Below are 57671 nucleotides of genomic sequence, written 5' to 3'. Positions count from 1 at the left end.
CGGCGACGGCGCCCTGGTATGTGGCCTTGACCTCGACCTGGTTCGCGAACTCGCCGCCCGGGGCGCAGGTCAGCGCGGCGTCACCGGTGCGGGCGAGGGCATCGGCGGCGCGCTCGGTGACGGTGGCCTTGTAGTCGAGGCCCGGGACGGCGCGGCCCACCACGGTGGCGCGGACGGTGAAGGCCCCGGTCTTCTCCCCCGCCTGCAGGGCGGGTGCCACGGCCACGCCGGAGCTGTTGGTGGCGACCGTGGCCACGCTCTCGCCGCCGGTGAAGGTGGTGTCCGTGTCGCCCATGATCGTGAAGCGGACCCTGACCTTGGCGACGACCTTGCCGGCCTCCGTCTCGGCGCGGGTGCTGATCCGCCGGCTGAACGCGTCGCCGGCCATGGCGGTGAGCTTCGCGGTACCGGCGTCCTCCAGATGGTCCACCGTGTCGGTGGGGGTGGGAGGCGTCGTGGGCGGCGGGGTCGGGGTGCCGGGCGGTGTGGTGGGCGGCTTCGGGGTCGTCGTACCGCCACCACCGGGCTTCCCGGGCTTTTCGGGCTTCTCAGGCTTGGGGCCGGGCTTGGGCGTCGAACGGCCCGGAGCGGTCGTGCCCGGTGTGGTGGGCGTCGGGCTCGCGCCGACGCCGTCGTCGCTGCGGTTGTCGGGCAGCGTGCCGGTGCCGTCCGGGACCTCGTGCGTGCCCTTGCGGTAGTACTCCAGCCACCTCATGACGAGGTTCAGGTAGTCCCGCGAGTTGTTGTAGCTGAGGATCGCCCGGTCGAGTTGGCCCTGGTCGGACAGGTCCCAGTTGTTGCGGCACAGGTAGTGGCCGGCGGCGAGCGCGGCGTCGTAGATGTTGTTGGGGTCCTCCTTGCCGTCGCCGTTGCCGTCACGGCCGGCCCAGGCCCAGGTGGAGGGGATGAACTGCATGGGGCCGACGGCCTGGTCGTAGGAGCTGTTGCCGTCGTACGCGCCGTCGTCGGTGTCCTTGATGAGGGCGAAGCCGTTGCCGTCGAGCTGCGGGCCCAGGATCGGCTTGATGGTGGTGCCGTCGGCCCTGACCTTGCCGCCACGGGCCTGTCCCGACTCCACCCGGCCGATGGCCGCGAGGAGTTGCCAGGGCAGGTGGCAGCCGGGCTTGGCCTCGCGCAGCGCGGTCTCGGCCTTCTTGTAGGCGTCGAGGACGGTCGCGGGGATGCCGGCTTCCGTCGTGCCCGTGCCGCCCGGGCCGGGGCCCGTGGAGGGTGACGGGTTGGGGCTCTTGAGCGGGGGCAGGTCCGTGTAGTACGGCGAGTTGCCGGTGGCGCTGCCGTCGGAGGCACTCGCTTCGGGTGAGGGGGTGGCGTCCGCTGCGGTCTGTCTGCCGTGGTCGTTCACGCCCGGAGCCTGGGAGGCGGACAGGGCCGCGACCGCTACCGCGGCCACGGCGGTGGTCGCCGCCCCCTTGCGCAGCCTCCTGCCGAATTGCGCCGCCATAGAGTGAACCCCTCCCGTGGACGCCCGAGCGTCCGGTCTACGTCTGCAGTGTTCGCCCTGTTGTGACGATCCAACCGCCCGAGGGGTTGCCCTCCGACGGTCACAACTCTGTTCTCTTGCGTGCCCTGTTCTTCACCGCGTTCACGTGGCCGACGCGCTCCCCGCGCGGCGACTCTGGCGACCCTACGGCAACTTCCTTTGCTCGGGCACCCGTTCGTGACCGCTTTTCACCAGTTGGTCTTGTGCGCTCGTGACGTCGTCGCCATGGCGGGATCTTGCATACTGGGCCACTCACCGCCGGGCACCCCGGCCTGGTGCAACGACCGTCGCGAGGAGCCGAGTTGCCGTTCACGCTGAGCCATGCGGCAGCCGTGCTGCCCGCCGTCCGCACCGACGGCACCGGCCGGGGTCCGCTGGTACCCGCCGTGCTCGTGGCGGGTTCCTTCGCGCCCGACATGACCTACTACGCGGCGAGTGTGCTGTCCGGGGCGATGGAGTTCGGTGACGTCACGCACGCGTTCCCGGGGGTGCTCACGGTCGATGTGCTCATCGCCTGGGCGCTGGTGGGGTTGTGGCTGCTGGTGCGTGAGCCGCTCGTCGCGTTGCTGCCGCGGGCCCGGCAGGGGCGGGTGGCGGCCCTGCTGCGGTGCGGGGCGCCACGCGCGCGGGTGCGGCCGTCGCTGGTGGCACGGTGGTATCTGTCCGCGGCGCTCGGTGCGTCGACCCATGTGGTGTGGGACGCGTTCACGCATCTCGACCGGTGGGGCATGCGGCTGTTTCCGGTACTGGGCCGGGAGGTGGCGGGCTCACCGCTGTACTGGTACCTGCAGTACGGGGGTTCGGCGGTGGCCGCGGTCGTGATCGCCGTGTTCGTGGCGCACGCGCTGCGGCGGGCGCCCGTGCGCGAGCCGGTGGACGTCCCCGTGCTGGCGGTACGGGACCGGTGGGCGGCCGCTGCCGTGATCTGCGGTTTCGCACTGGTGGGGGCCGTGCAGCGGGCGTCGCGGTGGTGGGCGTACTGGGGCTCGGCCGCGAAGCCGTGGGAGATCATTCCGACGGTGTGCTTCGGCGCGGGCGCGGGACTCGTCCCGGCGCTGCTGCTCTACGCCGTGGGGGTCAGGGTGCGGCGTCCGGTTCCGGTCCCCGCCGGTCCTGCCCCTGCCGCCGAGACGGAGCCGAGCCGCCCGGCCGCTCGCTGAGGGCACTGTCGGTCGTCGTGATGTACACGGTGATGGTCGTGTGCGCCGGGCGGGGGCGTGGGAGCAGGGTGAGGACGAGGGTCAGGTAGTCGCGGGCGAGCCGGGCCCAGGGGCGGGAGGATTTGCCCCGGGTGCCGGTGGGCCGGGCCTCGGTGGGTGCGTGGCCGGTGACGGCGGGCGGGTCGGTCCCGGTGGGCAGGGTGCCGGCGCCGATGAGGGCGGACAGGGCGTCGGTGTCGGCGAGGCCGGTCAGAGCGGACATGACGTCGGTGCCGACGAGGCCGGTCAGGACGGACGGGGCATCGGTGCCGGTGCGGCCGATGAGGGCGGACAGAGCCTCGATATCGGCGAGGGCAGGAGCGGTGGTCAGGTCGCCGGTGCCGGCGGAGCCGGTGGGCCGCCGTCCGCGGGTGGACAGGTGCTGCCGGAGGTCCGCCGTCGCGTGGCGCAGGGCCGTGGTGAAGGTGACGGGGATGCGAACCGTACTCGCGGCGGCCTCGAACGCCGGGACCGGCGGCAGTGCCCCGCCTGGTGCCGTGCGGCTGAGGAACGTGCGTATACCCATGCCCCGCATCTTTGCGACCGTCGGAGGCGGGGGCGCATTCTCGGGGGCCACGCGAGTGACGGTTTTCTGCGGGGGTCGGGGGCGGGTGGGGGGCCGGGGGCCCTGTCGCCCCCTGGCTGAGGCGGGGCGTCGGTTCCGGCTGAAGCGGGGCGCCAGCGCCCGGGCTGAGGCGGAACCCCGGTGCCCCCGCCCGCCCGAGGCAGGCCCGGGCTGACGCCGAACCCCTGTGCCCCGGCAGAGGCGAGACCTCGGTTCCGGCTGAAGCGGGACGCCAGCGCCCGGGCTGAGGCGGAACCCCGGTGCCCCCGCCCGCCCGAGGCAGGCCCGGGCTGACGCCGAACCCCTGTGCCCCGGCAGAGGCAGGGTCCCGACGCCCAGGCTGACGCGGATCCCCCATGCCCCGGCCCGAGGCAGGACCCTGGCTGCCGTGGGCCTTCCCCACTCGACCGATTCCACCTCGCCCGGCCGCGACCCCAGCGCCCAGGCCGAGGCGAAACCCTCCCCACCCAAGCCAGTCCCACCAAGCGGCGGGCCTCGCCCCAGCCGACCCGCGCTGCGGCCTAGTGCGCCGCCGACTCCCAGTCCGGGCCCGCGCCCACCGAGACGCCCAGCGGGACGCTGAGGTGGACGGCGTTCGCCATCTCCCGGCGGACCAGTTCCTCGGCGGCGGCCCGCTCCCCGGGGGCGATCTCCAGCACGATTTCGTCGTGGACCTGGAGGAGCATGCGGGAGGCGAGGCCGGCGTCCTTCAGGGCGTCGTCGACCTTGAGCATGGCGATCTTGACGATATCGGCCGCGGTGCCCTGGATGGGCGCGTTGAGGGCCATCCGCTCGGCGGCCTCGCGGCGCTGGCGGTTGTCACTGTTGAGGTCGGGGAGGTAGCGGCGGCGCCCGAAGAGCGTCGCCGTGTAGCCCGTCGCCCGGGCCTCGTCGACCGCCCGGCGCAGATAGTCCCGTACGCCGCCGAACCGCTCGAAGTACGCGTCCATCAGGGCGCGGGCCTCCGCCGCCTCGATGTTCAGCTGCTGGGAGAGGCCGAAGGCGGACAGTCCGTAGGCCAGGCCGTACGACATGGCCTTGATCTTGCGGCGCATCTCGGCGTCGACCGCGGTCGGCTCGACCGCGAAGACCTGGGAGGCGGCCGTGGTGTGCAGGTCCTCGCCCGAGGTGAACGCCTCGATCAGGCCCTCGTCCTCGGAGAGGTGGGCCATGACCCGCAGCTCGATCTGGCTGTAGTCGGCCGTCATCAGCGACTCGAAGCCCTCGCCGACGACGAAGCCGCGGCGGATGGCGCGGCCCTCGTCGGTGCGGACCGGGATGTTCTGGAGGTTGGGGTCCGTGGAGGACAGGCGGCCGGTGGCGGCGACGGTCTGGTTGAAGGTGGTGTGGATCCGGCCGTCCGCGGCGATCGTCTTGATCAGGCCCTCGACGGTCACGCGGAGCTTGGCCTGCTCGCGGTGGCGGAGCATGATCACCGGGAGCTCGTTGTCCGTCTGCGTGGCGAGCCAGGCCAGCGCGTCGGCGTCCGTGGTGTAGCCGGTCTTGGTCCGCTTGGTCTTGGGCAGGGCCAGCTCACCGAAGAGGACCTCCTGGAGCTGTTTGGGCGAGCCCAGGTTGAACTCGTGCCCGGCCGCCGCGTGGGCTTCCTTGACCGCCTGCTGGACGGCACCGGCGAACATCTGCTCCATGGCCTCCAGGTGGGGCCGGTCCGCGGCGATGCCGTGCCGCTCCATGCGGGCGAGCAGCGCGGACGTGGGCAGCTCCATGTCGCGCAGCAGGTCGGCGGCGCCGACGTCCGCCAGGCGGCTCTCGAAGGCCTGGCCCAGATCGAGGACGGCCCGGGCCTGGATCATCAGGGCCTCGGCCTCGGCGCCGTCGTCCGCGCCGAAGGCGAGCTGGCCGTCGGCCGCGGCGGCCGGGGTCAGCTCGCGGTGCAGGTACTCCAGGGACAGCGCGTCCAGGTCGAAGGAGCGGCGGCCCGGCTTGACCAGGTAGGCGGCGAGCGCGGTGTCCATGCGCACGCCCTCGACGCTCCAGCCGTGCTCGGCGAAGACGCGCATGGCGCCCTTGGCGTTGTGGAAGACCTTGGGCCGGCCGGTGTCGGCGAGCCAGGCCGCGAAGGCCCTCTCGTCGGCCTCGTCGAGCTGGGAGGGGTCGAACCAGGCGGCGGGGCCGCCGGGCGCGGCGAGGGCGACCTCGGCGACCGAGCCGGTGCCGAGTGCCCAGGTGTCGACCGTGGCGATGCCGAGGGGCTGGGTGCCGTGCTCGGTGAGCCAGGCGGGCAGCTCGCCGGTGCCGAGCACCGTGCCGTCCAGCTGCACGCCCTCGGTGCTGACCGGGGTGGTCTCGGCCTCCTCGGCGCCGGGGTCCACAGCGAAGAGCCGCTCGCGCAGCGAGGGGTTGCGGATCTCCAGGGTGTCCAGGACCATCGCGACGGCCTTGCGGTCGTAGGCCGCGCGCTCCAGGTCGGTGACGCCCTTGGGGAGCTCGACCCGGCGCTCCAGCTCGGTGAGCCGGCGGTTGAGCTTGACGGATTCCAGGTGGTCGCGGAGGTTCTGGCCGGCCTTGCCCTTGACCTCCTCGACGCGCTCGACGAGCTCGGCGAAGGAGCCGAACTGGTTGATCCACTTCGCGGCGGTCTTCTCGCCGACGCCGGGGATGCCGGGGAGGTTGTCGGAGGGGTCGCCGCGCAGAGCCGCGAAGTCGGGGTACTGCGCGGGCGTCAACCCGTACTTCTCGAATACCTTCTCCGGGGTGAAGCGGGTCAGCTCGGAGACGCCCTTGGTCGGGTACAGCACGGTCGTGTGCTCGCTGACCAGCTGGAAGGAGTCCCGGTCACCGGTGACGATCAGCACCTCGAAGCCCTCGGCCTCGGCCTGGGTGGCGAGGGTGGCGATGACGTCGTCCGCCTCGAACCCGTCCACCGCGAAGCGGACGGCGCCCATCGCGTCGAGGAGCTCGCCGATCAGCTCGACCTGGCCCTTGAACTCGTCCGGGGTCTTGGAGCGGTTCGCCTTGTACTCCGTGAACTCCTGGGACCGCCAGGTCTTGCGGGAGACGTCGAAGGCGACCGCGAAGTGCGTGGGCGCCTCGTCGCGCAGCGTGTTGGCCAGCATCGACGCGAAGCCGTAGATCGCGTTCGTCGGCTGGCCCGTCGCGGTGGTGAAGTTCTCCGCGGGCAGCGCGAAGAACGCGCGGTAGGCCAGCGAGTGCCCGTCCATGAGCATCAGTCGCGGCCGGCTGCCGCCGGAGGTCTTGTCGGTCGTCTTCGATGCTGTCTCTGCCACGCCCCCGATCCTGCCACGCCCCACTGACAGTCGGTCCCGGCCCCGCGGACGCCGGGACCGGGCGCCCCCTCGCCGGGGCACCGCTCGTCCCCGTGCCGTAGCGGCCTCCCCCGGCCCGCCCTCACCCGCTGTCACCACCGCGTGCGAGGATCGGAGACCTACCTCACAGCGCAGTCGAAGAGGAGTGTGCGATGGCGTCGAAGCCGCCCAAGAGCGATCCGGTTCAGGACGCGCCGCAGGTCGCCGGGCCGAAGCACGCGGCCGCGGGGCTCCCGGCGATCGGGCACACGCTGCGGATCGCCCAGCAGCAGATGGGCGTGAAGCGCACCGCCCTGACACTGCTGAGTGTGAACCAGAAGGACGGCTTCGACTGCCCGGGCTGCGCCTGGCCCGAGCCGGAGCACCGGCACAAGGCGGAGTTCTGTGAGAACGGCGCGAAGGCCGTGGCCGAGGAGGCCACCCTGCGCCGGGTCACACCCGAGTTCTTCGCCGCGCACCCGGTCGCCGACCTGGCCGGCCGCAGCGGCTACTGGCTGGGGCAGCAGGGCCGCCTCACCCACCCCATGTACCTCCCCGAGGGGGGTTCGCACTACGAGCCGGTCACCTGGGAGCGTGCCTTCGACATCATCGGCGAGGAGATCGCCGCGCTCGCCTCCCCGGACGAGGCCGTCTTCTACACCTCCGGCCGCACCAGCAACGAGGCCGCGTTCCTCTACCAGCTGTTCGCCCGCGAGTTCGGCACGAACAACCTGCCCGACTGCTCGAACATGTGCCACGAGTCGTCCGGTTCGGCCCTGTCGGAGACCATCGGCATCGGCAAGGGCAGCGTCCTGCTGGAGGACCTCTACAAGGCCGACCTGATCATCGTCGCCGGGCAGAACCCGGGGACGAACCACCCGCGGATGCTGTCCGCGCTGGAGAAGGCCAAGGACAACGGCGCGAAGATCATCAGCGTCAACCCGCTGCCCGAGGCGGGCCTGGAGCGCTTCAAGAATCCGCAGACCCCGCAGGGCATGCTCAAGGGCGCCGCGCTCACCGATCTGTTCCTGCAGATCCGCATCGGCGGCGACCAGGCCCTTTTCCGCCTCCTGAACAAGCTGATCCTGGACACGGACGGCGCGGTCGACGAGGCGTTCGTGCGGGAGCACACGCACGGCTACGAGGAGTTCGCCGAGGCCGCCCGCGCCGCCGACTGGGACGAGACGCTCACGGCGACCGGCCTGAGCCAGGAGGACATCGAGAAGGCCCTCCGCATGGTCCTGTCCTCCGAACGCACCATCGTGTGCTGGGCGATGGGCCTCACCCAGCACAAGCACTCCGTTCCCACCATCAGGGAAGTCGTCAACTTCCTCCTCCTGCGCGGCGACATCGGCCGCCCGGGCGCGGGCGTGTGCCCGGTGCGCGGGCATTCGAACGTGCAGGGCGACCGCACGATGGGCATCTTCGAGCGGCCCGCCCCGGCGTTCCTGGACGCCCTGGAGAGGGAGTTCGGCTTCGCGCCCCCGCGCGAGCACGGCTATGACGTCGTGCGCGCCATCCGCGCCCTGCGCGACGGCGAGGCGAAGGTCTTCATCGCCATGGGCGGCAACTTCGTCTCGGCGTCCCCCGACACGGACGTCACCGAGGCGGCCATGCGCCGGGCCCGGCTGACGGTGCATGTGTCGACGAAGCTGAACCGCTCGCACGCGGTCACGGGCGCGCGTGCCCTGATCCTCCCGACGCTCGGCCGTACCGAGCGCGATGTCCAGGGCAGCGGTGAGCAGTTCGTGACGGTCGAGGACTCGATGGGCATGGTGCACGCCTCCCGGGGCCGGCTGGAGCCCGCGAGTGCGCACCTGCTGTCGGAACCGGCCATCGTCAGCCGTCTGGCCCGCCGTGTGCTCGGCGAGGACAGCCGCACACCGTGGGAGGAGTTCGAGAAGGACTACGCGACGATCCGGGACCGTATCGCGCGGGTGATCCCGGGCTTCGAGGACTTCAACGCGCGCGTGACGGGTTCTGCTGGTCGCCCAGGCGGCTTCGCGCTCCCCCACGCCCCGCGCGACGAGCGCCGCTTCCCCACGGCCACCGGCAAGGCCAACTTCACGGCCGCGCCCGTGGAGTACCCGGAGCTGCCCGAGGGCCGTCTGCTGCTGCAGACGCTGCGCTCGCACGACCAGTACAACACCACGATCTACGGCCTCGACGACCGTTACCGGGGCATCAGGAACGGCCGCCGGGTGGTGCTGGTCCACCCCGATGACGCGCGGGCCCTGAAGCTGGCGGACGGTGCGTACGTCGACCTGGTCAGCGAGTGGAGGGACGGCGTGGAGCGCCGGGCACCCGGTTTCCGCGTCGTGCACTACCCGACGGCCCGGGGCTGCGCCGCCGCGTACTACCCGGAGACCAACGTGCTGGTGCCGCTGGACGCCACTGCGGACACGAGCAACACCCCGGCCAGCAAGTCCGTGGTGGTGCGTCTGGAACAATCTGCTGCCGACTGAGCGTTCGCTCAGTGACACAGGCAGCCGAGTGACGAGGACGAACGGAGCCGGGCCCGATGGGTGAGCAGCAGCATGTGAAGTTCCCGCAAGAGGTCATCGACGAGTACGCCGCGCTCGGCGTGGACCTCCTGGCCCTGTTCTCCGCGGGCCACCTCGGGACCCGGATGGGCGTCCAGATCTCCGAGGCGTCGGCGGACCGGGTCGTCGGGACGATGCCGGTGGAGGGCAACACCCAGCCCTACGGACTGCTGCACGGCGGGGCCTCCGCGGTCCTGGCCGAGACACTCGGCTCGATCGGGTCGATGCTGCACGGCGGCAGCTCCAAGATCGCCGTGGGCGTCGACCTGAACTGCACCCACCACCGCGGGGTGCGCTCCGGGCTGGTCACCGGTGTGGCCACGCCCGTGCACCGGGGCCGGTCGACCGCCACGTACGAAATCGTCATCTCGGACGAAAACGACAAAAGGGTGTGCACGGCCCGGCTGACCTGTCTCCTGCGCGACGTGAAGCCGGGCGACGAGGAACTCATCCGCGCCGCGAGCTGACCGACAGAGGGAAAACCCTGGAGGGGCGGGCGCGCTCTTGTCGCGACCGCCCCGCGGGCACTTCACTGGCGCTCCACCCCCACAGGAGAAGACCCGTCCCACCCTCAGAAGGGTTTCTCTTGACCTCCGTACGCGCCTTCGCCGCCACCGCCGCGGCCTGTGCCACCGTGCTCGCCACCGCGCTGCCGTCCTCCGCCATCAACTCCTACAACGCCACCCCCGCCCCCGAACGCACCGAGGTCGGCGCGCTCGTGGCCACCTGGGACGACGACGGCGCCCCCGCGACCCCCGACCGGGCCGACTGGGTCTGCACCGGCACCATGATCGACGCGGACACCTTCCTGACCGCCGCGCACTGCACCTCGGACTGGCCCGACAACGTGCGGTTCCACGTCTCCCTCGACCAGGACGTGCAGTCCGGGCTCGACGCGGCGGCGAAGAAGTACCCGGGCGACCCGGCCGCGCAGGCCGCCGCCGTCGCCGTCCGGGGCACCGCCCACACTCACCCCGGCTACCCGGGGCCCGCCTCCGACACCCACGACATCGCGGTGATCCAGCTGCCCGCCGCCGAGGTGAAGGCCCGCTGGAGCTTCACTCCGGCCACCCTTCCCACCGCCGGCCAGCTCGGCAGACTCGGCCCGCAGCGCCTGAGCGCCACCGAATGGCTCGTCGCCGGATACGGCACCCAGGAGGCCGTCAACGGTCCCGGCGGCCAGACCCACCCCGGCGGCGGTGTCCGGATGAAGGCACCCGTCACCTTCAACGCCCTCAACGACTCCTGGGCCCGGCTCGCGATGACCGCGCCGCAGGGCAACGGAGGAGCCTGCTACGGCGACTCGGGCGGCCCCAACTTCGCCGTGATCGGCGGCCGGAGCATCCTCGCCGCCACCACCATCACCGGCGACACCCCCTGCTACGCGACCAACGTGACCTACCGCCTGGACACCCCCGGCGCCCGCGCCTTCCTCTCGCCGTTCGTGAAGCTGCCGTAACCCGTACCGGCGTCACCCCTGCCGGCGTAACCCGCACTCCCGCAACCCCCAGCGGCGGCCACCGGCCGCACCGGTGTTGCCGACTGTCCCGCCGCATCGCGCACCCCGCGAAGCGGCGGGACACCGTCCGCCTTCCCCGCCCCGACCCCCTCCCCTTCCGTTGCCCCATGAGGCTGCGGCCATGAGCGGCACCGGCCCCGTCGAACCGGCCAACTCGACGGAGAGGGAACAGAGTTCGGAACGTCATCGGCACCGCACTCCCCCAAACCCTCACCCCCGACCGGCACCCCCGGCCGCACGAGCCGGCACCCGCCCCCGCGCCCCGGCCCTGACCCTGGCCCGCCAACGTCACCGCCCGGGCGCCACCTCGGCCTCGCCGAACCCCTCAACTCCCCTGGAAAAGCAGGCAGGTTCCGGTTCACCGTGACCGTCGGCCGCGGCCCCGCCGTCACCCTGAAGGTCATCGGCACCTCCCACGCCGGACTCACCGCCCGCCCCTCCCCGGCCCGGCCTTCACCGCGCCGGCCGGCACACCCCGCGGCATCACCGTGGAAATCGCCGTTTCCGATTGCCCGGCACTTCCCCCGGACGCCGACCATCCATTTCTCGACGTAACGCTCCGTAACGCGCGCGCAATACAACACCACAGTTTCATCTTCGGCCGCACCTACGCCCGGAACCTTTCCGATCTCTTTAAGGCCGCCTGCGGCCCGAGCACCGCACGACCTCAGCCACGGCCAACCGGAAGTGCGGGTTCTCAGAATGCGGACCGCGACGAAAGTCCACCAAACCCGTCGAGAGGGTTCCCCGCCGAGACCAGGCCTCCACCCCGTCATAACAAGAAAGTCACAAGCGAGCCCGCGCCGCTGCCCCTGCCCTAAAACCGGGCTTAGAGTCACGGCCAGTCACCGCTCCATCGGGAGTTCGGTACCAGCGCGGCACTCACCCCCCGACCAGGGCGGGGCCTGCCTGTGAAAGGACTGATTGTGCGACAGCGTTCCTTGGTGATTCTTACCTCCGTTCTCACGACCGGAGCTCTGACTCTCACCGCCTGCGGCTCCCGAGACGACAGCGGTGACAAGGGCGGAGACGGCGGGAGCGGCACCACGCTGACGATCGGCGTGGACGCCCCCCTCTCCGGTGAGAACTCCACCACCGGCCTCGGCATCCAGTACGGCGCCCAGATCGCCATCGACGACGCCAACAAGAACAACTGGGTCCCGGGCGTGAAGTTCAAGCTCAAGGCCCTGGACGACAAGGCGCAGCCCGCCACCGGCCAGTCCAACGCGACCAGCCTCACCGGCGACAAGACCGCCGTCGGCGCCGTCGGCCCGCTGAACTCCGGCGTCGCCCAGACGATGCAGCAGGTGTTCGCCTCGGCCAACATGGTCCAGATCTCCCCCGCGAACACCAACCCCGAGCTGACCCAGGGCAAGAACTGGCAGACGGACAAGAAGCGTCCCTACAAGACGTACTTCCGCACCGCCACCACAGACGAACTGCAGGGCAGCTTCGCCGCCGGCTACGCGTACAACGGCCTCAAGAAGAAGAAGGCCTTCGTCGTCGACGACAAGCAGACCTACGGCGCCGGCCTCGCGAAGATCTTCGTCGAGCAGTACAAGAAGCTCGGCGGCAAGGTCGTCGCAACCGACCACGTCAACACCGGCGACAAGGACTTCGGCTCCCTCGCCACCAAGATCAAGAACTCCGGTGCCGACCTGGTCTACTACGGCGGCCAGTACGACGAGTCCGCGCTGATCACCAAGCAGCTCAAGGACGCCGGCGTCAAGATCCCGCTGTTCGGCGGCGACGGCATGTTCGCCTCCACCTACATCGAGGCCGCAGGCAAGTCCGCCGAGGGCGACCTCGCCACCGCCATCGGCGTCCCCGCCGACACCCTGCCCGCGGCCAAGACGTTCATCCAGACGTACAAGGACAAGGGTTACAAGGGCGACTACGGCGCCTACGGCGCCTACGCCTACGACGCCACCACCGCCATCATCAAGGCCGTCAAGGCCGCCGCCGACGCCAACGGCGGCAAGGTGCCCACCGACATCAACGACCTGCGCTCCAAGGTCGTCGACGGTGTCCAGAAGTCCGACTTCGAAGGCCTCACCGGCAAGATCTCCTTCGACGAGTACGGCGACACCACCAACAAGCAGCTGACGGTCTACCAGGTCGAGAAGGGTGCCTGGAAGGACGTGGAGACCGGCACCGCCGACCTGCAGTAGTCCGGCCCGCCACAACGCCACACCACGGGCCGCGCGGAAGGGGATCCCGACCGCGCGGCCCGTTTCCACACCCCCACACAGCACGCGACCACGCACGCATCCAGTGCACACGACCACCAGCGACTATGGAGGCCATGCGGTGAACACCCTGCCGCAGCAGCTGGCCAACGGGCTGCTTCTCGGCTCGATGTACGGGCTGATCGCCATCGGCTACACGATGGTGTACGGCATCGTCCAGCTCATCAACTTCGCGCACGGCGAGATCTTCATGACCGGGGCGTTCGGCGCCCTCACGGTCTACTTCTACATCCTTCCCGACGGCACCTCGATGGCCCTCGCCGTACCCCTCATGCTCCTCGGCGGAGCCATCGTGGCCATCCTCATAGCCGTCGGAGCGGAACGGTTCGCCTACCGACCACTGCGCGGAGCACCACGCCTGGCACCGCTCATCACCGCCATCGGCCTCTCCCTGGCCCTCCAGGAAGTCGTACGCAACTTCTACCCCGGCGCCGACCGCGCCCGCGCCTTCCCCGGCCTCGACACCACCCACAGCATCGGCTCCGTCACCATCAAGGACGCCGACATCTTCCTCATCCTCGCCGCCATCCTCTGCATGGCCGCCCTCGCCTTCTTCGTGCGCCGCAGCCGCACCGGCCGCGCCATGCAGGCCACCGCGCAGGACCCCGACACCGCGCAGCTCATGGGCATCGACACCAACCGCATCATCGTCATCGCCTTCGCCATCGGCGGCTTCTTCGCCGCCGTCGCCGCCGTCGCCTACGGACTCAAATACGGCAACGTCGACTACCGCATGGGCTTCCTGATGGGCCTCAAGGCCTTCACCGCCGCCGTCCTCGGCGGCATCGGCAACATCTACGGCGCCATGCTCGGCGGCCTCGTCCTCGGCATCGCCGAAACCCTCGCCTCCGCCTACATCGACGAGATCCCCGGCATGCAGCAACTCGGCGGCCAGAGCTGGGCCAACGTCTGGGCCTTCTGCCTCCTCATCCTCGTGCTCCTCTTCAGGCCACAGGGCCTGCTCGGCGAGCGCGTCGCGGACAGGGCGTGACGACATGACCGAGACGACCAAGACGCCCGTGCCGGACGCCGCCCCCACCCCGCCGCCCGCACCGCGCGGACTCATACCGCTGCCCGAGGCCGCCGCCCGCGCCCTGCTGCTCGCCGGAGGCATCGCCACCACCGCCTCCGCGTTCCTCGCCTGGACCTGGACCGCCGAATTCCCCGGCGACCTCACCATCAACGGCTACCCCGGCGGCCTGCAGTGGCTCACCTTCACCGCCGGCATCCTCACCACGCTGTTCGCCCTCGCCGCATACGGCATCCGCGGCCTGCGCTGGCTCCTGCCCGCCCGCAACAACGCGCCGCTCGCCCTCACCGCCCTCGGCGGCTTCACCGTCACCTGGTTCACCGTCATCGCCATCAGTGCCGAACTCGGCGGCGTCGTCAACCTCGAACCCGGCGGCTGGATCGCGGCCATCGCCTCCCTCCTGCCCGTCATCGGCGCCTTCGCCCTCCCCCAAGAGCGCACCGGCACCGACGGCACCAAGGAAGCCCTCAAGGCCTACATCGCCAAACCCGACCGCATCCCCGCCGCCCAGGCCACCGCGCCCTGGGTCCAGCGGGCGGTGATCACCGTGGTCACCATCATCGGCCTCGGCGTCTTCACCTACGGCATCGACACCGAGTACGGCGAACTCTTCGTCGGCTACCTCTTCGTCGTCACCTTCGCGATCTGGGCCCTGCACACCGCGGGTCTCCTCGACCGCTTCTCCGCACTCGTCGCCGGCAACCGCAGCTTCACCCTCGCCATGGGCTTCGCCGCGGCCATCGCCTTCCCCTTCACCCAGACCGACGACCACTACGCCAACATCGGCGTCAACATCCTGATCTTCGGAACCGTCGCCCTCGGCCTCAACATCGTCGTCGGCCTCGCCGGACTCCTCGACCTCGGATACGTCGCCTTCCTCGGCGTCGGCGCCTACACCGCCGCCCTCGTCTCCGGCTCCGAGTTCTCCACCATCTCCGGCATCCACCTGCCCTTCTGGGCCTCCGCCCTCACCGGAGCCGCCGCCTCCCTCGTCTTCGGCGTCCTCATCGGCGCACCGACCCTGCGACTGCGCGGCGACTACCTCGCCATCGTCACCCTCGGCTTCGGAGAGATCTTCCGCATCGCCGTCAACAACATGGACGGCCAGTCCGGACCCGACGTCACCAACGGCCCCAACGGCATCCCCGCCATCCCCGACCTGAAGCTCTTCGGATTCAACCTCGGAGAAGCCCACGACATCGGCGGATTCACCCTCGGCCGATTCGCCAACTACTACCTCCTGATGGTCCTCATCATGGCCATCGTGGTCCTGGTCTACACGCGCGCCGCGGACTCCCGCATCGGCCGCTCCTGGATCGCCGTCCGCGAGGACGAGACCGCCGCAACCGCCATGGGCATCAACGGCTTCCGCGTCAAACTCGTCGCCTTCGCCCTCGGCGCCGCCCTCGCCGGCCTCGCCGGCACCGTCAGCGCCCACGTCACCTACAGCGTCGTCCCCACGCCCTACCAGTTCGCCGGCTCCACCCCGCCCAACTCCGCGTTCCTCCTGGCCGCGGTCGTCCTCGGCGGCATGGGCACCGTCGCCGGACCACTCCTCGGCGCCGCCCTGCTCTACCTCCTCCCCGAGAAGCTCGTCTTCCTCCAGGAGAAGTCGCTCCTCGCCTTCGGCATCGCGCTCGTCCTCCTGATGCGCTTCCGCCCCGAAGGCATCATCGCCAACCGCCGGCGCCAGCTCGAATTCCACGAGACCGGCCAACTCGACGTACCCAAACAGACCACGCTGACCGACGAACCGGCCGTCACCAAGGCGGGGGCGTAACCACCATGACCACACAGCCCACACCTGTACTCGAAGCACGCGACGTCACGATGCGCTTCGGCGGCCTCACCGCCGTACGCTCCGTCGACTTCACGGTCAACGCCGGCGAGATCGTCGGCCTCATCGGCCCCAACGGCGCCGGAAAGACCACCTTCTTCAACTGCCTGACCGGCCTGTACGTTCCCACCGAGGGCACCGTCTCCTACAAGGGCACCGTCCTCCCCCCGAAGCCCCACCTGGTCACCCAGGCCGGCATCGCCCGCACCTTCCAGAACATCCGCCTGTTCGCCAACATGACGGTCCTGGAAAACGTCCTCGTCGGCCGCCACACCCGCACCAAGGAAGGCCTCTGGTCCGCCCTCCTGCGCGGCCCCGGCTTCAAGAAGGCCGAACGCGCCAGCGAGGAACGCGCCATGGAACTCCTCGAGTTCATCGGCCTCGCCCACAAGCGCGACCACCTCGCCCGCAACCTCCCCTACGGCGAACAGCGCAAGCTCGAAATCGCCCGCGCCATGGCCTCCGAGCCCGGCCTCCTGCTCCTCGACGAGCCCACCGCCGGCATGAACCCCCAGGAGACCAGGGCCGCCGAGGAACTCGTCTTCGCCATCCGCGACAAGGGCATCGCCGTCCTCCTCATCGAGCACGACATGCGCTTCGTCTTCAACCTCTCCGACCGCGTCGCCGTCCTCGTCCAGGGCGAGAAGCTCGTCGAAGGCACCCCCGACGTCGTCCAGGCCGACGAACGCGTCGTCGCCGCCTACCTCGGCGAACCCTTCGAAGGCGCCCCCGGAGAAGCCGAAGCCGCCGAGGTCGAGGCCGCCGAAGCCGCCGCCGACGCGACCAGCACCACCAGCAGCACCAAGGGAGAAGCCAAGTGACCGCACTCCTCGAGGTCGAGGACCTCCGGGTCTCCTACGGCAAGATCGAAGCCGTCAAAGGCATCTCCTTCAGCGTCGAAGCCGGCCAGGTCGTCACCCTGATCGGCACCAACGGCGCGGGCAAGACAACCACCCTGCGCACACTGTCGGGTCTGCTCAAGCCCACCTCCGGGAAGATCGTCTTCGACGGCAAGCCGCTCAGCGGGGTCCCCGCCCACAAGATCGTCGCCCTCGGCCTCGCCCACTCCCCCGAAGGCCGGCACATCTTCCCCCGCCTCACCATCGCCGAGAACCTCCAACTCGGAGCATTCCTCCGCAAGGACAAGGACGGCATCGAGAAGGACATCCAGCGCGCCTACGACCTCTTCCCCATCCTGGGCGAACGCCGCAAGCAGGCGGCGGGCACGCTGTCGGGCGGCGAACAACAGATGCTCGCCATGGGCCGGGCCCTGATGTCCCAGCCCAAGCTGCTCATGCTCGACGAGCCCTCCATGGGACTCTCCCCGATCATGATGCAGAAGATCATGGCGACCATCTCGGAACTGAAGTCCCAAGGCACGACGATCCTCCTCGTCGAACAGAACGCCCAGGCCGCGCTCTCCCTCGCCGACCACGGCCACGTCATGGAGGTCGGCAGCATCGCCCTCTCCGGGACCGGGCAGGACCTGCTGCACGACGAGTCGGTGCGCAAGGCGTACCTGGGCGAGGACTGAGGTCACGCCCGAATACGAAGAGGCCTGCCTGCCTTCCGTTCGGAAGGCAGGCAGGCCTCTTCGCACTGACCTCAGCCCTTGTTGGCCTTCTTCTCCTCGGCGTCCTGAATGACCGCCTCCGCGACCTGCTGCATCGACATGCGGCGGTCCATCGACGTCTTCTGGATCCACCGGAAAGCGGCCGGCTCCGACAGCCCGTACTCGGTCTGCAGAATCGACTTCGCCCGGTCCACCAGCTTGCGCGTCTCCAGCCGGAGCGTGAGGTCGGCGACCTCCTTCTCCAACTCCTTCAACTCCGTGAACCGCGAGACGGCCATCTCGATCGCCGGCACGACATCCGTCTTGCTGAACGGCTTCACCAGATAGGCCATGGCACCCGCGTCCCGGGCCCGCTCCACCAGGTCGCGCTGCGAGAACGCGGTCAGCATCAGCACCGGCGCGATGCTCTCCTCCGCGATCTTCTCCGCCGCGGAGATACCGTCCATCTTCGGCATCTTCACGTCGAGAATCACCAGATCGGGCCTGTGCTCACGGGCCAGCTCCACGGCCTGCTCACCGTCCCCGGCCTCACCGACGACGGTGTACCCCTCCTCCTCCAGCATCTCTTTGAGATCGAGCCGGATCAGCGCCTCGTCCTCGGCGATGACGACCCTCGTCGTCATCGGAGGCACGTGCGACTTGTCGTCATCAGGCACGTCAACAGGCTGGGGCGACTCGGGGGCACTCACGTGGGCTCCTTGGTAGGGGCAGGCCGGTACTGCTCCCAAGAGCGTACCTAGCTGCGGTATGGTGGTCAGGCAGTGGGTCGAGGTCAACCTTGGATTCACCGGGCCCCGGTAGCCCAATTGGCAGCAGGCAATGGATTCAAAACCCATACAGTGTCGGTTCGAGTCCGACCCGGGGCACTTTTCCTCGGTTTCCAAGGTCACCACTTCGAAGCGGATGTCCACGTTCTCGTGAGCATCCGCTTTTTGCTGCGTGCCGATCACAGTTCCACAGTGGCCCCATGTACGACGTCAGCACGCGCAAGCGAGCGCTCGCACTGGTCGCCGAGGGCCGCAGCCTGAATTCGGTGAGCCGGGAAACGGGCATCTCGCGGGCCGCGATCCGCTCCTGGCAGGACCGCCTTGAACCGCTGCCCCCTATGGCGCCTCCGGACCCCGGACCGCCCGCCGACGAGTGCAAGTACGCCTACCTACTGGGCCTCTATCTCGGCGATGGCTGCATCAGCGACCACCCTCGCGGCACCGGCTATTACCTGAGAATCGCGTGCGCAAACTCGTGGCCGGGTCTGATCGAAGCATGCGAGATTGCCATGCGCGCCATCAACCCGACCGGGTGCGCCTCTCGCACTCAGGCGCAGGGATACGTCTCAGTGGTCAGCTACAGCAGGCACTGGCCGCACCTGTTCCCCCAGCATGGACCCGGCAAAAAGCACGAACGCCGCATCGCCCTCGAACCCTGGCAACAAGTCATCGTCGACGCCCATCCTTGGGAGTTCATCCGGGGGCTGATCCACTCCGACGGCTGTCGGATCACCAACTGGACGACCCGCACCGTTGCCGGTGAGCAGAAGCGCTACGAATACCCCCGGTACTTCCTCACCAACCTCTCTCCCGACATCATCCGCCTCTTCACCACCACGCTCGACCAGGTGGGCGTCGATTGGAAGAAGGCAAACGCACGCAACATCTCCGTCGCCCGCAAAGCCTCCGTAGCCCTCATGGACGCCCACGTCGGCCCCAAGTACTGACCCCCTACTGCGGGCTGTCGTCCTCCCCGATGCGGTGGACCCGGACCATGTTCGTCGAGCCGGAGACTCCGGGCGGGGAGCCGGCCGTGATGACGACCGTGTCACCCTTCCGGCAGCGGCCGTAGCGGAGCAGCAACTCGTCGACCTGGTCGACCATCGCGTCCGTGGAGTCCAGGCACGGGCCGAGGAACGTCTCCACGCCCCAGGTCAGGCTGAGCTGGGAGCGGGTGGCCTGGTCGGGGGTGAAGGCGAGGAGGGGGATCGGGGAGCGGTAGCGGGAGAGGCGGCGGGCGGTGTCGCCGGACTGGGTGAAGGCGACCAGGAAGCGAGCGCCGAGGAAGTCGCCCATTTCCGCCGCCGCCCGGGCCACCGCTCCGCCCTGGGTGCGGGGCTTGTTGCGTTCCGTCAGGGGCGGCAGGCCCTTGGCGAGGATGTCCTCTTCCGCTGCTTCGACGATGCGGGCCATCGTGCGTACCGTCTCGATCGCGTGTTTGCCGACGCTTGTCTCTCCGGACAGCATTACCGCGTCGGTGCCGTCGATGACGGCGTTGGCGACGTCGGAGGCTTCGGCTCGGGTCGGGCGGGCGTTGTCGATCATCGAGTCGAGCATCTGGGTGGCGACGATCACCGGCTTGGCGTTGCGCTTGGCGAGTTTGATGGCGCGCTTCTGGACGATCGGGACTTGTTCCAGTGGCATTTCGACGCCGAGGTCTCCGCGGGCCACCATGATGCCGTCGAAGGCGGCGACGATGTCGTCGATGTTCTCGACGGCCTGGGGTTTTTCGACCTTGGCGATGACGGGGAGGCGGCGGTCTTCCTCGTCCATGATGCGGTGGACGTCCTGGATGTCGCGGCCGGAGCGGACGAAGGAGAGGGCGATGACGTCGAAGCCGGTACGCAGGGCCCAGCGGAGGTCGTCCTCGTCCTTTTTGGAGAGGGCGGGGACGGAGACGGCGACGCCGGGGAGGTTGAGGCCTTTGTGGTCGGAGATGACACCGCCTTCGATGACGGTGGTGTGGACGCGGGGGCCGTCGATCTGGGTGACTTCGAGGCAGACCTTGCCGTCGTCGACGAGGATGCGTTCGCCGGTGGTGACGTCGGCGGCGAGGCCGGCGTAGGTGGTGCCGCAGGTGGTGCGGTCGCCTTCGATGCCTTCTTCGACGGTGATGGTGAAGGTGTCGCCGCGTTCAAGGAGTACGGGGCCTTCGGTGAAGCGGCCGAGCCTGATTTTCGGGCCTTGAAGGTCGGCGAGGAGGCCGACGCTGCGGCCGGTCTCGTCGGCGGCCTTGCGGACCCGGTGGTAGCGCTCCTCGTGTTCGGCGTGGCCGCCGTGGCTGAGGTTGAAGCGGGCTACGTCCATTCCGGCGTCGACCAGGTCTTTGATCTGGTCGTACGAGTCGGTGGCGGGCCCTAGGGTGCAGACGATTTTGGCTCGGCGCATGGGTCGAGCCTAAGAGTTACCGACTGGTAGGCAATTGGTCGGGCGTGACTACTCAACAGACTTTGCGTTTAGGCGCTATTGACAAGTGTTGAATTGTGCGGCGGGTTGCTCCGATGAGCGCCTGAGGAATTCGGTCGGATTTTCGGAATAGGCGCGCGGGAGTGCCTAGAGCTGCGGCGGCACCATCGTGAAGCGGGCGTTGATCTGGGCGTGGACGCGCTGGCGCTGGGGTTCGAGGTCGAGGGGGGCCGGGGTGTCCTCGGCGGCGCCGGCGAAGGCGGCGGAGCGCATGCGGCCGGGGGTCTGGGGGTAGTCCGGCGGGGTGCTCTCGGCGCCGATGTCGGCGAGTTCGACGAGGGCGGAGAGGCTGGTGCCGAGGGCGTCGGCGTACTCGCGGGCGCGCTGGACGGCTTCTCGTACGGCCTTCTTGCGGGCTTCGCGGTGGGCGGGCGAGTCGGGGCGCAGAGCCCACCAGGGGCCGTCGACGCGGGTGAGGTCGAGGTCGGCGAGGCGGGTGGTGAGTTCGCCGAGGGCGGTGAAGTCGGTGAGTTCGGCGGTGACGCGGACACTGCCGTGGTAGGTGCGGACGCGTTCGCCGCGGCCGTGTTTGGTGAGTTCGGGCGTGATGGAGAAGGCGCCGGTCTCCAGGCGTTCGACGGCGTCGCCGTAGGACTTGACGAGGTCGAGGACGCCGGCGTTGCGGCGGGTGAGGTCGTCGAGGGCGGAGCGGCGGTCGCGGCCGCGGGCGGCGACGGTGATGCCGATGCGGGCGATCTCGGGGTCGACCTCGAGGCGGGCCTCGCCGCGGACGGCGATGCGGGGGGCCTCGGGCGTGCCGTAGGGGACGGCGGGCTGGGAGGCGTCTGGGGTGGCCGCGGTCATACGCCCCACTCTGTCATGTCTGGGCTGGTTGGCGGGCCGGGATCCGGGGGGTCGAGTCATCAGATCGCAACCTGCCGGGTCTGTTGCGGCAGGTCATGGACGGGTCAGAATCTACGCGCGTTATCTACGCGCGTCGTTCACAGATTCCGCGAGGAGCCAGACATGCCGTTGAACCGCCGGAAGTTCCTGGAGAAGTCCGCCGTGACCGGGGCGGGGGTGGCGCTGGCCGGTGCGGTCTCAGCGCCGGGTGCGCAGGCGGCCGAGGCGAAGCGGGGGGCCAGGCGGTACGCGTTCACCGTGCTGGGGACGACCGACCTGCACGGCAACGTCTTCAACTGGGACTACTTCACGGACAAGGAGTTCGACGACAAGGACCACAACGACATCGGTCTGGCGAAGGTCTCCACCCTGGTGAACCGGATCCGCGAGGAGAAGGGCCGCCGCAACACGCTGCTCATCGACGCGGGCGACACCATCCAGGGCACGCAGCTGTCGTACTACTACGCCAAGGTCGACCCGATCACCGCCGAGGGCGGCCCGGTGCACCCGATGGCGCAGGCCATGAACGCCATGGACTACGACGCGGCGGCGCTCGGCAACCACGAGTTCAACTACGGCATTCCGGTGCTGCGGAAGTTCGAGCAGCAGTGCCGTTTCCCGCTGCTGGGCGCGAACGCGCTGGACGCGAAGACGCTGCGGCCGGCGTTCGCGCCGTACAGCATGCACCGGCTGCGTACGCCGTTCGGGCGGGACGTGAAGGTGGCGGTGCTGGGGCTGACCAACCCGGGCATCGCGATCTGGGACAAGGCGAACGTGCAGGGGAAGATGACGTTCCCGGGTCTGGAGGAGCAGGCGGCGAAGTGGGTGCCGAAGCTGCGGTCGATGGGCGCGGACGTCGTCATCGTGTCGGCGCACAGCGGTTCGTCGGGGACGTCGTCCTACGGTGACCAGCTGCCGTACATCGAGAACGCGGCCGCTCTGGTGGCCGAGCAGGTGCCGGGTATCGACGCGATTCTGGTCGGGCACGCGCACACGGAGATTCCCGAGTACTTCGTCACCAACAAGAAGACCGGCAAGCAGGTCGTGCTGTCGGAGCCGCTGAAGTGGGGCCAGCGGCTGACGCTGTTCGACTTCGCGCTGGTCTGGGAGAAGGGCTGCTGGAAGGTCGAGAAGGTGGGCGCGAAGGTCCTCAACTCCAACACGGTGGAGGAGGACCCGAAGATCACGAAGCTGCTCACGGACGAGCACGAGAAGGTCGTGGCGTACGTCAACCAGGTCATCGGCACCAACGCGGCGGAGATGACGTCGGCGGAGGCGCCGTACAAGGACGTGCCGATCATCGATCTGATCAACCACATCCAGGCCGACACGGTGAAGCAGGCGCTGGCGGGCACGGAGCACGCCGCGCTGCCGGTGCTGTCGCAGGCGGCGTGCTTCTCGCGCAGTGCCCGGATCCCGGCGGGCGAGGTGACGATCCGGGACGTGGCGGGTCTGTACGTCTTCGAGAACACGCTGGAGGCGCGTCTGATGACGGGCGCGCAGATGAAGGCGTACCTGGAGTTCTCGGCGGGCTACTTCGTGCAGACGGCGCCGGACACCGCGGTGGATCCGGCGAAGCTGACGAACGCGAACGGCACGCCGGACTACAACTACGACGTGGTGAGCGGTCTGACGTACGAGATCGACATCGCTAAGCCGGCCGGGTCGCGGGTGACGGACGTGCGGTTCGAGGGGCAGCCGCTCGCGGACGACGCGACGTTCGTATTCGCGGTGAACAACTACCGGGCCAACGGCGGAGGCAACTTCCCGCATGTCGCCGCGGCCCAGCTGCTGTGGTCGAACTCGGACGAGATCCGCAACACCATGATCGCCTGGGTGAAGGCGAAGGGGGCGATCGACCCGGCCGGGTTCGCGGCGGTGGACTGGAAGCTGACGCGGAACGGCACGCCCGTCTTCTGAGTCGCGCCCTTCGTCACCTTCGGTCGTCGACGAGCGGGGTCAGTGCCGGTGCCTCGCGGGGCGGCGGGACGTGCCGGCGCTGGGTGAGGCCGAAGGTGGTGAAGGCGGTGCGGCGCGGGAGTGCGTAGGCCTCCCGGCCCGTCAGGGAGTTGAGGATGATGGCGCTGCGCCAGGCGGCGAGGCCGAGGTCGGGGGCGCCGATGCCATGGGTGTGGGTCTCGGCGTTCTGGACGTACATCGTGCCGGTGACGGACGGGTCGAGGACGAGGCGGTAGTCCTCGTCGATGCGGGGCCGCTCCTGGTTGTCGCGGCGCATGTAGGGGTCGAGGCCGGCGAGGATCCGGTCGAGGGGGCGCTCGCGGTAGCCGGTGGCCAGCACGACGGCGTCGGTGGTGAGGCGGGAGCGGCTGTCCTGCGGGCCGTGCTCCAGGTGCAGTTCCACTTGGGTGGTCGCGACCCGGCCGGCGGTGCGGACCCGCACGCCGGGGGTGAGGACGGCGTCGGGCCAGCCGCCGTGCAGGGTGCGGCGGTAGAGCTCGTCGTGGACGGCGGCGATGGTGGCGGCGTCGATGCCCTTGTGCAGTTGCCACTGGCCCTCGACGAGCCGGTCGCGGGTGGACTCGGGCAGGGCGTGGAAGTAGCGGGTGTGGTCGGGGGTGAAGTGCTCCAGGCCGAGCTTGGAGTACTCCATGGGGGCGAAGGACTCCGTGCGGCCCAGCCAGTGCAGCTTCTCGCGTCCGGCCGGTCTGTTGCGCAGCAGGTCGAGGAAGATCTCGGCGCCGGACTGTCCGATGCCGACGACCGTGACGTGTTCGGCGGCGAGGAGGTCGGCGCGGTGGTCGAGGTAGTCGGCGGCGTGCACGACGGGCACGCCGGGGGCGTCGACGAGGGGCCTGAGGGGGTCGGGGACGTAGGGCTCGGTGCCGATGCCGAGGACGACGTTCCGTGTGTAGGTCCGGCCGAGGGCTTCGGCTTCTCCGTCGGTGTCGAGCTGGGTGAAGTCGACCTCGAAGACGTCGCGTTCGGGGTTCCAGCGGACGGCGTCGACCTGGTGGCCGAAGTGCAGGCCGGGGAGGTTCTCGCTGACCCAGCGGCAGTAGGCGTCGTACTCGGCGCGCTGGATGTGGAGGCGCTCGGCGAAGTAGAAGGGGAACAGCCGCTCGCGGGACCTGAGGTAGTTGAGGAAGGTCCAGGGGCTGGTGGGGTCGGCGAGGGAGACCAGGTCGGCGAGGAACGGGACCTGGAGGGTGGCGCCCTCGATGAGCAGCCCGGGGTGCCAGCCGAAGGCGGGGCGCTGGTCGTAGAAGAGGGTGTCGAGGCCGTCGAGCGGGTGGGCGAGCGCGGCGAGGGAGAGGTTGGCGGGGCCGATGCCGATGCCGACGAGGTCGCGCGGGGCGTCGGGGGCGGGGTGCGGGGCGGCGCCGGGGGTCTGTGCGGGGTTCATCGGGGGGTGTGTCCTTCCACGAGTGTCGCTCGGCTCGCTGCCGCGAGGTGCAGCAGGGCGGCGAGGTCGTCGGGCCCGGTGGCGGGGTTGAGGAGGGTGGCCTTGAGCCAGAGCCGGCCGTCGAGGCGGGCCCGGCCGAGGACGGCTCGGCCGTCGGTGAGCAGCGCGCGGCGTACGGCGGCCACGGTGGTGTCGGTGGCGCCTTCGGGCCGGAACAGCACGGTGCTGATGACGGGCGGGGCGTGCAGTTCGAATTCGGGATGCTCGTCGACGAGGGCGGCGAACCGCCGGGCGTGGGCGCAGACCTGGTCGACGAGCGTGCCGAGTCCGCTGCGCCCCAGGGTCTTGAGGGTGACGGCGAGTTTGAGGACGTCGGGGCGGCGGGTGGTGCGCAGGGACCGGCCGAGCAGGTCGGGCAGCCCGGCGTCGGTGTCGTCGTCGGCGTTGAGGTAGTCGGCGCGCTGGCGCAGGGCGGCGAGGTCGCGGGTGTCCCGGACGGCGAGGAGGCCGGCGGCGACCGGTTGCCAGCCGAGTTTGTGCAGGTCGAGGGTGACGGTGTCGGCGGTGTCGAGCCCGGTGAGCCGGGTGCGGTGCCGGTCGCTGAACAGGAGGCCTCCGCCGTAGGCGGCGTCCACGTGCAGCCGGGCGCCGTGGGCCGCGCAGCGGGCGGCGATCTCGGGCAGCGGGTCGATGGATCCGGCGTCGGTGGTGCCGGCGGTGGCGGCGACGAGCAGTGGGCCGGTCAGGGCGGTGAGGGCCTGGTCGAGCGCGTGGGGGTCGAGCGTGCCGCCCGGGGCGGGTACGACGACGGGTTCGGGCAGTCCGAGCAGCCAGGCGGCGCGGGGCAGCGAGTGGTGGGCGTTGGTCCCGCACACGAGCCGGACGGATCCGCCGAGGGCTTCCCGGGCGAGGAGCAGGGCGAGCTGGTTGGATTCGGTGCCGCCGGTGGTGATGAGGGAGTCGTGTGTTCCGGGTGTCCCGGTCCCGTAGATCTCCCGGGCCAGTGCTTCGGCGACCAGCCTCTCCAGTTCCGAGGCCCCGGGCGCCTGGTCCCAGGAGTCCAGGGACGGGTTGAGGGCGGAGGCGGCGAGGTCGGCCGCCGCGGCGACGGCGAGCGGGGGGCAGTGGAGGTGGGCGGCGCACAGGGGGTCGGCGGGGTCGGCGGCGGTCTCGGCGAAGGCGTGGACCAGGGTGCGGACGGCGTGCGGGTCGCCCCGGTCGGGGAGGACGTCTCCCACCGCGTGCCGTGTCCGGGCCGCGACGGCCTCCGGGCCGCCCGCCGGCAGCGGCCCGCCCCGCGACCGGGCCCCGGTGTCCAGCGCGTCGAGGACGATGTCGAGCAACGGCCGCAGGGCGCGGGGGCCTTCTGGGCCTGAGGCGAGGGGCGGCGTGCTCATGGGGCTGACCTCCGGGGCGTGGGGCGGCGCGCCCGAAGAGCCCAACGACCCAACCCGGGTGGAGGTACCTCCGTACGGGAAAACCGGTCGGAGCCGCGGTGGCGCCGGCCTCGGTTCCTGGAGTCGGCGGTGTGGTCCTCGGCCCGGGCCGCGAAAGGGGCGGGCCGGCCGGTGATCTCCCGGACGGTGTCGGTGATCTCGGGGGTGGTGCCGACCGTGGCGGCGAAGGACTTGAGCAGGGCCGTGAGCATGCCGGGCGGGACGTGCGGGAACAGTTCGGGGCCCGCTTCGTCCGGGGACAGCTCGGTGAAGCGCAGGTCGCGGCCGAGGGTGTGGCCGATCGCGGTGACCTGCCCGGTGTGGGTGACGGTCTCGGGGGCCGGTGAGGCGGTGGGCGGCGCCCTCGTGGCCGTCGTCGAGGAGGGCGCGCTCGGCGACGGCGGCGATGTCGTCCTCGTGGACGGGCGCGGACGGTGTCGGCGGTGTGGATCTGCGGGGCCCACTGGAAGGCGTTGGCGGCGAACGCGCCCGGCCGCAGGAAGGTCCAGGCCAGGCCGCTGTCGCGGACCTGCCGTTCGGCGGTGGCGTGCATGACGTGGATGGGTGGGTCTCGTCGGCGCCCGGTTCTATGATCGCGGAGGACAGCAGGCCGGGGGTGTGGTCGCCGCCCGCCTGGACGTACAGGAACAGCTCGGTGGCGCCCGCGAACAGGGCGGCCGGGTCGTCGTACTGGAGTCGTACCGTCTCGGCGCCCGCGGGCAGGCGGGCCCGCTCGGGGTCGCGGGTCAGTGCCCGCACGGGCCGGCCGGCGGTGACGAGGCGTTCGGCCAGGGCGCGGCCGACGTTTCCGGTGGCACCGGTCACTGCGATCATGGAGGGCTCCTCGGGCTCGGTGGGATGTCTTCCCGAGGCCAGGAAGGGCGACTGGTCCGCCGCATCGGCGACAGGGACCAGCCGCCCCGCGGGCGCCCTCCGTCGGCGGTCCTAGTTCTCGCCGACGCCCTGGACCCGCAACGCCCTTGCCAGGTCGTCCAGTTGGTCGACGAGCTTGCGTCGCAGCGCGGGGATCGGGCCGGCGTCGCGCAGGCACTCCTCGCCGAGGCGGAGGTTGTCCGCGTCGACGGCGTGCGCCGGGAAGGCCCAGCGGCCCGCCGCGTCGGCGATGGCGGGGCCCCGGCGGTCGGCGACGGCGACCGCGTCGGCGTAGTAGCGCCCGACGTACTCGCGTACCAGGTCGGCCTGTTCGGGCTGCCAGAAGCCCCGGGCCGTGGCGGTGAAGAGGTAGTTGGACAGGTCGTCGGAGCCGAACATGGCCTCCCAGGCGCGGGCCTTGGCCTCCGGGTCGGGCAGGGCGGCCCGGCAGCGGGCGGCGCCCTCCTGGCCGGTGGCGCTCGGGTCGCGTTCGAGTTCGGCGGCGATCGCGGCGTCGTCGGTCGCGCCGAGGACGGCGAGCCGGGCGAGCACGCGCCAGCGCAGCTCGGGGTCGAGTTCCGGGCCACCGGGGACGGTGCCGTCGGCGAGCCAGGCGGCGATGGTGTCGGGGTGGGCGGCGACGTCGATGCGCTGGCGTACGGCGATCAGGCGCAGGCCGGGGTTGTCGCCGTCCTCGGTGCGGCGGATGAGGTCGCGGCACAGGTCGGAGAGGGTGGCGAGGGCGGCGGGCCGCTCCTCGGGCGTGAGGTAGCGGTCGGTGATGTAGGCGGAGGCGAAGGCCAGCACGCCCTGGACGATGGCGAGGTCCGTCTCCAGCGGGAGGTGGGACCGGGCGGTCTCCAGGTAGGCGCCGGGGGCGAGTTCGCCGTCGCGGACGGCGTCGCGCAGGGCGTTCCAGACGACCGCGCGGGTGAGCGGTGCGGGCAGGCCGGACAGCTCCTTGCGGACGGTCTCGAAGGACTCGGGGTCGAAGCGGACCTTGGCGTAGCTGAGGTCGCCGTCGTTGAGGAGGAGCAGGGCCGGCCGCTTGCCGATGGGGTGGGCGTCGGTCTGCGGGAGGTCCAGGTGCCGGAGTTCGCGCAGGACGAGCTGGCCGCCGTCGTCGCCGAGGTCCCGGTCGTAGAGGCCGGCGGCGATGCGGTGCGGGCGGCTGCCGGCGCGGTCGACGGTGAGGGCGCAGGTGCCGTGCTCGCCGGGGGTGACCCGCGGGGTGAGGGTGTCGACGCCGGTGGTGCGCAGCCAGGCGTCGGCCCAGGCGTGGACGTCGCGGTCGGTGGCGCCGGCCAGGTTGTCGATGAAGTCGGCGAGGGTGGCGTTGGCGAACTTGTGCCGGGCGAAGTGGGTGTTGATGCCGGCGAGGAAGTCCTTCTCGCCGAGCCAGGCGACCAGTTGGCGCAGGGCGCTGGCGCCCTTGGCGTAGGAGATGCCGTCGAAGTTGAGCAGCGCGGAGGCGGTGTCGTCGACGGCCTCGGGCGCGACGGGGTGGGTGGAGGGGCGCTGGTCGGCGTCGTAGCCCCAGGACTTGCGGGTGACGCCGAAGTCGGTCCAGGTGTCGGTGCCCCATTTTCTGGGGGGAGTCCCCCCAGACCCCCCGAGGGTCACTTCGGTGAGGGTCTGGTAGCCCATGTACTCGGCGAAGGACTCGTTGAGCCAGATGTCGTCCCACCACTTGAGGGTGACGAGATCGCCGAACCACATGTGGGCCATCTCATGGGCGATGACCATGGCGCGGGTCTGGCGTTCGGTGTCGGTGACGGCTGAGCGGTAGACGAACTCGTCGCGGAAGGTGACCAGGCCCGGGTTCTCCATGGCGCCGGCGTTGAACTCGGGGACGAAGGCCTGGTCGTAGGAGTCGAACGGGTAGGGCTCGTCGAACTTCTCGTGGTAGCGGTCGTAGCACGCGCGCGTGATGTCGAGGAGTTCGTCGGCGTCGGCGTCCAGGTAGGGGGCGAGGGAGCGGCGGCAGTGCAGGCCGAAGGGCAGGCCGCGGTGCTCGGTGCGCACGGAGTGCCAGGGGCCGGCGGCGACGGCGACGAGGTAGGTGGAGATCAGCGGTGTGGGGGCCGCCTTCCATACGCCGTCGGCCTGTTCGGTGATGCCGTTGCAGAGGACGGTCCAGTTCTGCGGGGCCTTCACCGACAGCTCGAAGACGGCTTTCAGGTCGGGCTGGTCGAAGGCGGCGAAGACCCGCTGGACGTCGTCCAGGAACAGCTGGGTGTAGACGTAGGTCTCGTTGTCGGTGGGGTCGGTGAAGCGGTGCATGCCCTCACCGGTGCGGGAGTAGCGCATCCGCGCGTCGACGCGCAGTTCGTGCTCGCCGGCGGTGAGGTGGGGCAGGGCGAGCCGGTTGCCGTCCAGGGCTTCCGGGTCCAGGGGGTGTCCGTCGAGGGTGACGGAGCGCAGCTCGGCGGGCTTGAGCTCGACGAAGGTGTCCCCGTCCACGCGGGCATCGAACCTGATCAGGGTGCGGGAGCCGAAGGTCTCGTCTCCGCCGGTCAGGTCGAGTTCGATCGTGTAGCGGTGGACGGCCAGGAGCTCTGCTCGGGTCTGCGCTTCGTCGCGCGTCAGTACGGACATGCGTGACATGCTGCCTGATGGTGTCGGCAAGGCACAGAGGCGGATCGGGTACGTGCCCAATGTCCGGTCTAGGTGCGGTCCTTTTCGAGCTCCCCGGCGTGCGCCCCCATGGGCCGCTGCGCCGGGACGCGCGCGTCGGGATGCGGCAGGCCGGGCCGGAGGTGCGCGGTGGTCTCGGTGTGCTCCGCGACGAGGGCGCGCAGGCGGTGCACTTCCCGTTCCAGGGCGAGATGGCGCCGGTGGGCGTTGTAGAGGTAGCGGACCTTGGTGCGCAGCGTCCAGGGGTCCACGGGCTTCATGACGAGGTCGGCGACGCCGAGCCCGAAGGCGGTGGTGGTCAGTTCGTGGTCGGCGCCGAAGCCGGTGAGCAGGATCACGGGGATGTGCTGGGTCTGCTCCACGCGCCGCATGTAGCGCACGACCTCCAGCCCGCTGACGCCGGGCATGCGCACATCGAGCAGCAGCAGGCCGACCTGGCCGCGGAGCACCTGCTTGAGTGCCTCGTCGCCGCTGGTGGCGCGGCCGAGCAGGTAGCCCAGCGGGGCCAGGGCGCTCTCCAGCGCGTACAGCGTGTCCTCGTGGTCGTCGACGATGAGGATCCTGGTATCCGACGGCATGGCCCGACGCCCCCTCCCTCGTGGAGGACCAGAGTAGTCCGGGACGCTGACGCGCAGTGCTCGTCAGCTGACATGCTGTGCACAGCGCAGCATGCCCCGCCCGGGGCGCCGTGTCACTCCCCCGAGGTCAGTTACCGGCGGTCGCGGAGCCGTTGAGCGCCTCGTCCGCGATGCGCTCGTGGTGGCGGATGACCTCGGCGACGATGAAGTTCAGGAACTTCTCGGCGAAGGCCGGGTCCAGCTTGGCGTCTTCGGCGAGCGCGCGCAGCCGGGCGATCTGGCGGGCCTCGCGGGCCGGGTCGGCGGGCGGCAGCTGGTGCTCGGCCTTGAGGTGGCCGACCTGCTGGGTGCACTTGAAGCGCTCGGCGAGCATGTGGACGACGGCCGCGTCGATGTTGTCGATGCTGGCGCGCAGCCGGGCGAGCTCTTCGCGGACGGCGGGGTCGACGTCACGGGAACCGGTGTTGCTGGTGGTCATGGGGCGTCAGCCTACGGGGATCACGCCGGGTGGCCACCGGCCGTCTCATCCTTCGGCGGTGGGAGTTGCTTGTGAAAGCAGACGTCCTGGTGACCGCCGGGGACGCCCGGGATGCGGGCCCGTTCCCGGAAGCCGAGCCTCGGGTAGAAGCCGGGTGCCTGGAAGCTGTATGTGGAGACGATCATGTCGGTGCAGCCGCGCCGGGCGGCCTCGGCCTCCGCGGCGCGCATCAGCCGGCCGCCCCAGCCGGAGTACCGCTGGTCCTCGCGCACCCAGAGCAGGTCCACCGAGCACAGGGTGCCCCAGGTCCAGGCGGTGAGCCCGCCGACGAGCTCGCCGGTCCCGTCGGTGACGCGGACGGAGAGGGGCTCGGTGACGGCTCCGCCGGCGGCGGCGGTGTTGAAGGCGGTCAGCTCCTCGTCGAGCCGTTTTTCGAGGTCGTCGTCCTGGCCGCCCACCCGGAGCGAGGCGGCGACAGAGTGCTGTTCGCTGGTCACGGCCCGGATTCTGCCGCAGGCGCCGGGCGGCGACGACCGGTTTTCGCCGTGCGGCGTCCGTCCGCGGCGGGTCGCTCCTCGTACAGTGGAACCGGGTTCAGGGGCGTCTTGGGGGTGAGGCGTGGCGAACGACGGGCCGGTCGAGCACGGCTACCCGCATCTGGAGACGGTGCGGGCCGCCATCACGGCGCTGTACAGGCGACTGTCGTACGACACCGTCCAGACGTTCGCGACCAGTGTGGTCCCCGCCGACGTGGCGTTCTGCGACACCGACGACCTGCATCTGGGGGCGCAGCGGGTGGCGCACGAGCTGGTGCGGCACTACCGGCTGCCGGACGCCCGGCTGATCGTGGGCTTCCGGGAGATGCGGCACGCGGCGAACGTGGAGCTCACGGCCGGGCCGGAGTACTTCGTGGAGCTGAACGACCGGTTCCGTACGCATCGGCGGGACATCGGGGCGGCTCTCGCACACGAGGTGATGCACGTGTATCTGCATCGTCTCGACCTGTCCTTCCCGGGCGTCCGGGACAACGAGATCCTCACGGACACGGCGACGACGTATCTGGGTGCGGGGTGGCTGCTGCTGGACGCGTACCGGGAGGACGGGGCGTCGTCGCAGAAGCTGGGGTATCTCACGCCGGAGGAGTTCGGGTACGTGCTGGCCAAGCGGGCGCTGTTCTTCGGGGAGGACCCGTCGGTGTGGTTCACCAGTGCGCAGGCGTACACGGCGTACGGGAAGGGGATGGAGCTGGCCCGCCGTGACGAGCGGCAGCCGCCGCTGACCGCGGCGGGGTGGGCGGGGCGGCGGCGGTACGCCCGGGACCGGCGGCACGCGTCGGCGGACCCGCCCCGGCAGGGGGTGCGGTACGCGTTCTCCCCCGACGGGGACGGACGGTTGCGGGTGTCGTTTCCCTGCCCCACGTGCCATCAGCGGATCAGGGTGCCGGTGCGGGGGCGGGTCCGGGCGCGGTGCGCGCTGTGCCGGAGCATGCTGGAGTGCGACACGTAGGGCGCGCGCGGGGTGCTGGGCCCGCCCCGGAACCCCGGCCCGGCCCAGTCGCAGTGACAGGTGCTCGCGCGGTCTCTAAGACCCGTAGACCGTTCCGGGTGTCTGCGCCTCCGACAGGAGTTTCCGGGTCTGTTCGCCCGCCTCGGCCGGGGTCCACCGTCCGCCCTTGTCCGTGCTCGGGCCCGGCCTCCAGCCCTCCATCACCGTGATCCGGCCGCCCTCCGCCTCGAAGACCCGGCCCGTCACCCCCGCGCTCGCGGCGGATCCCAGCCAGACGACCAGGGGCGAGACGTTCTCCGGGGCCATGGCGTCGAAGCCCGAACCGGGGGCCGTCATGGTGTCCGCGAAGGTGCGTTCGGTCATCCGGGTCCGGGCGGCGGGGGCGATCGCGTTGACCTGGACTCCGTAGCGGCGCAGTTCGGCCGCGGCGACCAGGGTCAGGGCGACGATCGCGGCCTTGGCGGCGCTGTAGTTGCCCTGCCCGACCGAGCCCAGCAGGCCCGCGCCGCTGCTGGTGTTGATGATCCGGGCCTCGGGGCGGCGGCCCGCCTTCGCCTCGGACCGCCAGTGCGCGGCCGCGTGCCGCAGGGGCAGGAAGTGGCCCTTGAGATGGACGCGTACGACGGCGTCGAAGTCGTCCTCGTCGAGGTTGACCAGCATCCGGTCGCGCAGGAAGCCCGCGTTGTTGACGAGGGTGTCCAGCCGGCCGTACGTCTCCAGGGCGGTCCGGACCAGTGAGGCGGCGCCCTCGGGCGTGGCGATGTCACCGCCGTGCGGCACCGCTTCGCCGCCCGCCGCGCGGATCTCCGCGGCGACCCGGGCGGCGGGACCGTCGGGTCCGGGCGTGCCGTCGAGCCCCACCCCGAGGTCGTTGACGACCAGCCGTGCCCCCTCGGCCGCGAACGCGAGCGCGTGGGCCCGGCCGAGCCCCCGCCCCGCGCCCGTCACGACGACGACCCGGTCCGCGCAGATACCGCTCATGTCAGCTCTCCCTGGCCCGCGACGGGCGTGTGGTCGGCGGTGGCCGCGTCCAGGAACGCCGGCCGCTCCCCGCCGCCGTGCACCAGCAGGCTCGCCCCGCTGATGTACGCGGCGGCGTCGGACGCCAGGAACACCGCGGCGGCACCCACGTCGGACGGCTGGGCGAAACGCCCCAGCGGGACCGTGCGGGCGACCGCGTCGATGCCGTCCTGGTCGCCGTAGTGGAGGTGGGACAGTTCCGTGCGGACCATGCCCACGACGAGGGTGTTGACCCGGATGTCGGGCGCCCACTCCACGGCCATCGAGCGGGCGAGGCTCTCCAGGCCCGCCTTGGCGGCGCCGTAGGCGGCGGTGCCGGGCGAGGGGCGGCCGCCGCTGACGCTGCCGATCATGACGATCGAGCCTCCGGCGCGCCGGAGCCGGTCGTACGCGGCGAGGGACACGGCCAGCGGCGCGAGCAGGTTGAGCTCCACCACGCGCGCGTGCCGGTCCGCCCCGGCCTCGGTGAGCAGCCGGTGGGGCGCGCCACCCGCGTTGTTGACGAGGACGTCCAGCCGGGGCAGACCGGCGAACAGGCGTCCGACGGCGTCGGTGTCCCGGACGTCCAGCGGCACGAACTCGGTTCCGGGGAGCGGGGCTTCCGGGGGCCGGCGGGCGCAGACCACGACCTCGGCGCCCGCCCGTACGAAGGCACGCGCGATGCCGGCGCCGACGCCACGGGTCCCGCCCGTGACGACGGCGACCTTCCCGTCCAGCTCCATGCGCTGCTACCTTTCCACCTAACAAACGTTTGGTGGAAAGGTAGCTGATGCGGCCATGGGTGTCTCCACCTCGTGCGGGGAAAAGGGCGTAGCGGTCGTCACGGTCGACTTCCCGCCGGTGAACGCCCTGCCGGTGGCGGGCTGGTACGCCCTGGCCGACGCGGTGCGCGCGGCCGGACGTGACCCGGAGGTCCGGTGCGTGGTGCTGGCCGCCGAGGGGCGTGGCTTCAACGCGGGTGTGGACATCAAGGAGTTGCAGGCGGACGACCGGGAGCACAGCGCACTGCTCGGCGCGAACAGCGGCTGCGCGCAGGCCTTCGCGGCGGTCTACGAGTGCGAGGTGCCGGTCGTGGCGGCGGTGCAGGGCTTCTGCCTGGGCGGCGGCATCGGCCTCGTGGGGAACGCGGACGCGATCGTGGCGAGCGAGGACGCGGTGTTCGGGCTGCCCGAGCTGGACCGCGGCGCCCTGGGCGCGGCCACGCATCTGGCCCGGCTGGTCCCTCAGCACCTGATGCGCGCGCTGTACTACACGGCGCGCACGGCGAGCGCGGCCGACCTGCACGCGCACGGCTCGGTGTGGCGGGTGGTACCGCGCACCGAACTGCGCGCCGCGGCCCTGGAGCTGGCCCGGGAGATCGCCGCCAAGGACGGCCGGCTGCTCCGCCTGGCCAAGGCCGCGCTCAACGGCATCGACCCCGTGGACGTGCGCCGCAGCTACCGCTTCGAGCAGGGCTTCACCTTCGAGGCGGGCCTCAGCGGGGTGGGCGCACGGGTCCGTGGCACCTTCGGCGACTCGGGGCGGGAAGGAGCGCGATGAGGGACAAGACGATGTCGGCGGACGAGGCCGTGTCCCGGCTGTCCAGCGGCATGACCCTCGGCATCGGCGGCTGGGGCTCGCGCCGCAAGCCGATGGCCCTGGTGAGAGCACTGCTCAGGTCGGACATCACCGACCTCACGGTCGTCTCCTGCGGCGGCCCGGACGTGGGCATGCTGGCAGCCGCCGGGCGGATCCGGAAACTGGTCACGGCCTTCGTCACCCTCGACTCGATCCCCCTGGAGCCGCACTACCGGGCGGCCCGCGAGCGGGGCGCCTTCGACCTGACGGAGATCGACGAGGCGATGTTCCTGTGGGGCCTGCGGGCGGCGGCGAACCGGCTGCCGTTCCTGCCGGTGCGGTCCGGGCTCGGCTCGGACGTGATGCGGGTCAACCCCGCTCTGCGGACGGTCACTTCGCCGTACGAGGACGGGGAGACGTTCGTCGCCGTGCCCGCCCTGCGGATGGACGCGGCCCTGGTGCACGTCAACCGCGCCGACCGGTCGGGCAACGGGCAGTACCTGGGCCCCGACCCGTACTTCGACGACCTGTTCTGCGCGGCGGCCGACACGGCGTACCTGAGCTGCGAGCGGATCGTCGGCACGGCCGAGCTGGCGAAGGCGGGCCCGCCGCAGACCCTGCTGGTCAAGCGGCACACCGTCACCGGGGTCGTCGAGGCCCCGAACGGGGCGCACTTCACGTCCTGCGCGCCCGACTACGGCCGGGACGAGGCCTTTCAGAAGACCTACGCCACCACGCCCTGGCCGGAGTTCGAGGCCGGGTTCCTCGCCGGGGACGAGCAGACGTACCAGTCGGCCGTGCGGGAGGGGACATGAGCGGACCCACCCGCGCCGAGTACTGCGTGATCGCCTGCGCCGAGGCCTGGCGGGACGACGGCGAGGTGCTGGCGAGCCCGATGGGGCTGATCCCCTCGATCGGCGCCCGGCTGGCCCGGCTCGCCTTCGCGCCGGACCTGCTGCTGACCGACGGCGAGGCGATGCTCGTCCGCCCGGACGGGACGCCCGAGGGCTGGCTGCCGTACCGCGAGCATCTGGCCTGGGTCACCGGCGGGCGGCGGCACGTGATGATGGGCGCGAGCCAGATCGACCGGTTCGGCAACCAGAACATCTCGTGCATCGGCGACTGGGAGCGGCCGCGGCGGCAGCTGCTCGGGGTACGCGGCGCGCCGGTCAACACCCTGAACAATCCCACCAGTTACTGGATCCCGAAGCATTCCCGGCGGGTGTTCGTCGAGCGGGTCGACATGGTCTGCGGAGTGGGCTACGACCATGCGGCCGGCGCGCGCTTCCACCGGATCCCACGTGTCGTCACGGACCTGGGCGTCTTCGACTTCGCCACCCCCGACCGCTCGATGCGGCTGGCCTCGCTGCACCCGGGAGTCACGGTCGAGCAAGTCAGGGAGGCGACCGGCTTCGAGCTGACCGTGCCGGACGAGGTGCCGGCGACCCGGGAACCGACCGGTGAGGAACTCCGGCTGATCCGCGAGGTCGTCGACCCGGCCGGGGCCCGGGCCCGGGAGGTCGCCTCGTGAGGGGGACGGCCCTCACCCGGCTCACCGGGGTGCGTCATCCGGTCGTGCAGACCGGGATGGGCTGGGTGGCGGGTCCCCGTCTGGTCTCCGCCACGGCGAACGCGGGCGCCCTCGGCATCCTGGCCTCCGCGACGATGACGCCCGGCCGGCTGCGCGCGGCCGTACGGGAGGTCAAGGCCCGGACCGACGCGCCGTTCGGGGTGAACCTGCGCGCCGACGCCGCCGACGCGGGCGACCGCGTCCGGATCCTGATCGAGGAGGGCGTCCGCGTCGCCTCCTTCGCCCTCGCCCCCTCCCGGGAGTTGATCGGCGAGCTCAAGGAGGCCGGTGTGGTCGTCATGCCGACCGTGGGGGCGCGGCGGCACGCCGAGAAGGTCGCGGCGTGGGGCGCGGACGCGGTGCTCGTGCAGGGCGCAGAGGGCGGCGGGCACACCGGCGAGGTGGCCACCACCGTGCTGCTGCCGCAGGTGGTGGACGCGGTGCCGATACCCGTGGTCGCGGCGGGCGGGTTCTTCGACGGGCGCGGGCTGGCCGCGGCCCTCGCCTACGGGGCGGCGGGCGTGGCGATGGGCACGCGGTTCCTGCTGACGTCGGACTCGACCGTGCCGGACGCGGTGAAGGCGAGGTACCTCGCGGCGACCGTGAAGGACGTGACGGTGACCAGGGCGGTGGACGGGCTCCCGCACCGCATGCTGCGGACGGAACTGGTGGCCGCGCTGGAGGACGCCGGCCGGGCCGGGGCGCTGGTGCAGGCCGTGCGCAGGGCGGCCGGATTCCGCAGACTGTCCGGGCTGACCTGGCGGCAGCTGGTCCGTGACGGGCTGGCCCTCAAGCACGGCAAGGACCTGTCCTGGAGTCAGGTGCTGCTCGCCGCGAACACGCCGATGCTGCTGAGGTCGGCGATGGTGGACGGCCGTACGGACCTGGGGGTGATGGCGTCCGGGCAGGTCGCCGGGTTGATCGACGACCTGCCGTCGTGTGCGGAGCTGGTGGAGCGGATCATGAAGGAGGCCGACGAGACGCTGACGCGGCTCACAGCCGTTCGATGATCGTCACGTTGGCCTGGCCGCCGCCCTCGCACATGGTCTGCAGGCCGAACCGGCCGCCGGTGCGCTCCAGTTCGTGCAGCAGGGTCGTCATGAGCTTGACGCCGGTCGCGCCGAGGGGGTGCCCGAGGGCGATCGCACCGCCGTTGACGTTGACCCGGTCCGGGTCGGCGCCGGTCTCCTTCAGCCAGGCCAGGACGACCGGGGCGAACGCCTCGTTGATCTCGACGAGACCGATGTCGTCGATGGCCAGGCCGGTCTTCTTCAGGGCGTGGGCGGTGGCCGGGATCGGGGCGGTGAGCATCCGGATCGGGTCCTCGCCGCGCACCGAGAGATGGTGCACGCGGGCGCGTGGGGTGAGCCCGTGGTCGCGCACGGCCCGCTCGGAGGCCAGCAGCATCGCCGCCGCCCCGTCGGAGACCTGCGAGGAGCAGGCGGCGGTGACGGTGCCGCCGTCGAGGACCGGGGTGAGCCCGGCCATCTTCTCCAGGGAGGTGTCCCGGCGCGGGCCCTCGTCGGCGGTGACCTCGCCGTACGGCACGGTCTCGCGGCCGAAGCGCCCCTCGTCGATCGCCCGCACCGCCCGCTGGTGGGAGCGCAGGGCGAACTCCTCCTGGTCCTGCCGGCTGATCCCCCACTTCGCGGCGATCATCTCGGCGCCGACGAACTGGTTGACGGGCTTGTCCCCGTACCGCGCCCGCCAGCCGGCGCTGCCCGCGAAGGGGCCCTGCGTCAGCCCGAGCGGTTCGGCGGCCTGCCGGGTGGCGAAGGCGATGGGGATCATCGACATGTTCTGCACCCCGCCGGCGACCACCAGGTCCTGGGTGCCGGACAGTACGGCCTGCGCGGCGAAGTGCACGGCCTGATGCGAGGAGCCGCACTGCCGGTCGACGGTCACGCCCGGCACCTCCTCGGGCAGCCCGGCCGCCAGCCAGCAGGTCCGCGCGATGTCCCCGGCCTGCGGCCCGACGGCGTCCAGACAGCCGAGGACGACGTCCTCCACGGCGGCCGGGTCGGCGCCCGAGCGGCGCATCAGCTCCTTCAGCACATGCGCGCCGAGGTCGGCCGGGTGGACCGCGCTCAGCCCTCCCCCGCGCCGCCCGACGGGCGTGCGGACCGCTTCGACGATGTAGGCCTCGGCCATGACGACTCCCTCACGAGTAGGGGCTATTCGCGTACGGCGATCCCGTCCAGCACCATCGACAGGTACTGCCGGGCGATCTCGTCCGGGCTGTGCTGTCCGCCCGGCCGGTACCAGGACGCGGCGACCCACACCGTGTCGCGCACGAACCGGTAGGTGAGCCGGACGTCGAGGTCGGCCCGGAAGGCCCGCTCGGCGACGCCGCGCTCCAGCGTGGACAGCCAGGCCTTCTCGAACCTGCGCTGTGACTCGGCGAGGAACGCGAACCGCTCCTGCGCCACGAGCTGTCTGCTCTCCTTCTGGTAGATCGCGACGGCCGCGCGATGCCGGTCGATCTCCCGGAACGACTCGGTGACCAGGGCCTGAAGCGTCTCGCGCGGCCCGAGCCCGGCGCCGAGGACGGTGTCGTAGCCGTCCCACAGCTCGTCGAGGAAGGTGCGCAGGATCTCCTCCAGCATCGATTCCTTGGAGTCGAAGTGGTAGTAGAGGCTGCCGGCGAGCATCCCCGCGTGGTCCGCGATCTTGCGGACGGTGGTGGCGTTGTAGCCCTGCTCGGCGAAGACCTCGGCGGCGGTGCCGAGGAGTTCACCGCGACGGTCGCGAGCGGCGGCGGCCGCGGCGGGCTCTGTGGCGGGCTCTGTGGCGTTCACCTGGGGCTTCTTCTTCGTGGGAGGCACGGGTCCATTGTCCTAGGGGTGCCGGCTGCTGACGGACACCACTTCTCCGGTCATGTAGGAGGAGTAGCCGGACGCCAGGAACACGATCACGTTGGCCACCTCCCAGGGTTCGGCGTACCGCCCGTAGGCCTCCTGGGCGGTCAGTTCGGCGAGCAGTTCGGGCGTGGTCACCTTCACCAGGTGGGGGTGCATGGCGAGGCTGGGTGCCACGGCGTTGACCCGCACCCCGTATCCGGCCGCCTCGACGGCCGCGCACCGGGTCAGCGCCATCACGCCCGCTTTGGCGGCGGCGTAGTGGGCCTGACCGGCCTGCGCGCGCCAGCCGACGACGGAGGCGTTGTTGACGATCACCCCGCCGCCGGTGCCCTTCATGTGCCGGAGCGCGGCCCGCACACAGCGGAACGTGCCGTTCAACGTCACGTCCAGGACGCGGGACCACTGTTCGTCGGTCATGTCGACGAGCTCCGCCGTGCCGCCCAGGCCGGCGTTGTTGACCACGACGTCGAGGCGCCCGTGCTCCGCCGCGGCCGTCTCGAAGAGCATGCGCACCTGCGTCTCGTCGGTGACGTCGCAGGGCATCGCGGCGACCGACGTCCCGCCGAACTCACCGGCCAGCCGCGCCTCGCACTCCTTGAGCCGCCGCACATGCGCGTCGCTGATCAGCACGCGCGCGCCCTCCTCCAGGAAGCGTCGCGCCGTGGCCCCGCCGATCCCCGCGCCGGCCGCCGCGGTGACGACGGCGGTCCGCCCCTTCAGCAGGCCGTGGCCGGGCACGTACGACGGACTCTCGACGTCTGTCATGGGCTCACGCTAACCTACCAAACACTTGTTAGGGAAGGAGGGGCGGCCGTGGACCTGGTGCTCTCCCCCGCGGACGAGGAGTTCCGCGCCGAGGTGCGGGCGTGGCTGCACGCGCACGTGCCGCGCGTCCCCCTGCCCTCCCTGGAGACCGAGGAGGGCTTCGCCGCGCACCGCTCCTGGGAGGCGGAACTGGCCGCGGACCGCTGGTCGGTCGTCAACTGGCCATCGCGGTACGGCGGGAGGGAGTCCGGGCTCCTGCGGTGGCTGCTGTTCGAGGAGGAGTACTGGGCGGCGGACGCGCCTGGACGCGTGAGCCAGAACGGCATCCAGCTGCTCGCCCCGACCCTCCTCGACCACGGCACCGAGGAGCAGCGGGCCAGGGTCCTGCCCCCGATGGCCTCCGGCGAGGTGATCTGGGCGCAGGCCTGGTCGGAGCCCGAGGCCGGTTCGGACCTGGCCTCCCTGCGGGCGAAGGCCGTGCGCACCGAGGGCGGCTGGCTGCTGAGCGGGCAGAAGACCTGGTCCTCCCGGGCCGCGTTCGCCGACCGTGCCTTCGGCCTGTTCCGCAGCGACCCGGACACCGCCCAGCCCCACCAAGGCCTGACGTACCTCATGTTCGGCCTGCGCGCCCCGGGTGTCACGGTCCGACCGATCGCCCGCCTCGACGGCAAGCCGGCCTTCGCGGAGCTGTTCCTGGACGAGGTGTTCGTGCCCGACGAGGACGTGATCGGCGAGCCGGGCCGGGGCTGGCGGATCGCGATGTCCACGGCGGGCAACGAACGGGGCCTGATGCTCCGCTCCCCCGGCCGTTTCCTCGCCGCCGCGCGCCGGCTGGAGGAGCTGTGGCGGGAGCGGGGCAGCCCGCCGTCCAGCCGGGACCGGGTGGCCGACGCCCTGATCGGCGCCCGCGCCTACCAGCTGTTCACGTACGCGGCCGCCTCCCGCTTCCTGGACGGCGAGGCCGTCGGCCCCGAGTCGAGCCTCAACAAGGTCTTCTGGTCCGAACTGGACATCGCGCTGCACGAGACGGCCCTCGACCTGCTCGGCCCCGAGGGTGAGAGGGCGGACACCGACTGGGCGCAGCGGTACGTCTTCGCCCTCGCCGGCCCCCTCTACGCGGGCACGAACGAGATCCAGCGCGACATCATCGCCGAGCGCCTGCTCGGCCTGCCGAAGGGACGCCGCTGATGCGTTTCCTCCTGGACGCCGAGCAGCGCGCCTTCGCCGCGTCGCTGGACGCCCTGCTGGCGGCGGCGGACACTCCGGCGGTGATACGGGACTGGAGCCGGGGCGACCATGCGAGCGGGCGTGCGCTGTGGTCCCGTCTCGCGGCGGCGGGCGTGTTCGCGCTGGCGGTGCCGGAGGCGTACGAGGGGCTGGGCCTGCGGCCTGCCGAACTGGCCGTGGCCTTCGTGGAGCTGGGCCGCCACGCGGTGCCCGGCCCCCTGGTCGAAACGGTCACGGCGGCGGTGCTCCTCAAGGGGGCGGCCCCGGAGACCGCCAGAAGTCTGCTGCCGGGGCTGGCGTCCGGGCGGACGACGGCGACGGTGGCCCCCGCAGGTGGGTACGCGCTGGACGGCGACGCCGCCGCCCTCCGGCTCGCCTGCACCCGCGACGGCATCCGCCTCTCCCCCGGCCACGGCCCCGTCCTCCCCTCGCTCGACCCGGCCCGCCGCCTCACCCCTCTCGTCCCCGGCGGTGAACTCCTCGATCTCCCCACGGAAGAGGCCCTCACCTGGGCCCGTCTCGCCACCGCCGCCCAGGCCCTCGGCGTGGGCCTCGCGCTGCTCGACAGAACCGTCGGGTACGTCAAGCAGCGCACCCAGTTCGGCGTCCCGGTCGGCTCGTTCCAGGCGGTCAAGCACCGGCTGGCCGAGGCGAAGACGGCCCTGGAGTTCGCGCGTCCGCTGCTCTTCGGTGCCGCGCTCACCCTGCGTCCGCCCGACGTCGCCGCCGCCAAGGCCGCCGCGTGCGAGGCCGCGTACGCCACCGCCCGTACCGCGCTGCAACTGCACGGGGCGATCGGCTACACCGCGGAGTACGGCCTGTCGCTGTGGCTGACCAAGGCCCGGGCCCTGCGCACGGCCTGGGGCGATCCCCAGGAGTGCCGGGCCCTGGTCGTCAGTGCGACTGGTGATCGCCGCTGGTGATCTCCCGGTACTCCTCCACCGTCGGCTTCTCGATCCGCGCGTCGGGCCCGAACATGGCCTTCGCGAGCCGGGCGCGCAGCCGCTCGGACCGCTTGACCCTGCGGCGGACACCCCCGGCGTCGACCTCGCGCCCGATCTCGTACGGCGGGTTCTGCTCGTGCTGGGTGAGCGTGAACAGCTGGGCCTGCGACAGGGGCTCGTGCACCTCGATGTACTCGCCGGTCGGCAGCCGCTTGACCGTGCCCGTCTCCATGCCGTGCAGCACCTTGGCGCGGTCGCGGCGCTGCAGGCCCATGCAGATCTTCTTCGTGACGATGAAGGCGGCGACCGGCAGCACGAAGACCCCGATCCGCACGAACCAGGTGATCACGTTGATGGACAGATGCAGTTGGATGGCGACGATGTCGTTGCCGCCGCCGATCAGCAGCACCGCGTACAGGGTCAGCCACGCCACGCCGAGGCCGGTGCGCACGGGCGCGTTGCGCGGCCGGTCCAGGATGTGGTGCTCGCGCTTGTCGCCGGTGATCCACGCCTCGATGAAGGGGTAGAGGCCGAGGGCGAGCAGGATCAGCGGGAAGAGCGAGAAGGGGATGAACACGCCGAGGGCGAGCGTGTGCCCCCAGAGGTTGATCTCCCATCCCGGCATCACCCGGATCAGGCCTTCGGAGAAGCCGAGGTACCAGTCGGGCTGGGCGCCGGTGGTGACCAGGTCGGGGCGGTAGGGGCCGAAGGCCCACACGGGGTTGATCTGGGCGATCGCGCCCATCACCGTCAGGACCCCGAAGACGAGGAAGAAGAAGCCGCCGGCCTTGGCCATGTAGACCGGCAGGAAGGGCATCCCGACGACCGACCGCTCCTTGCGTCCGGGGCCCGGGAACTGGGTGTGCTTGTGGTAGAAGACCAGGATCAGATGGGCGGCGACCAGGCCCAGCATGATCCCGGGCAGCAGCAGGATGTGGACGGGGTACAGCCGCGAGATGATGTCCTCGCCCGGGAACTCCCCGCCGAACAGGAAGAACGACAGATACGTCCCGACGATCGGGATCGACAGGATCGCGCCCTGCGCGAAACGGATGCCGGTGCCGGACAGCAGGTCGTCGGGGAGGGAGTAGCCGGTCAGGCCGGTGATGATGCCGAGCATCAGCAGGGTCCAGCCGAAGACCCAGTTCAGCTCGCGCGGCTTGCGGAAGGCTCCCGTGAAGAACACCCGCATCATGTGCACCAGCATGCCGGTGACGAAGACCAGCGCCGCCCAGTGGTGGATCTGCCGGATCAGCAGCCCGCCGCGCACGTCGAAGCTGATGTCCAGCGTGGACTCGAACGCCCTGCTCATCAGGACGCCGTTGAGCTCCGTGTAGGAGCCGTTGTAGACGACTTCCTGCATGCTCGGCTCGAAGAACAGGGTGAGGTAGACGCCGGTGAGGATCAGCACGACGAAGCTGTAGAGGGTGACCTCGCCCAGCATGAAGGACCAGTGGTCCGGGAAGACCTTGCGCATGTTGGCCTTGGCCAGGGCGTAGAGCCCGAGCCGCCCGTCCGCCCAGTCGGCGAGCTTCTCGCCCTTGCCCGCGGGAGGTCTCCGGTCAGCGGAGTCCGTCCCGTACACCCGTCGTGCGCCGTCGTCGCCCATACGTCGTCGCCTCCCCGTCGGATCCTTCCCAGCGTGGCACGGTGCGGCGGGCGCGCAAACGGGGTGTGGGGACGGCTGGGCCAAGAGGCGGGGCGGTTGGGCCAAGGGGGCGAGCGGGCGGCTCAGCTGCTGCCGGGCCCCCTCACGATCCCCTGCGCCCGCGCGGCCACGAGCCACTTCGGGAACTCCGCCACCAGCCGGTCGTACAGCTCGGCGTCCGAGACCTTCCGCGGATCTCCCCCCGCGTGGAAGAACCCGGCGTTGTCGACGACCCGCTTGCCCGGCACGGCCAGCTCGTCGAGCTTGCGCAGGAAGTCGAACTGCTTGCTGCCCGGGTCGCCGAAGCCGATGAACTGCCAGAACAGCGGCAGCCTCGCCGCCTTGCACAGATACCGCTCCGCGGCGAGCTTGTTGATCGGCCCGCCGTCGGTCTGGAACACGACCAGGGCGGGCTCCGCCGACCCGCTGTCGAGGTAGTGGTCGATCACGGCGTCCATCGCCAGGTGATAGCTGGTCTTCCCCATGTGCCCGAGCCCGGCCGCGATCCGCTCGATCCTTCCCCGGTGGCCGGCGAGCGCGATGTCGGTGACGGCGTCGACGTCGGTGGAGAAGAACACCACCGGCACGCTCCCGTCGTCGTCCAGATGCGCCGACAGCCCGAGCACCCGGTCGGCCAGCGCCTGCACACTGCCGTCCTTGTAGTACGGCCTCATCGAGCCCGAGTAGTCGACCACGAGGTAGACCGCGGCCCGCAGCCCGTCGAGGCCGTGCTTCGCGAGGGACACCCCGGCGCTCTTGTAGAGGTTCACCAGCGCGGGAGCGGTCTCCTGGACCTTGCTGAGACTGATCGCGACCATGGCCCGCATCCTCTCACTCCTCGACGACCACTCCGTCGCTCAGCTCCAGCACCCGGTCGGCCAGGCCGAGGAGTTGGGGGTCGTGGGTGGCGACGAGGGCCGTGACGCCCTCGCTGCGCACCACCGCCCGCAGCAGCTCCATCACCGCCAGTGCGGTGGCGGCGTCGAGCTGGCCGGTCGGCTCGTCGGCGAGCAGCAGGGCCGGGCGGTTGGCGAGGGCCCGGGCGATGGCGACCCGCTGCTGCTGTCCGCCGGAGAGCTCGGCGGGCCGCTGCGTCTCGTGGCCGGCGAGTCCCACCAGGGCCAGCAGCAGCGCCACCCGCTCCTCGCGCTCGCGCGGCTCGGCCCGGCGCAGCCGCAGCGGCACGCCCACGTTCTCGGCTGCGGTGAGGATGGGGATGAGCCCGAAGGACTGGAAGACGAAACCGATCCGGTCGCGGCGCAGCTCCAGCAGCTCGCTCTCGCCGAGCGCCGACAGGTCGGTGCCGCCCACGACGACCCGGCCGCGCTGCGGGGAGTCGAGATGCGACTGCTGCCCCTCGCGGCCCGGCTCGCGGAGCGGCGGTCCGCGAGCGGGCGTGGACTGCCGGCGGCGCTGGCGGGCTGGCAGTTCAGCCGGCGTCCGCTGCACGGAGCGGGCCCCGTGCTGCTGCTGGTCATCGCCGTGGCGACCGGGATGCTGGCGATCGGTCACGGCGCGTCCTGGGACCGTTCGCAGGACGACCAGGCCGACTTCCGGACGGGCGCCGCCGTACGGGTGCTCGACTACCGGCCCGGCGGCCCCGGGCAGACGGGTCTCTACGCGGCGCTGCCCGGCGCCCTGGAGGCCGCTCCCGCGCACCGCGCCACCCTGAGCCTGTCCGGGGACCGCCGGGCGACGGTCCTCGCCCTGGACACGGCCCGCGCCGGGGACGGGATGCTCCTGCGCGGCGATCTCTCCGAGGAGCCCCCGGAGCAACTGCTGCGGCTGCTGGCGCCGGGCGCGACGAGCGAAGACCGGGCCGTACGGCTTCCCGACGGCACCCGGCGGCTCGCCCTCGACGCGCGGATCACCGATGAGCGGGCCCGGGCGAAGGGCTCCCCCTCCGGTCGCGCACCTCTGCTCACGGTGGTCGTCGAGGACCGGTACGGCATCGCGTACCGGCTGGGCGGCGGAACCGTCCCGGTGGACGGCCGGGCCCACAGGGTCACGCTCGACCTGGACAGGACCGCGGCGGGCCGCCGGGCCGACCCGGCCGGGCCGTTGCGGCTGACCGGCTTCCAGCTCGACGACACCTCTCCCGCCGACCGCCCCGAACGCCACCGGTTCACCGTCGAACGGTTGCTCGCCACCGGCGGCGACGGCTCCGCGCGGACCGTCCCGGTGCCCGCCGGGACTCGCTGGCAGGGCAACCGGGTCGTGACGGAGAACGGCGAGACAGTCTCCCGTGCGGCCATCAGGCCCGCCGTGTCGGGGAGCGCGCCGCTGTCCGTGTCGTACGGCACCGGCGCCGACCGCGGCGACGGTTACGGCGCCCAGCCGGTCTACACCGTCCGCGTCGACACCACCGGGGCCGGGGTGCCGCGCAGTCTCTCCGCCGTCGCCAGCCGGGACTTCCTGCGAGCGGCGGGAGCCCGGCCCGGCGACACCATCGACGTACCGCTGTCCGGGGAACAACTGCGGGTGCGGATCGTACGGTCGGTCCAGGAGCTGCCGACCACCGCCACCGACCTGGCCGGGGAGGCCCTGTCCGGTGGGGCGCTGCTGCTCGATCTGCGGGCCGTCGACGCCGTGCTGGCCCAGCGGGCCAGCACGCCGCTCACCCCCACCGAGTGGTGGGTGAGCACCGCCCCGGGCAAGGAGGCCGAGGTCGCCGCGGCGCTCCGGGCGCGCCCCGACCTCGAGCCCCAGCAGGTGCTGGTGCGGGACGAGACCACGGCCGAGCTGCTGCGTGATCCGCTCGGCGCCGGGCCGCGCTCGGCGCCGACGGCGGTGGCGGTGGCCGCCGCGGCCCTCGCCGCCGGGGGTTTCGCGGTGAGCGCCGCCGGTGCGCGGCGGGAGCGGTCGGCGGAGTTCGCGGTGCTGCGCGCCCTGGGCACCCCCCGCCGGGACCTTGCCCGGCTGGTCACGACGGAGCAGAGCCTGCTCATCGGCGCCGGCCTGCTCGCCGGGCTGGCGCTGGGCACCGTCCTGACCCGGGCCGTCGTGCCGTTGATCGTGCTGACCGCCGACGCGGCACGGCCGGTCCCGCCCGTCCTCGTCGAACTCCCGGTGGCCCGGGTGGCCCTGCTCCTCGCGGGGGTGGCCGCCCCGCTCCTGCTGATCACCGCCGCGTCGGCGCTGCGCCGTGCCGATCCGGCGGTCACGCTCCGCCACTCGGGGGAGGACTGAGGTGCCGCCGAACGCGCAGGGCGCGCCCTGGGTACGGACCCGGCTGCGGGCCGCGCCCGTGTCCACCGCCGCCTTCGGTGTGCTGGTGCTGGTCACGGCGTTCCTCGCGGCGGTCCTGCCCAGGGCCGTCGAGGCGTACGAGACGGACGGGCTGCGCGAGGCCGTCGGCGTCGCCGCACCCGAGGCCACCGTGCTGGAGCTGAAGGCGCCGCAACCCGGTCTCGAACAGCCGGAGAGCGCCCGGGCGAACGCGGTCCGGCCGGAGGCGCTCGCGGCGGTCGACGGCCGGGCGCGGGCGCTGCTGCCCGAGCCGCTGCGGGTGGACCCGGCCGAGTCGGCGTACGGGGTGCGGACCGGGAAGAGCATGCAGGCACTGGACGCGTGGCTGCCCCGGCCCGACGGGCTGCCGCCCCGGTTCACCCTGCTCGCGCAGTCGGGAGCGGCCGGCCACGCGACCGTGCGGGAGGGCCGGCTGCCCACCGCCGACGGCTCGGTGACCGTGGACACCCGGACGGTGGAAGGCGCCGTGACCACCGAGACGGCCCGCACGCTGCGGCTGCGGACCGGCTCCACCCTCACGCTGGACGGCTTCACGAACGGACCGCTGACCGTCCGCGTCACCGGCGTCCTGCGACCCCGGCATCCGGAGCGGAGCTACTGGTCCGCGGAACCGGTCCTGCGTACACCGGCCCTGGCGGGCAACGGCGCCCGTCCGCCGCAGTACTACTGGGAGGCGGGCGTCCTGCTCGCGCCCGGTGCCGCCCCGGCCCTGCTCGGCGGTCAGGGAGAGCCGGAGAAGTACTGGCGGTTCGCGCCCTCGACCGGGCGCCTCACCGGGGCGGACACCCCGGCGCTCGTCAAGGCGGTAGCGTCCCTCGAGGACGGTCCCGGGCTGGTGCGGATGCGCGGGGCAGCCGGTCCTACGGCGCAGCTGTCCACCGGCCTGGAGCAGGTCGTCGGCTCCTACACGCAGACACGTGAGGCGATCACGCCCGTGGTCGCCGTCGCGGCCTTCGGGATCGCCGCGGTCGTCTTCGTCGTCCTCGTCATGAGCGGGGGCCTGGCCGCCGCCCGCCGTGACGTCGAACTCGCCCTGCTGCGGGCCCGGGGCGGTTCCCTGCGCGGCATCGCCGGGCGGCTGCTGGCCGAGAACGCGGTGCCGGCGCTGCCCGCCGCGGCGTGCGGTCTGCTGCTCGCCGTGCTCGTCGTGGACGAGGCCCGGCTGCTGCCCGCCGTGCTCGGGGCGGGTGCCGTGGCGCTGCTCGCCTGTGCGGCGCTGCCGGTGCGCGCGGCCGTGGCGCATCGCAGGCCGCGGGCGCACCAGGAGCGCGACGACCTGACCCGGGCCAGGCCCGGCGGGCGCCGCACGGTCGCCGAACTGACCCTGCTGGTGCTGGCCGCCGGCTCGGTGCTGACCCTGCGCCGCCGCGGTACGGGCGGCGCGGGCGATCTGCTGGTGAGCTCTGCCCCGGTGCTCGTCGGGCTGGTCGCGGCGCTGGTCCTGGTCCGGCTGTATCCGCTGCCCCTGCGGTGGGCCGCCGGCCCGGCCGGGCGGCTGCGCGGCGTGGTCGGGTTCCTGTCGCTGGCCCGCGCGGGCCGCTCACCGGCGGCGGTCGCCACGCTGCCGCTGCTCGCGCTGCTGACGGCCCTGACGACGGCCGCGTTCGGAGGGTCCGTGCTGACGGGTGTGGCGGACGCCCGGGACCGGGCCGCGCTGCTGGAGACGGGGGCGGACGCGCTGATCGCCGCCTCCGACGGCGCCCCGCTCCCTGCGGGACTGTCGCGGGCGGTGCGGGATGTGCCGGGCGTACGGCAGGTCACGGCCGTGGGCATCGGGTACGCCTCGGAGCGGGCGTCCGACGAGACGCGGTCGCTGACGGTGGTCGCGGTCGAGCCGGGCTCTTACGCGGGACTGGCCCGGCAGCTGGGACTCGGAGGCTTCACGGCCGACCGGCTGCGGACCCGGGGCGGGGTGCTGGACGCGGTCGCCTCCCCGAGCGTCGCCGAGCGGCTGGGGCGGGCACCGCGCCGGATCGTGACCGACGGCGGACCCGTCACCGTGCGGATCACCGCCGTGCGCCCCCGCACCCCGGCCGTCCCCGAGGGCGAGTTCCTGCTGGTCGACGCGGCGGGCCTGAAGGGCTCAGGCAGTCCCTCGGTCCTGCTGGCGGCCGGGGCCGGGCTCGACACGAGGGCGCTGCGGGCGGCCGCGCGCGGCGCCGGTCCGGACCTCTCCGTGACACTGCGGAGCGAGGAACGCGCGGCGCTGTCCGACTCGCCGTTGCAGGCGGGCGCCGAACGGATCTACGTCTGGGCCGTCGCCGCGGGCGCGGGCTATGCCGTACTCGCCCTGGTGCTCGGCCTGCTGCGGACCGCACCGGAACGGGCCGCGCTGCTGGCCCGGCTGCGCACCCTCGGCATGACGGCCCGCCAGGGGCGGCACCTGCTCGGCCTGGAGGCGCTGCCCCAGACGCTGCTCGCGGCCGCCGGGGGCATGGCCGCCGGCTGGGCCACGGTGGGGCTGCTCGCCCCCGGCATCGACCTGGACCGGCTCGCGCTGGCCGACCCGTCGGGGGCCACGGCACCGGATGCCGTGCTGCGGGCCGACCTGTGGTCGCTGGCCCTGCCGGCCGCGGGCGCCGTGCTGCTGGCGGGGGCGGTGGCCGTCGCGCAGGCCTGGTGGGCGGGGCGCCGGACACCGATCACTCACCTCAGGGCGGGAGACATGCGATGAGCGGTACGACGGAGTCGCTCGACGAACTGGAGCGGCGGGTGGCGCGGCACCGCGACCGGCCCGCGTACGGGCATGACGCCCTGATCGCCTGCGACCGGCTGGTGCGGATCTTCGCCGGGCGGGGCGGCGGGGACGCCGTGGAGGTGCAGGCGCTCCAGGGGCTCGATCTCCTGGTGCGGGAGGGCGAGTTGATGGCCCTGGTGGGAGCGTCCGGCAGCGGCAAGTCGACGTTGATGAACATCCTCGCGGGCCTAAACGTCCCGACCGCGGGCGCCGCGAAGGTCGCGGGGCGCGATCTGCTGACGATGGACGCGAAGGCCCGGCTGCGGTACCGGCGTGAGGTGGTGGGCTTCGTCTGGCAGCAGACGGCACGCAACCTGCTGCCGTATCTGACGGCCGCGCAGAACGTCGCCCTGCCCCTGCAACTGGCGGGCGCCTCCCGGCGCAAACGCGCCGGACGGGCGGACGACCTGCTGTCCCTGCTCGGCGTCGCCGACTGCCGGGACCGGCGTCCGCAGCAGATGTCCGGTGGCCAGCAGCAGCGCGTCGCGATCGCCGTCGCCCTGGCCAACGCCCCGGTCGTCCTGCTCGCCGACGAGCCGACCGGCGAGCTGGACTCGGCGACCGGGCAGCAGGTCTTCGCGGCGTTCCGCCGGGCCAACGAGGAGCTGGGCACGACGATCGTCATCGTCACCCACGACCAGGCGGTCGCCGGCGAGGTCCGCCGCACGGTCGCGATCCGCGACGGCCGCACCTCGACGGAGGTACTGCGCCGCACGGAGGTCGACGCGGCGGGCCGGGAGTCCCTGGTGGCCCGTGAGTACGCGATGCTCGACCGCGCGGGCCGCCTTCAGCTGCCGACCGAGTACACGGCGGCCCTGAGCATGGCGGACCGGGTGCTGCTGGAGCTGGAGGAGGACCACATCCAGGTGTGGCCGGACAGAAACGGGAACGGGAACGGGAACGGCTGAGGACATGCGACCGGGCGTCCATCGCCGGGTGGTAGCCGGTCTTCCCCATGGAGGTGGATCGCGGCATGTAGGTGGACCGCGGCCCGCAGCCCGTCCAGGCCGTGCTTCGCGAGGGACACCCCGGCGCTCTTCGTAGAGTTCGTAGAGGTCGACCAGCGCGGGAGCGGCCTCCTGTGCCTGAGCGACCTGCCGGTGGACGCGCGCGGACGCTGGCGTACGCTTACGCGCCCCTGGACCGGCGCCGTGCGCCGGTGCGGGCGGGGGCGTGCGTCGGGCCGCTGGTGCTCCAGGCGGCCGGGACGGCGGGGAACGTGACGGAGCTGACAGACAGGGTGATCCCAGTGAAGCGTGCCGGTGTGGCGTTCTTCGTCGCCGTTCCCGTGGTCGCTACGGCGGCCTGGTTCCTCGTACCCGCGGACTCCGCCGAGCCCGTGGCGAAACCCTCCGTGTCCGCCGCCCAGGCGGCCCGGGAGGAGGCCAAGGACCGGGCCGAGGAGGAGCGGGCGGAGGACGACAAGGTGATCGCCGGGCTGCCCGCGGGCCTGGCCGCCCCGGAGAAGAAGGAGCTGGCGCAGCGGATCGTGGCGAGCGCCCACCAGTCGACGCTGAACTGGCGCGCCCTCTACGGCTCCATCGAGGACCTGGGGGACGGGCGGGGCTACACCGCCGGGATCGCCGGCTTCTGCACCGGCACCCACGACCTGCTCGCCCTGGTCGAGCACTACACCGAAACCCACCCGGACAACGGCCTGGCCCGCTACCTGCCGGCCCTGCGCGAGGTCGACGGCACGGACTCCCACGAGGGCCTGGACCCCGGCTTCACCGCGGCCTGGAAGACGGAGGCGAAGCTCCCGGCCTTCCGCCGGGCGCAGGACGAGCAGCGTGACCGTGTCTCCTTCGACCCGGCGGTCCGCCTCGCCAAGCTGGACGGCCTGGGCACGCTCGGCCAGTTCGTCTACTACGACGCTCTGATCTTCCACGGCCCCGACGCCGGCCCCGAGGGCTTCTACGGCCTGCGCGAACGCGCGCTGCGCGTGGCGGACACACCGGCGGAAGGCGGCGGTGAGAAGGCGTACCTGGACGCCTTCCTCGACATCCGCCGCACCGCCATGGCCACCGAGCGCATGGACACGAGCCGCGTCGACACCGCCCAGCGCCGTTTCCTGAACGAGGGCAACCTGCGTCTCGAGACGCCGCTGGAGTGGGCCGTCTACGGGGACCCGTACAAGGTGCCGTGACCAGGGCCCGTACGGGGCGTCGTGCCCGGCAGGGAAAGCGACGGCGCCTGCCCGTTCGTCCGGTCGGGGACTGTTGGGCAGGCGCCGTCAGTGTTCCGCACGCCTTTGTGCGGGACGTCTTGTGAGGTGCGGTCAGACCATCAGCGCGCGGTCCGTCGGACGGATCGGCGCCGGCAGCTCGCTCGCACCCGTGAGGGCACGGTCCACGCCGCGTGCCGCCGAGCGGCCCTCCGCGATCGCCCAGACGATGAGCGACTGGCCGCGGCCGGCGTCACCGGCGACGAACACGCCCGGCACGTTGGTCTGGTAGCTGTCGTCACGGGCGATGTTGCCGCGCTCGTCGAGCTCCAGGCCGAACTGCTCCACCAGGCCGTTCTCCCGGTCGGTGCCGGTGAAGCCCATGGCGAGGGTGACCAGCTGCGCGGGGATCTTACGCTCGGAGCCCGGCTTCGGGGTCAGCTTGCCGTCGATGAACTCCACCTCGGTGAGGTGCAGCCACTGGACGTTGCCGTCCTCGTCGCCCTCGAAGTGGGTCGTCGAGACCGCGTAGACGCGCTCGCCGCCCTCCTCGTGGGCCGAGGTGACCTTGTACAGCATGGGGAAGGTCGGCCAGGGCTGGTTGACCGGGTGCCGCTCGTCGCTCGGGCGGGGCATGATCTCCAGCTGCGTGACGGAGGCCGCGCCCTGGCGGTGGGCCGTGCCCACGCAGTCCGCGCCGGTGTCGCCGCCGCCGATGACCACGACGTGCTTGCCCTCGGCCGAGATCGGGGGCGCCACGAAGTCGCCCTCCTGCACCTTGTTGGCCAGCGGCAGGTACTCCATGGCCTGGTAGACGCCCTTGAGCTCACGGCCCGGCACCGGCAGGTCACGGGCCATGGTCGCGCCGACGGCCAGGACGACCGCGTCGTAGCGCTTCTTCAGGTCCGTGGCCTTCAGGTCTCGGCCGATCTCGATGCCGGTGCGGAAGCGGGTGCCCTCCGCGCGCATCTGCTCGATACGGCGGTTGATGTGCCGCTTCTCCATCTTGAACTCGGGGATGCCGTAGCGGAGGAGGCCCCCGATGCGGTCCGCGCGCTCGTAGACGGCGACGGTGTGGCCGGCGCGGGTCAGCTGCTGGGCGGCGGCGAGACCCGCCGGGCCCGAGCCGATGACCGCGACGGTCTTGCCGGACAGGCGCTCCGGGATCTGCGGGGCGACATCCCCGGTCTCCCACGCCTTGTCGATGATCGAGACCTCGACGTTCTTGATGGTGACCGGCGGCTGGTTGATGCCGAGCACACACGCCGACTCGCAGGGAGCGGGGCACAGGCGGCCCGTGAACTCCGGGAAGTTGTTCGTCGCGTGCAGACGCTCCGAGGCGGCCGCCCAGTCCTCGCGGTAGGCGTAGTCGTTCCACTCGGGGATCAGGTTCCCGAGCGGACAGCCGTTGTGGCAGAACGGGATGCCGCAGTCCATGCAGCGGCTGGCCTGCTTGCTGATGATGGGCAGCAGGGAGCCGGGAACGTAGACCTCGTTCCAGTCCTTGACGCGCTCCTCGACGGGGCGGGACTTGGCGAGCTCGCGCCCGTGGTTCAGGAAGCCCTTCGGGTCAGCCATTGATCGCCGCCTCCATCATCTTCTCGTGGGTCTCGGTCTCGGAGAGACCGGCTCGCTCGGCGGCTTCCTTGGCGGCGAGCACTGCCTTGTACGTGCTGGGGATGATCCTGCTGAAGCGCTCGACGGCGGTGTCCCACTCGGCCAGGAGCTTCTCGGCGACGGTCGAGCCCGTCTCCTCCTGGTGGCGGCGGACCACGTCGTGCAGCCACTGCTTGTCGGTGTCGTCCAGCGCCTCGACGGCGTCCAGGTTGCCGACGTTGACGTTGTCGCGGTCCAGGTCGATCACGTACGCGATACCGCCGGACATGCCGGCCGCGAAGTTGCGGCCCGTCTCGCCGAGCACCACCGCGTGGCCGCCGGTCATGTACTCGCAGCCGTGGTCGCCCACACCCTCGGAGACGACCGTCGCGCCGGAGTTGCGGACGCAGAACCGCTCGCCGACCTTGCCGCGCAGGAACATCTCGCCGCCGGTGGCGCCGTAGCCGATGGTGTTGCCGGCGATGACGCTGTACTCGGCGAGGTGGTCGGCCGCGCGGTCCGGGCGGACCACGATCCGGCCGCCGGAGAGGCCCTTGCCGACGTAGTCGTTGGCGTCGCCCTCCAGGCGCAGCGTGACACCGCGCGGCACGAACGCGCCGAAGGACTGGCCGGCGGAGCCGGTGAAGGTGATGTCGACGGTGTCGTCGGGCAGGCCCGCGCCACCGAACTTCTTCGTCACCTCGTGGCCGAGCATGGTGCCGACCGTGCGGTTGATGTTGCGGATCTGCACCTGGGCGCGCACCGGCTGGGCGTCGTTGGCACCGGCCGCGGCGAGCGCGTCGGAGGCCAGCTTGATCAGCTGGTTGTCGAGCGCCTTCTCCAGGCCGTGGTCCTGCGCGATGAGCTGGTGGCGCACCGCGCCCTCGGGCAGCTCGGGCACGTGGAACAGCGGCTCCAGGTCCAGGCCCTGCGCCTTCCAGTGGTCGACGGCACGCGTGACGTCCAGCGTCTCGGCGTGGCCGACGGCCTCCTCGATGGTGCGGAAGCCCAGCTCGGCGAGGATCTCGCGGACCTCTTCGGCGATGTACTGGAAGAAGTTCACGACGTACTCGGCCTTGCCGTTGTACCGCTCGCGCAGGACCGGGTTCTGCGTGGCGATGCCGACCGGGCAGGTGTCCAGGTGGCAGACGCGCATCATGACGCAGCCGGAGACGACGAGCGGGGCGGTCGCGAAACCGAACTCCTCGGCGCCGAGGAGCGCGGCGATGACCACGTCACGGCCGGTCTTCAGCTGGCCGTCGGTCTGGACGACGATGCGGTCGCGCAGGCCGTTGAGCAGCAGGGTCTGCTGGGTCTCGGCGAGGCCGAGCTCCCAGGGACCGCCGGCGTGCTTCAGCGAGGTGAGCGGGGAGGCACCCGTACCACCGTCGTGACCGGAGATGAGCACGACGTCCGCGTGCGCCTTGGAGACACCCGCGGCGACCGTGCCGACGCCGACCTCGGAGACCAGCTTCACGTGAATCCGCGCCTGCGGGTTCGCGTTCTTCAGGTCGTGGATCAGCTGGGCCAGGTCCTCGATGGAGTAGATGTCGTGGTGCGGGGGCGGCGAGATGAGGCCGACGCCGGGCGTCGAGTGCCGCGTCTTGGCGACCCACGGGTAGACCTTGTGGCCGGGCAGCTGGCCGCCCTCGCCGGGCTTGGCGCCCTGGGCCATCTTGATCTGGATGTCGTCGGAGTTGACCAGGTACTCGGAGGTCACACCGAAGCGGCCGGAGGCGACCTGCTTGATGGACGACCGGCGGGCCGGGTCGTACAGCCGCTCCGGGTCCTCGCCGCCCTCACCGGTGTTGGACTTGCCGCCCAGCTGGTTCATGGCGATGGCGAGGGTCTCGTGCGCCTCCTGGGAGATGGAGCCGTACGACATGGCGCCCGTGGAGAACCGCTTGACGATCTCGGAGACCGGCTCGACCTCGTCGATGGAGATCGGCTGACGGTCCGACTTGAAGCCGAAGAGCCCGCGGAGCGTCATCAGCCGCTCGGACTGCTCGTTCACGCGCTCGGTGTACTTCTTGAAGATGTCGTAGCGGCCGGAGCGCGTGGAGTGCTGGAGGCGGAAGACCGTCTCCGGGTCGAACAGGTGCGGCTCGCCCTCGCGGCGCCACTGGTACTCGCCGCCTATCTCCAGCGCGCGGTGCGCCGGGGCGATGCCGGAGGCCGGGTAGGCCTTGGCGTGGCGGGCGGCGACCTCCTTGGCGACGACGTCGATGCCGACACCGCCGATCTTGGTGGCCGTGCCGTTGAAGTACTTCTCGACGAAGGCCTCGTCGAGACCGACGGCCTCGAAGACCTGGGCGCCGCGGTAGGAGGCGACGGTCGAGATGCCCATCTTGGACATGACCTTCAGCACGCCCTTGCCGAGGGCGTAGATGAGGTTGCGGATGGCCTGCTCGGGCTCGATGCCGGGCAGGAAGGTGCCGGCGCGGACCAGGTCCTCGACGGACTCCATCGCCAGGTACGGGTTGACGGCGGCGGCGCCGTAGCCGATGAGCAGGGCGACGTGGTGGACCTCGCGGACGTCTCCGGCCTCGACCAGCAGGCCCACCTGGGTGCGCTGCTTGGTGCGGATGAGGTGGTGGTGGACGGCCGCGGTGAGCAGCAGCGACGGGATCGGCGCGTGCTCGGCGTCCGAGTGACGGTCCGACAGGACGATCAGGCGGGCGCCGTTCTCGATGGCGGCGTCGGCCTCGGTGCAGATCTCGTCGATGCGCGCGGCCAGCGTGTCACCGCCGCCGTGCACCCGGTACAGGCCGGAGAGCGTCGCGGCCTTGAAGCCGGGCATGTCGCCGTCGGCGTTGATGTGGATGAGCTTGGCCAGCTCGTCGTTGTCGATCACCGGGAAGGGCAGCAGGACGCTGCGGCAGGAGGCCGCGCTCGGGTCGAGCAGGTTGCCCTGCGGGCCCAGCGACGAGCGCAGCGAGGTGACCAGTTCCTCGCGGATGGCGTCCAGCGGCGGGTTGGTGACCTGCGCGAACAGCTGGGTGAAGTAGTCGAAGAGCAGGCGCGGGCGGTCCGACAGCGCGGCGATCGGCGAGTCGGTGCCCATCGAGCCGATCGGCTCGGCGCCGGCCTTGGCCATCGGCGCCACGAGGACGCGCAGCTCCTCCTCGGTGTAGCCGAAGGTCTGCTGGCGGCGGGTGACCGAGGCGTGCGTGTGCACGATGTGCTCGCGCTCGGGCAGGTCCTCGAGCTCGATCTCGCCGGCCTCGATCCACTCCGCGTAGGGGTTCTCGGCGGCGAGCTCGGCCTTGATCTCGTCGTCCTCGATGATGCGGTGCTCGGCGGTGTCGACGAGGAACATGCGGCCGGGCTGGAGGCGGCCCTTGCGGACGACCTTGGAGGGGTCGATGTCCAGGACGCCGACCTCGGAGCCGAGGACGACGAGGCCGTCGTCGGTGACCCAGTAGCGGCCGGGACGCAGACCGTTGCGGTCCAGGACCGCGCCGACCTGGGTGCCGTCGGTGAAGGTGACACAAGCCGGGCCGTCCCAGGGCTCCATCATCGTGGAGTGGAACTGGTAGAAGGCGCGCCGGGCCGGGTCCATGGAGTCGTGGTTCTCCCACGCCTCCGGGATCATCATCAGCACGGAGTGCGGCAGCGAGCGGCCACCCAGGTGCAGGAGCTCCAGGACCTCGTCGAAGGAGGCGGAGTCGGAGGCGTCCGGCGTGCAGACCGGGAAGATCCGGTCGATGGCCTTCTCGTCGGAGCCGAACAGGTCCGAGACCAGCTGCGACTCGCGGGCGACCATCCAGTTGCGGTTGCCCTTGACGGTGTTGATCTCACCGTTGTGCGCGACGAAGCGGTAGGGGTGGGCCAGCGGCCACGAGGGGAACGTGTTCGTCGAGAACCGGGAGTGCACGAGCGCGATCGCGGAGGCGAAGCGGCGGTCGGACAGGTCCGGGAAGAAGGGCTCCAGCTGGCCGGTGGTCAGCATGCCCTTGTAGACGATGGTCCGCGCGGACAACGAGGGGAAGTACACGCCGGCCTCGCGCTCGGCGCGCTTGCGCAGCACGAAGGCCTTGCGGTCGAGGGCGATGCCCGTGGCGGGCGTCGCGGCGGCGTCGCCGACGAAGATCTGGCGGAAG

44 protein-coding genes, 1 tRNA gene and 2 pseudogenes (2 of these 47 running past the window's edge) are annotated in these 57671 nt (G+C 71.7%); 23 read left to right on the top strand and 24 right to left on the bottom strand.

Annotated elements, in window-relative coordinates; translation table 11 throughout:
* Positions 1–1462, bottom strand: partial view of a lytic transglycosylase domain-containing protein gene (locus G3I77_RS05115; RefSeq protein WP_248501335.1) — the 5' portion only. 287 nt of this gene lie to the left of the window's left edge; 1462 of the gene's 1749 nt are visible here — the first part of the coding sequence; it begins with the start codon at positions 1460–1462; the stop codon falls past the left edge of the window.
* A gap of 341 nt (positions 1463–1803) precedes the next feature.
* On the opposite strand from G3I77_RS05115, the gene G3I77_RS05110 reads away from it, so the two are divergent.
* The gene (locus G3I77_RS05110) at positions 1804–2661 is read left to right on the top strand and encodes a DUF4184 family protein (RefSeq protein WP_248501334.1); all 858 of its coding nucleotides are present in this window, start codon (positions 1804–1806) and stop codon (positions 2659–2661) included.
* Here the strand turns inward: G3I77_RS05110 and G3I77_RS05105 are convergent.
* Both G3I77_RS05105 and polA read right to left on the bottom strand, forming a co-directional pair.
* Positions 2579–3226 carry a hypothetical protein gene (locus G3I77_RS05105; RefSeq protein ID WP_248501333.1) on the bottom strand — a complete coding sequence of 216 codons (648 nt, stop codon included), beginning with the start codon at positions 3224–3226 and terminating at the stop codon, positions 2579–2581. The genes G3I77_RS05110 and G3I77_RS05105 overlap by 83 nt on opposite strands.
* 560 nt (positions 3227–3786) lie before the next feature.
* Entirely contained in the window at positions 3787–6513 is a 2727-nt protein-coding gene (gene polA, locus G3I77_RS05100) for a DNA polymerase I (protein WP_248501332.1), read from the bottom strand.
* Positions 6514–6704: 191 nt separating this feature from the next.
* Between polA and G3I77_RS05095 the strand changes: the two genes are divergently transcribed.
* The 8 genes from G3I77_RS05095 to G3I77_RS05060 all read left to right on the top strand — a co-directional run bounded on the left by G3I77_RS05095 (position 6705) and on the right by G3I77_RS05060 (position 17243).
* A complete protein-coding gene (locus tag G3I77_RS05095) occupies positions 6705–8996 on the top strand; it encodes an FdhF/YdeP family oxidoreductase (RefSeq protein WP_248501331.1) in 2292 nt (763 codons plus the stop codon).
* 56 nt (positions 8997–9052) lie between these two features.
* Positions 9053–9541, top strand: a complete 489-nt coding sequence (locus G3I77_RS05090; protein WP_248501330.1) for a PaaI family thioesterase — start codon at positions 9053–9055, stop codon at positions 9539–9541.
* A gap of 119 nt (positions 9542–9660) precedes the next feature.
* Positions 9661–10533 (top strand): trypsin-like serine protease, encoded by an 873-nt coding sequence (locus G3I77_RS05085; protein WP_248501329.1) that lies wholly within the window; start codon positions 9661–9663, stop codon positions 10531–10533.
* Positions 10534–11534: 1001 nt separating this feature from the next.
* Positions 11535–12764: a branched-chain amino acid ABC transporter substrate-binding protein gene (locus G3I77_RS05080; RefSeq protein ID WP_248501467.1), complete on the top strand. Its 1230-nt coding sequence runs from the start codon at positions 11535–11537 to the stop codon at positions 12762–12764.
* Positions 12765–12903: 139 nt separating this feature from the next.
* On the top strand, positions 12904–13833 hold the full coding sequence (locus tag G3I77_RS05075) for a branched-chain amino acid ABC transporter permease (RefSeq protein ID WP_248501328.1): 930 nt from the start codon (positions 12904–12906) through the stop codon (positions 13831–13833).
* Between the two features lie 4 nt (positions 13834–13837).
* Entirely contained in the window at positions 13838–15652 is a 1815-nt protein-coding gene (locus G3I77_RS05070) for a branched-chain amino acid ABC transporter permease (RefSeq protein WP_248501327.1), read from the top strand.
* A gap of 5 nt (positions 15653–15657) precedes the next feature.
* Entirely contained in the window at positions 15658–16530 is an 873-nt protein-coding gene (locus G3I77_RS05065) for an ABC transporter ATP-binding protein (RefSeq protein ID WP_248501326.1), read from the top strand.
* Complete coding sequence (locus G3I77_RS05060; RefSeq protein ID WP_248501325.1) at positions 16527–17243, top strand: ABC transporter ATP-binding protein; 717 nt, start codon at positions 16527–16529, stop codon at positions 17241–17243. The genes G3I77_RS05065 and G3I77_RS05060 overlap by 4 nt, the downstream gene beginning before the upstream one ends.
* A gap of 71 nt (positions 17244–17314) precedes the next feature.
* Here G3I77_RS05060 and G3I77_RS05055 read toward each other — a convergent pair whose 3' ends face one another.
* Complete coding sequence (locus G3I77_RS05055; RefSeq protein ID WP_248501324.1) at positions 17315–17971, bottom strand: ANTAR domain-containing response regulator; 657 nt, start codon at positions 17969–17971, stop codon at positions 17315–17317.
* Positions 17972–18073: 102 nt separating this feature from the next.
* On the opposite strand from G3I77_RS05055, the gene G3I77_RS05050 reads away from it, so the two are divergent.
* A tRNA-Leu gene (locus G3I77_RS05050) sits at positions 18074–18148 on the top strand.
* Positions 18149–18249: 101 nt separating this feature from the next.
* Positions 18250–18996: a helix-turn-helix domain-containing protein gene (locus G3I77_RS05045; protein WP_248501323.1), complete on the top strand. Its 747-nt coding sequence runs from the start codon at positions 18250–18252 to the stop codon at positions 18994–18996.
* A gap of 4 nt (positions 18997–19000) precedes the next feature.
* Here the strand turns inward: G3I77_RS05045 and pyk are convergent, their stop codons facing one another.
* Both pyk and G3I77_RS05035 read right to left on the bottom strand, forming a co-directional pair.
* Entirely contained in the window at positions 19001–20437 is a 1437-nt protein-coding gene (gene pyk, locus G3I77_RS05040; protein WP_248501322.1) for a pyruvate kinase, read from the bottom strand.
* A 165-nt stretch (positions 20438–20602) separates the two neighbouring features.
* The gene (locus G3I77_RS05035) at positions 20603–21319 is read right to left on the bottom strand and encodes an SIMPL domain-containing protein (protein ID WP_248501321.1); all 717 of its coding nucleotides are present in this window, start codon (positions 21317–21319) and stop codon (positions 20603–20605) included.
* A gap of 162 nt (positions 21320–21481) precedes the next feature.
* Between G3I77_RS05035 and G3I77_RS05030 the strand changes: the two genes are divergently transcribed.
* Positions 21482–23278 carry a bifunctional UDP-sugar hydrolase/5'-nucleotidase gene (locus tag G3I77_RS05030; protein ID WP_248501320.1) on the top strand — a complete coding sequence of 599 codons (1797 nt, stop codon included), beginning with the start codon at positions 21482–21484 and terminating at the stop codon, positions 23276–23278.
* A gap of 13 nt (positions 23279–23291) precedes the next feature.
* Here G3I77_RS05030 and G3I77_RS05025 read toward each other — a convergent pair whose 3' ends face one another.
* The 8 genes and pseudogenes from G3I77_RS05025 to G3I77_RS04990 all read right to left on the bottom strand — a co-directional run bounded on the left by G3I77_RS05025 (position 23292) and on the right by G3I77_RS04990 (position 31221).
* The gene (locus G3I77_RS05025) at positions 23292–24722 is read right to left on the bottom strand and encodes a lysine N(6)-hydroxylase/L-ornithine N(5)-oxygenase family protein (protein WP_248501466.1); all 1431 of its coding nucleotides are present in this window, start codon (positions 24720–24722) and stop codon (positions 23292–23294) included.
* Positions 24719–26119: an aminotransferase class V-fold PLP-dependent enzyme gene (locus G3I77_RS05020; RefSeq protein WP_248501465.1), complete on the bottom strand. Its 1401-nt coding sequence runs from the start codon at positions 26117–26119 to the stop codon at positions 24719–24721. The genes G3I77_RS05025 and G3I77_RS05020 overlap by 4 nt, the downstream gene beginning before the upstream one ends.
* A complete protein-coding gene (locus G3I77_RS05015) occupies positions 26116–26622 on the bottom strand; it encodes a hypothetical protein (RefSeq protein WP_248501472.1) in 507 nt (168 codons plus the stop codon). Before G3I77_RS05015 ends, G3I77_RS05020 begins: the two co-directional genes overlap by 4 nt.
* A 265-nt stretch (positions 26623–26887) precedes the next feature.
* Positions 26888–26992, bottom strand: a pseudogene (locus G3I77_RS05010) (NmrA family NAD(P)-binding protein); the annotation flags it as partial.
* 111 nt (positions 26993–27103) lie between these two features.
* Positions 27104–29629: an aminopeptidase N gene (pepN, locus tag G3I77_RS05005; RefSeq protein WP_248501319.1), complete on the bottom strand. Its 2526-nt coding sequence runs from the start codon at positions 29627–29629 to the stop codon at positions 27104–27106.
* Between the two features lie 68 nt (positions 29630–29697).
* Complete coding sequence (locus G3I77_RS05000) at positions 29698–30246, bottom strand: two-component system response regulator (protein ID WP_248501318.1); 549 nt, start codon at positions 30244–30246, stop codon at positions 29698–29700.
* Positions 30247–30373: 127 nt separating this feature from the next.
* Entirely contained in the window at positions 30374–30724 is a 351-nt protein-coding gene (locus G3I77_RS04995) for a chorismate mutase (RefSeq protein WP_248501317.1), read from the bottom strand.
* 20 nt (positions 30725–30744) lie between these two features.
* Positions 30745–31221: a GNAT family N-acetyltransferase gene (locus tag G3I77_RS04990; RefSeq protein ID WP_248501316.1), complete on the bottom strand. Its 477-nt coding sequence runs from the start codon at positions 31219–31221 to the stop codon at positions 30745–30747.
* A gap of 121 nt (positions 31222–31342) precedes the next feature.
* Here G3I77_RS04990 and G3I77_RS04985 point away from each other — a divergent pair, with 121 nt between their 5' ends.
* On the top strand, positions 31343–32230 hold the full coding sequence (locus G3I77_RS04985) for a hypothetical protein (protein WP_248501315.1): 888 nt from the start codon (positions 31343–31345) through the stop codon (positions 32228–32230).
* Positions 32231–32305: 75 nt separating this feature from the next.
* Here the strand turns inward: G3I77_RS04985 and G3I77_RS04980 are convergent, their stop codons facing one another.
* Positions 32306–33211, bottom strand: a complete 906-nt coding sequence (locus tag G3I77_RS04980; RefSeq protein WP_248501314.1) for an SDR family oxidoreductase — start codon at positions 33209–33211, stop codon at positions 32306–32308.
* Positions 33208–33972, bottom strand: a complete 765-nt coding sequence (locus tag G3I77_RS04975; RefSeq protein ID WP_248501313.1) for an SDR family oxidoreductase — start codon at positions 33970–33972, stop codon at positions 33208–33210. Before G3I77_RS04975 ends, G3I77_RS04980 begins: the two co-directional genes overlap by 4 nt.
* 55 nt (positions 33973–34027) lie before the next feature.
* On the opposite strand from G3I77_RS04975, the gene G3I77_RS04970 reads away from it, so the two are divergent.
* From G3I77_RS04970 to G3I77_RS04955, 4 genes are read left to right on the top strand one after another with little or no spacing between them, the layout of a single operon-like run.
* Positions 34028–34789, top strand: a complete 762-nt coding sequence (locus tag G3I77_RS04970; protein ID WP_248501312.1) for an enoyl-CoA hydratase family protein — start codon at positions 34028–34030, stop codon at positions 34787–34789.
* Positions 34786–35622, top strand: coding sequence for a CoA transferase subunit A (locus G3I77_RS04965; RefSeq protein WP_248501311.1), 837 nt, complete (start codon positions 34786–34788; stop codon positions 35620–35622). Before G3I77_RS04970 ends, G3I77_RS04965 begins: the two co-directional genes overlap by 4 nt.
* On the top strand, positions 35619–36338 hold the full coding sequence (locus G3I77_RS04960; protein ID WP_248501310.1) for a CoA-transferase subunit beta: 720 nt from the start codon (positions 35619–35621) through the stop codon (positions 36336–36338). Before G3I77_RS04965 ends, G3I77_RS04960 begins: the two co-directional genes overlap by 4 nt.
* Positions 36335–37387 carry a nitronate monooxygenase gene (locus tag G3I77_RS04955; protein ID WP_308311358.1) on the top strand — a complete coding sequence of 351 codons (1053 nt, stop codon included), beginning with the start codon at positions 36335–36337 and terminating at the stop codon, positions 37385–37387. Before G3I77_RS04960 ends, G3I77_RS04955 begins: the two co-directional genes overlap by 4 nt.
* On the opposite strand, the gene G3I77_RS04950 is transcribed toward G3I77_RS04955, so the two are convergent.
* The 3 genes from G3I77_RS04950 to G3I77_RS04940 are packed head-to-tail and all read right to left on the bottom strand — an operon-like array spanning position 37371 to position 40003.
* The gene (locus G3I77_RS04950; protein WP_248501309.1) at positions 37371–38528 is read right to left on the bottom strand and encodes an acetyl-CoA C-acetyltransferase; all 1158 of its coding nucleotides are present in this window, start codon (positions 38526–38528) and stop codon (positions 37371–37373) included. The two genes, G3I77_RS04955 and G3I77_RS04950, sit on opposite strands and share 17 nt — an antisense overlap.
* Positions 38529–38551: 23 nt before the next feature.
* The gene (locus tag G3I77_RS04945; protein ID WP_374385335.1) at positions 38552–39202 is read right to left on the bottom strand and encodes a TetR/AcrR family transcriptional regulator; all 651 of its coding nucleotides are present in this window, start codon (positions 39200–39202) and stop codon (positions 38552–38554) included.
* Positions 39203–39214: 12 nt separating this feature from the next.
* Entirely contained in the window at positions 39215–40003 is a 789-nt protein-coding gene (locus tag G3I77_RS04940) for an SDR family oxidoreductase (RefSeq protein ID WP_248501308.1), read from the bottom strand.
* A gap of 48 nt (positions 40004–40051) precedes the next feature.
* Between G3I77_RS04940 and G3I77_RS04935 the strand changes: the two genes are divergently transcribed.
* Positions 40052–41191 (top strand): acyl-CoA dehydrogenase family protein, encoded by a 1140-nt coding sequence (locus G3I77_RS04935; RefSeq protein ID WP_248501307.1) that lies wholly within the window; start codon positions 40052–40054, stop codon positions 41189–41191.
* Positions 41191–42153, top strand: a complete 963-nt coding sequence (locus G3I77_RS04930) for an acyl-CoA dehydrogenase family protein (protein ID WP_248501306.1) — start codon at positions 41191–41193, stop codon at positions 42151–42153. The genes G3I77_RS04935 and G3I77_RS04930 overlap by 1 nt, the downstream gene beginning before the upstream one ends.
* Here G3I77_RS04930 and G3I77_RS04925 read toward each other — a convergent pair.
* The 3 genes and pseudogenes from G3I77_RS04925 to G3I77_RS04915 form a co-directional block, all read right to left on the bottom strand.
* Positions 42125–43783, bottom strand: a complete 1659-nt coding sequence (locus G3I77_RS04925; RefSeq protein WP_248501305.1) for a cytochrome bc complex cytochrome b subunit — start codon at positions 43781–43783, stop codon at positions 42125–42127. The two genes, G3I77_RS04930 and G3I77_RS04925, sit on opposite strands and share 29 nt — an antisense overlap.
* Positions 43784–43905: 122 nt before the next feature.
* The gene (locus G3I77_RS04920; RefSeq protein ID WP_248501304.1) at positions 43906–44640 is read right to left on the bottom strand and encodes a VWA domain-containing protein; all 735 of its coding nucleotides are present in this window, start codon (positions 44638–44640) and stop codon (positions 43906–43908) included.
* Between the two features lie 13 nt (positions 44641–44653).
* Positions 44654–45163, bottom strand: a pseudogene (locus G3I77_RS04915) (ABC transporter ATP-binding protein); the annotation flags it as partial.
* On the opposite strand from G3I77_RS04915, the gene G3I77_RS04910 reads away from it, so the two are divergent.
* The 4 genes from G3I77_RS04910 to G3I77_RS04895 all read left to right on the top strand — a co-directional run bounded on the left by G3I77_RS04910 (position 45164) and on the right by G3I77_RS04895 (position 51954).
* Entirely contained in the window at positions 45164–47011 is a 1848-nt protein-coding gene (locus G3I77_RS04910; protein ID WP_248501303.1) for an FtsX-like permease family protein, read from the top strand.
* 1 nt (position 47012) lies between these two features.
* Positions 47013–49745 carry an ABC transporter permease gene (locus tag G3I77_RS04905; protein WP_248501302.1) on the top strand — a complete coding sequence of 911 codons (2733 nt, stop codon included), beginning with the start codon at positions 47013–47015 and terminating at the stop codon, positions 49743–49745.
* A complete protein-coding gene (locus tag G3I77_RS04900; RefSeq protein ID WP_248501301.1) occupies positions 49742–50716 on the top strand; it encodes an ABC transporter ATP-binding protein in 975 nt (324 codons plus the stop codon). Before G3I77_RS04905 ends, G3I77_RS04900 begins: the two co-directional genes overlap by 4 nt.
* A 341-nt stretch (positions 50717–51057) precedes the next feature.
* Positions 51058–51954, top strand: a complete 897-nt coding sequence (locus G3I77_RS04895; RefSeq protein WP_248501300.1) for a chitosanase — start codon at positions 51058–51060, stop codon at positions 51952–51954.
* Between the two features lie 132 nt (positions 51955–52086).
* Here G3I77_RS04895 and G3I77_RS04890 read toward each other — a convergent pair whose 3' ends face one another.
* On the bottom strand, positions 52087–53550 hold the full coding sequence (locus G3I77_RS04890) for a glutamate synthase subunit beta (RefSeq protein ID WP_248501299.1): 1464 nt from the start codon (positions 53548–53550) through the stop codon (positions 52087–52089).
* On the bottom strand, positions 53543–57671 hold the 3' portion of the coding sequence (gene gltB, locus G3I77_RS04885; protein ID WP_248501298.1) for a glutamate synthase large subunit. It continues 479 nt past the right edge of the window; 4129 of the gene's 4608 nt are visible here — the last part of the coding sequence; the start codon falls outside the window, past its right edge; the stop codon is at positions 53543–53545. The genes G3I77_RS04890 and gltB overlap by 8 nt, the downstream gene beginning before the upstream one ends.

Source organism: Streptomyces sp. D2-8, assembly GCF_023184515.1.
In the GTDB taxonomy this organism is placed as follows: Bacteria; Actinomycetota; Actinomycetes; order Streptomycetales; family Streptomycetaceae; genus Streptomyces.
Note: the sequence above shows the minus strand (reverse complement) of the source record. Positions and strands in the feature narration are given on the sequence as shown.

Excerpts from the sequence above, each read along its gene's own strand:
- G3I77_RS05105 (WP_248501333.1), bottom strand. The coding sequence starts at position 3,226 with ATGGGTATACGCACGTTCCTCAGCCGCACGGCACCAGGCGGGGCACTG.
- G3I77_RS05095 (WP_248501331.1), top strand. The coding sequence starts at position 6,705 with ATGGCGTCGAAGCCGCCCAAGAGCGATCCGGTTCAGGACGCGCCGCAG.
- G3I77_RS05090 (WP_248501330.1), top strand. The coding sequence starts at position 9,053 with ATGGGTGAGCAGCAGCATGTGAAGTTCCCGCAAGAGGTCATCGACGAG.
- G3I77_RS05070 (WP_248501327.1), top strand. The coding sequence starts at position 13,838 with ATGACCGAGACGACCAAGACGCCCGTGCCGGACGCCGCCCCCACCCCG.
- G3I77_RS05065 (WP_248501326.1), top strand. The coding sequence starts at position 15,658 with ATGACCACACAGCCCACACCTGTACTCGAAGCACGCGACGTCACGATG.
- G3I77_RS05045 (WP_248501323.1), top strand. The coding sequence starts at position 18,250 with ATGTACGACGTCAGCACGCGCAAGCGAGCGCTCGCACTGGTCGCCGAG.
- pyk (WP_248501322.1), bottom strand. The coding sequence starts at position 20,437 with ATGCGCCGAGCCAAAATCGTCTGCACCCTAGGGCCCGCCACCGACTCG.
- G3I77_RS05035 (WP_248501321.1), bottom strand. The coding sequence starts at position 21,319 with ATGACCGCGGCCACCCCAGACGCCTCCCAGCCCGCCGTCCCCTACGGC.
- G3I77_RS05030 (WP_248501320.1), top strand. The coding sequence starts at position 21,482 with ATGCCGTTGAACCGCCGGAAGTTCCTGGAGAAGTCCGCCGTGACCGGG.
- G3I77_RS05025 (WP_248501466.1), bottom strand. The coding sequence starts at position 24,722 with ATGAACCCCGCACAGACCCCCGGCGCCGCCCCGCACCCCGCCCCCGAC.
- G3I77_RS05020 (WP_248501465.1), bottom strand. The coding sequence starts at position 26,119 with ATGAGCACGCCGCCCCTCGCCTCAGGCCCAGAAGGCCCCCGCGCCCTG.
- pepN (WP_248501319.1), bottom strand. The coding sequence starts at position 29,629 with ATGTCCGTACTGACGCGCGACGAAGCGCAGACCCGAGCAGAGCTCCTG.
- G3I77_RS05000 (WP_248501318.1), bottom strand. The coding sequence starts at position 30,246 with ATGCCGTCGGATACCAGGATCCTCATCGTCGACGACCACGAGGACACG.
- G3I77_RS04995 (WP_248501317.1), bottom strand. The coding sequence starts at position 30,724 with ATGACCACCAGCAACACCGGTTCCCGTGACGTCGACCCCGCCGTCCGC.
- G3I77_RS04980 (WP_248501314.1), bottom strand. The coding sequence starts at position 33,211 with ATGAGCGGTATCTGCGCGGACCGGGTCGTCGTCGTGACGGGCGCGGGG.
- G3I77_RS04975 (WP_248501313.1), bottom strand. The coding sequence starts at position 33,972 with ATGGAGCTGGACGGGAAGGTCGCCGTCGTCACGGGCGGGACCCGTGGC.
- G3I77_RS04970 (WP_248501312.1), top strand. The coding sequence starts at position 34,028 with ATGGGTGTCTCCACCTCGTGCGGGGAAAAGGGCGTAGCGGTCGTCACG.
- G3I77_RS04965 (WP_248501311.1), top strand. The coding sequence starts at position 34,786 with ATGAGGGACAAGACGATGTCGGCGGACGAGGCCGTGTCCCGGCTGTCC.
- G3I77_RS04960 (WP_248501310.1), top strand. The coding sequence starts at position 35,619 with ATGAGCGGACCCACCCGCGCCGAGTACTGCGTGATCGCCTGCGCCGAG.
- G3I77_RS04950 (WP_248501309.1), bottom strand. The coding sequence starts at position 38,528 with ATGGCCGAGGCCTACATCGTCGAAGCGGTCCGCACGCCCGTCGGGCGG.
- G3I77_RS04940 (WP_248501308.1), bottom strand. The coding sequence starts at position 40,003 with ATGACAGACGTCGAGAGTCCGTCGTACGTGCCCGGCCACGGCCTGCTG.
- G3I77_RS04930 (WP_248501306.1), top strand. The coding sequence starts at position 41,191 with ATGCGTTTCCTCCTGGACGCCGAGCAGCGCGCCTTCGCCGCGTCGCTG.
- G3I77_RS04925 (WP_248501305.1), bottom strand. The coding sequence starts at position 43,783 with ATGGGCGACGACGGCGCACGACGGGTGTACGGGACGGACTCCGCTGAC.
- G3I77_RS04920 (WP_248501304.1), bottom strand. The coding sequence starts at position 44,640 with ATGGTCGCGATCAGTCTCAGCAAGGTCCAGGAGACCGCTCCCGCGCTG.
- G3I77_RS04910 (WP_248501303.1), top strand. The coding sequence starts at position 45,164 with ATGCGACTGCTGCCCCTCGCGGCCCGGCTCGCGGAGCGGCGGTCCGCG.
- G3I77_RS04900 (WP_248501301.1), top strand. The coding sequence starts at position 49,742 with ATGAGCGGTACGACGGAGTCGCTCGACGAACTGGAGCGGCGGGTGGCG.
- G3I77_RS04890 (WP_248501299.1), bottom strand. The coding sequence starts at position 53,550 with ATGGCTGACCCGAAGGGCTTCCTGAACCACGGGCGCGAGCTCGCCAAG.